The 54,779-nt window shown below is 62.9% G+C and carries 44 protein-coding genes, 2 tRNA genes and 1 pseudogene; 23 read left to right on the top strand and 24 right to left on the bottom strand.

Features of this window, described 5'->3' with window-relative positions:
• Window positions 1-349: integrase core domain-containing protein (locus K4G67_RS13310; protein ID WP_239806848.1), on the top strand; the 349-nt coding region annotated here is incomplete at its 5' end.
• A 136-nt stretch (window positions 350-485) separates the two neighbouring features.
• Here the strand turns inward: K4G67_RS13310 and K4G67_RS13305 are convergent.
• The 4 genes from K4G67_RS13305 to K4G67_RS13290 all read right to left on the bottom strand — a co-directional run bounded on the left by K4G67_RS13305 (window position 486) and on the right by K4G67_RS13290 (window position 5,091).
• Entirely contained in the window at window positions 486-2,282 is a 1,797-nt protein-coding gene (locus K4G67_RS13305; RefSeq protein ID WP_239806847.1) for a sensor domain-containing diguanylate cyclase, read from the bottom strand.
• Between the two features lie 84 nt (window positions 2,283-2,366).
• Window positions 2,367-2,744, bottom strand: a complete 378-nt coding sequence (locus K4G67_RS13300) for a response regulator (protein ID WP_239806846.1) — start codon at window positions 2,742-2,744, stop codon at window positions 2,367-2,369.
• Window positions 2,745-2,746: 2 nt separating this feature from the next.
• Window positions 2,747-4,669: a PAS domain-containing sensor histidine kinase gene (locus K4G67_RS13295; protein ID WP_239806845.1), complete on the bottom strand. Its 1,923-nt coding sequence runs from the start codon at window positions 4,667-4,669 to the stop codon at window positions 2,747-2,749.
• Window positions 4,670-4,800: 131 nt separating this feature from the next.
• Window positions 4,801-5,091 (bottom strand): hypothetical protein, encoded by a 291-nt coding sequence (locus tag K4G67_RS13290; RefSeq protein WP_239806844.1) that lies wholly within the window; start codon window positions 5,089-5,091, stop codon window positions 4,801-4,803.
• Between the two features lie 100 nt (window positions 5,092-5,191).
• Between K4G67_RS13290 and K4G67_RS13285 the strand changes: the two genes are divergently transcribed.
• The 4 genes from K4G67_RS13285 to K4G67_RS13270 all read left to right on the top strand — a co-directional run bounded on the left by K4G67_RS13285 (window position 5,192) and on the right by K4G67_RS13270 (window position 9,405).
• Window positions 5,192-5,797 (top strand): SOS response-associated peptidase, encoded by a 606-nt coding sequence (locus tag K4G67_RS13285; RefSeq protein WP_239806843.1) that lies wholly within the window; start codon window positions 5,192-5,194, stop codon window positions 5,795-5,797.
• A 340-nt stretch (window positions 5,798-6,137) separates the two neighbouring features.
• Entirely contained in the window at window positions 6,138-6,722 is a 585-nt protein-coding gene (locus K4G67_RS13280) for a recombinase family protein (protein WP_239806842.1), read from the top strand.
• A 272-nt stretch (window positions 6,723-6,994) separates the two neighbouring features.
• The gene (locus K4G67_RS13275) at window positions 6,995-7,735 is read left to right on the top strand and encodes a 2OG-Fe(II) oxygenase (protein ID WP_239806841.1); all 741 of its coding nucleotides are present in this window, start codon (window positions 6,995-6,997) and stop codon (window positions 7,733-7,735) included.
• The gene (locus tag K4G67_RS13270; RefSeq protein WP_239806840.1) at window positions 7,717-9,405 is read left to right on the top strand and encodes a putative 2OG-Fe(II) oxygenase; all 1,689 of its coding nucleotides are present in this window, start codon (window positions 7,717-7,719) and stop codon (window positions 9,403-9,405) included. Before K4G67_RS13275 ends, K4G67_RS13270 begins: the two co-directional genes overlap by 19 nt.
• A gap of 107 nt (window positions 9,406-9,512) precedes the next feature.
• On the opposite strand, the gene K4G67_RS13265 is transcribed toward K4G67_RS13270, so the two are convergent.
• Window positions 9,513-12,458, bottom strand: a complete 2,946-nt coding sequence (locus K4G67_RS13265) for a TonB-dependent receptor domain-containing protein (RefSeq protein WP_239806839.1) — start codon at window positions 12,456-12,458, stop codon at window positions 9,513-9,515.
• Between the two features lie 396 nt (window positions 12,459-12,854).
• On the opposite strand from K4G67_RS13265, the gene K4G67_RS13260 reads away from it, so the two are divergent.
• The 7 genes and pseudogenes from K4G67_RS13260 to phoB all read left to right on the top strand — a co-directional run bounded on the left by K4G67_RS13260 (window position 12,855) and on the right by phoB (window position 20,216).
• A complete protein-coding gene (locus tag K4G67_RS13260) occupies window positions 12,855-14,072 on the top strand; it encodes a sensor histidine kinase (protein WP_239806838.1) in 1,218 nt (405 codons plus the stop codon).
• A gap of 151 nt (window positions 14,073-14,223) precedes the next feature.
• Window positions 14,224-15,267, top strand: a complete 1,044-nt coding sequence (locus tag K4G67_RS13255; protein WP_239806837.1) for a substrate-binding domain-containing protein — start codon at window positions 14,224-14,226, stop codon at window positions 15,265-15,267.
• Window positions 15,268-15,288: 21 nt separating this feature from the next.
• Window positions 15,289-16,670 (top strand): annotated as a pseudogene (pstC, locus tag K4G67_RS13250) (phosphate ABC transporter permease subunit PstC).
• A 7-nt stretch (window positions 16,671-16,677) separates the two neighbouring features.
• Window positions 16,678-17,946 (top strand): phosphate ABC transporter permease PstA, encoded by a 1,269-nt coding sequence (pstA, locus tag K4G67_RS13245; protein WP_239806836.1) that lies wholly within the window; start codon window positions 16,678-16,680, stop codon window positions 17,944-17,946.
• 84 nt (window positions 17,947-18,030) lie between these two features.
• Entirely contained in the window at window positions 18,031-18,777 is a 747-nt protein-coding gene (gene pstB / locus K4G67_RS13240) for a phosphate ABC transporter ATP-binding protein PstB (RefSeq protein ID WP_239806850.1), read from the top strand.
• Window positions 18,777-19,445 carry a phosphate signaling complex protein PhoU gene (gene phoU / locus K4G67_RS13235; protein WP_239806835.1) on the top strand — a complete coding sequence of 223 codons (669 nt, stop codon included), beginning with the start codon at window positions 18,777-18,779 and terminating at the stop codon, window positions 19,443-19,445. Before pstB ends, phoU begins: the two co-directional genes overlap by 1 nt.
• An 81-nt stretch (window positions 19,446-19,526) precedes the next feature.
• Window positions 19,527-20,216, top strand: a complete 690-nt coding sequence (gene phoB, locus K4G67_RS13230) for a phosphate regulon transcriptional regulator PhoB (RefSeq protein ID WP_239806834.1) — start codon at window positions 19,527-19,529, stop codon at window positions 20,214-20,216.
• 1 nt (window position 20,217) lies between these two features.
• On the opposite strand, the gene K4G67_RS13225 is transcribed toward phoB, so the two are convergent.
• Genes K4G67_RS13225 through K4G67_RS13210 form a run of 4 tightly spaced genes read right to left on the bottom strand, consistent with a single transcriptional unit; the run spans window position 20,218 to window position 27,217 of the window.
• Window positions 20,218-20,976: an extensin-like domain-containing protein gene (locus K4G67_RS13225; RefSeq protein WP_239806833.1), complete on the bottom strand. Its 759-nt coding sequence runs from the start codon at window positions 20,974-20,976 to the stop codon at window positions 20,218-20,220.
• Window positions 20,977-20,978: 2 nt separating this feature from the next.
• On the bottom strand, window positions 20,979-24,494 hold the full coding sequence (locus tag K4G67_RS13220) for an error-prone DNA polymerase (protein WP_239806832.1): 3,516 nt from the start codon (window positions 24,492-24,494) through the stop codon (window positions 20,979-20,981).
• A 12-nt stretch (window positions 24,495-24,506) separates the two neighbouring features.
• Window positions 24,507-25,973 carry a UdgX family uracil-DNA binding protein gene (locus K4G67_RS13215; protein WP_239806831.1) on the bottom strand — a complete coding sequence of 489 codons (1,467 nt, stop codon included), beginning with the start codon at window positions 25,971-25,973 and terminating at the stop codon, window positions 24,507-24,509.
• Window positions 25,970-27,217 (bottom strand): putative DNA modification/repair radical SAM protein, encoded by a 1,248-nt coding sequence (locus K4G67_RS13210; protein ID WP_239806830.1) that lies wholly within the window; start codon window positions 27,215-27,217, stop codon window positions 25,970-25,972. The genes K4G67_RS13215 and K4G67_RS13210 overlap by 4 nt, the downstream gene beginning before the upstream one ends.
• A 222-nt stretch (window positions 27,218-27,439) precedes the next feature.
• Here K4G67_RS13210 and K4G67_RS13205 point away from each other — a divergent pair, with 222 nt between their 5' ends.
• The 3 genes from K4G67_RS13205 to K4G67_RS13195 are packed head-to-tail and all read left to right on the top strand — an operon-like array spanning window position 27,440 to window position 31,553.
• Complete coding sequence (locus K4G67_RS13205) at window positions 27,440-29,473, top strand: HAD-IIB family hydrolase (RefSeq protein ID WP_239806829.1); 2,034 nt, start codon at window positions 27,440-27,442, stop codon at window positions 29,471-29,473.
• On the top strand, window positions 29,470-30,633 hold the full coding sequence (locus K4G67_RS13200; protein ID WP_239806828.1) for a glycosyltransferase family 28 protein: 1,164 nt from the start codon (window positions 29,470-29,472) through the stop codon (window positions 30,631-30,633). Before K4G67_RS13205 ends, K4G67_RS13200 begins: the two co-directional genes overlap by 4 nt.
• Entirely contained in the window at window positions 30,630-31,553 is a 924-nt protein-coding gene (locus K4G67_RS13195) for a galactosyltransferase-related protein (RefSeq protein WP_239806827.1), read from the top strand. The genes K4G67_RS13200 and K4G67_RS13195 overlap by 4 nt, the downstream gene beginning before the upstream one ends.
• Here K4G67_RS13195 and K4G67_RS13190 read toward each other — a convergent pair.
• A complete protein-coding gene (locus K4G67_RS13190) occupies window positions 31,475-32,620 on the bottom strand; it encodes a glycosyltransferase (RefSeq protein ID WP_239806826.1) in 1,146 nt (381 codons plus the stop codon). The genes K4G67_RS13195 and K4G67_RS13190 overlap by 79 nt on opposite strands.
• 107 nt (window positions 32,621-32,727) lie before the next feature.
• Here K4G67_RS13190 and K4G67_RS13185 point away from each other — a divergent pair, with 107 nt between their 5' ends.
• Window positions 32,728-33,519: a sulfotransferase family protein gene (locus K4G67_RS13185; RefSeq protein ID WP_239806825.1), complete on the top strand. Its 792-nt coding sequence runs from the start codon at window positions 32,728-32,730 to the stop codon at window positions 33,517-33,519.
• On the opposite strand, the gene K4G67_RS13180 is transcribed toward K4G67_RS13185, so the two are convergent.
• Window positions 33,510-35,126, bottom strand: coding sequence for a DNA polymerase Y family protein (locus K4G67_RS13180; RefSeq protein ID WP_239806824.1), 1,617 nt, complete (start codon window positions 35,124-35,126; stop codon window positions 33,510-33,512). The two genes, K4G67_RS13185 and K4G67_RS13180, sit on opposite strands and share 10 nt — an antisense overlap.
• On the bottom strand, window positions 35,014-35,850 hold the full coding sequence (locus K4G67_RS13175; protein WP_338026432.1) for a hypothetical protein: 837 nt from the start codon (window positions 35,848-35,850) through the stop codon (window positions 35,014-35,016). The genes K4G67_RS13180 and K4G67_RS13175 overlap by 113 nt, the downstream gene beginning before the upstream one ends.
• Before the next feature lie 185 nt (window positions 35,851-36,035).
• On the opposite strand from K4G67_RS13175, the gene K4G67_RS13170 reads away from it, so the two are divergent.
• Window positions 36,036-36,515: a pyridoxamine 5'-phosphate oxidase family protein gene (locus K4G67_RS13170; RefSeq protein WP_239806823.1), complete on the top strand. Its 480-nt coding sequence runs from the start codon at window positions 36,036-36,038 to the stop codon at window positions 36,513-36,515.
• 79 nt (window positions 36,516-36,594) lie between these two features.
• Here the strand turns inward: K4G67_RS13170 and K4G67_RS13165 are convergent, their stop codons facing one another.
• Window positions 36,595-38,082, bottom strand: coding sequence for a sodium-dependent transporter (locus K4G67_RS13165; RefSeq protein ID WP_239806822.1), 1,488 nt, complete (start codon window positions 38,080-38,082; stop codon window positions 36,595-36,597).
• A gap of 75 nt (window positions 38,083-38,157) precedes the next feature.
• Here K4G67_RS13165 and panB point away from each other — a divergent pair, with 75 nt between their 5' ends.
• Both panB and K4G67_RS13155 read left to right on the top strand, forming a co-directional pair.
• On the top strand, window positions 38,158-39,033 hold the full coding sequence (panB, locus tag K4G67_RS13160) for a 3-methyl-2-oxobutanoate hydroxymethyltransferase (protein ID WP_239806821.1): 876 nt from the start codon (window positions 38,158-38,160) through the stop codon (window positions 39,031-39,033).
• A gap of 53 nt (window positions 39,034-39,086) precedes the next feature.
• The gene (locus K4G67_RS13155; RefSeq protein WP_239806820.1) at window positions 39,087-40,181 is read left to right on the top strand and encodes a DUF475 domain-containing protein; all 1,095 of its coding nucleotides are present in this window, start codon (window positions 39,087-39,089) and stop codon (window positions 40,179-40,181) included.
• A gap of 57 nt (window positions 40,182-40,238) precedes the next feature.
• On the opposite strand, the gene K4G67_RS13150 is transcribed toward K4G67_RS13155, so the two are convergent.
• Window positions 40,239-40,520: a hypothetical protein gene (locus tag K4G67_RS13150; RefSeq protein ID WP_239806819.1), complete on the bottom strand. Its 282-nt coding sequence runs from the start codon at window positions 40,518-40,520 to the stop codon at window positions 40,239-40,241.
• 25 nt (window positions 40,521-40,545) lie between these two features.
• Here K4G67_RS13150 and K4G67_RS13145 point away from each other — a divergent pair, with 25 nt between their 5' ends.
• Window positions 40,546-41,265 carry a winged helix-turn-helix domain-containing protein gene (locus tag K4G67_RS13145; RefSeq protein WP_239806818.1) on the top strand — a complete coding sequence of 240 codons (720 nt, stop codon included), beginning with the start codon at window positions 40,546-40,548 and terminating at the stop codon, window positions 41,263-41,265.
• 5 nt (window positions 41,266-41,270) lie between these two features.
• Here the strand turns inward: K4G67_RS13145 and K4G67_RS13140 are convergent, their stop codons facing one another.
• The 7 genes from K4G67_RS13140 to K4G67_RS13110 all read right to left on the bottom strand — a co-directional run bounded on the left by K4G67_RS13140 (window position 41,271) and on the right by K4G67_RS13110 (window position 47,801).
• Window positions 41,271-43,064: an SLC13 family permease gene (locus K4G67_RS13140; RefSeq protein ID WP_239806817.1), complete on the bottom strand. Its 1,794-nt coding sequence runs from the start codon at window positions 43,062-43,064 to the stop codon at window positions 41,271-41,273.
• Window positions 43,065-43,149: 85 nt separating this feature from the next.
• A tRNA-Leu gene (locus K4G67_RS13135) sits at window positions 43,150-43,233 on the bottom strand.
• Between the two features lie 57 nt (window positions 43,234-43,290).
• Window positions 43,291-44,112 (bottom strand): inositol monophosphatase family protein, encoded by an 822-nt coding sequence (locus tag K4G67_RS13130; protein ID WP_202084868.1) that lies wholly within the window; start codon window positions 44,110-44,112, stop codon window positions 43,291-43,293.
• A gap of 40 nt (window positions 44,113-44,152) precedes the next feature.
• On the bottom strand, window positions 44,153-44,716 hold the full coding sequence (gene efp / locus K4G67_RS13125; RefSeq protein WP_239806816.1) for an elongation factor P: 564 nt from the start codon (window positions 44,714-44,716) through the stop codon (window positions 44,153-44,155).
• Window positions 44,717-44,861: 145 nt separating this feature from the next.
• Window positions 44,862-45,506: a dTMP kinase gene (gene tmk, locus K4G67_RS13120; RefSeq protein WP_239806815.1), complete on the bottom strand. Its 645-nt coding sequence runs from the start codon at window positions 45,504-45,506 to the stop codon at window positions 44,862-44,864.
• Window positions 45,503-46,729, bottom strand: a complete 1,227-nt coding sequence (locus K4G67_RS13115) for a D-alanyl-D-alanine carboxypeptidase family protein (protein WP_239806814.1) — start codon at window positions 46,727-46,729, stop codon at window positions 45,503-45,505. The genes tmk and K4G67_RS13115 overlap by 4 nt, the downstream gene beginning before the upstream one ends.
• 31 nt (window positions 46,730-46,760) lie before the next feature.
• On the bottom strand, window positions 46,761-47,801 hold the full coding sequence (locus K4G67_RS13110; RefSeq protein WP_420830041.1) for a lytic murein transglycosylase: 1,041 nt from the start codon (window positions 47,799-47,801) through the stop codon (window positions 46,761-46,763).
• A gap of 143 nt (window positions 47,802-47,944) precedes the next feature.
• Here K4G67_RS13110 and K4G67_RS13105 point away from each other — a divergent pair.
• Window positions 47,945-48,034, top strand: a tRNA-Ser gene (locus K4G67_RS13105).
• 158 nt (window positions 48,035-48,192) lie between these two features.
• Window positions 48,193-49,506 (top strand): tyrosine-type recombinase/integrase, encoded by a 1,314-nt coding sequence (locus K4G67_RS13100; protein WP_239806812.1) that lies wholly within the window; start codon window positions 48,193-48,195, stop codon window positions 49,504-49,506.
• Here the strand turns inward: K4G67_RS13100 and K4G67_RS13095 are convergent, their stop codons facing one another.
• Complete coding sequence (locus K4G67_RS13095) at window positions 49,507-50,268, bottom strand: helix-turn-helix transcriptional regulator (RefSeq protein WP_239806811.1); 762 nt, start codon at window positions 50,266-50,268, stop codon at window positions 49,507-49,509.
• A 220-nt stretch (window positions 50,269-50,488) separates the two neighbouring features.
• A complete protein-coding gene (locus tag K4G67_RS13090) occupies window positions 50,489-51,862 on the bottom strand; it encodes a transposase (protein ID WP_239806810.1) in 1,374 nt (457 codons plus the stop codon).
• 254 nt (window positions 51,863-52,116) lie between these two features.
• On the opposite strand from K4G67_RS13090, the gene K4G67_RS13085 reads away from it, so the two are divergent.
• Complete coding sequence (locus K4G67_RS13085; protein WP_239806809.1) at window positions 52,117-53,409, top strand: AAA family ATPase; 1,293 nt, start codon at window positions 52,117-52,119, stop codon at window positions 53,407-53,409.
• A 259-nt stretch (window positions 53,410-53,668) separates the two neighbouring features.
• On the opposite strand, the gene K4G67_RS13080 is transcribed toward K4G67_RS13085, so the two are convergent.
• The gene (locus K4G67_RS13080) at window positions 53,669-54,229 is read right to left on the bottom strand and encodes a hypothetical protein (protein WP_239806808.1); all 561 of its coding nucleotides are present in this window, start codon (window positions 54,227-54,229) and stop codon (window positions 53,669-53,671) included.
• Between the last annotated feature and the right edge of the window lie 550 nt (window positions 54,230-54,779).

Here is a 54,779-nt window from a genome sequence, read left to right as displayed (position 1 = left end):
CTCGTCGGCCATCCTGCGCTGGTCGCAGGAACGGCGCGTCGAGTGGCATTACATCGCGCCGGGCAAGCCGATGCAGAACGGCTTTGTGGAGAGGTTGGCCTTTGGCCAGCTTCGCTTCCAATGGCCGTTTGCGGGACGAATGCCTCAACGAGACGCTGTTCACCTCGCTGGCCAACGCCTGGTTCGTGCTGGGCGCCGGCGGCACGACTACAACACGGTCAGACCACACTCGAAACTGGGCGGGAAGACCCCCGCCGAGATCGCCGACGAACGTGTCTGGGGGCATGCCCCCAGACACGTTGCCATCCCATCAAACATCAATCATGAAGGAGCGAGACTCTACCTCTGAATGGTAACAATCAGGGGAGCACGTCACGAGCTCTGCCTTTCGTTGTTGAAAGGGAAGTTATCCGACAACACCTAAGCAATCGACGGGGGCGACGAGCGCATTTCTACCCAGCTCTTATGCTGCATTCCGACCCTACTCAGGCGGCCAGCCTCGCGGTATTACGACCCTCACGCTTCGCGACATACAAAGCCTGATCAGCTCGTTGAAGGAGGTTCTCGCCGGATTCGCCGACAGTCAACTGCGCTATTCCGATGCTGACGGTCACCGCGGGAGTATATCCACCAGTCTCAATGGCATTCCGCACGCGTTCGGCGACGGACATTGCCGTTTCCGCAGTAGTGTCGGGGAGGACGACGACGAACTCCTCACCGCCGAACCGACCTACGAGATCATGCGCACGTATCGCTCCAGCGGCAGTCGCAGCGACCCGCTTGAGGACTTCATCGCCCGCCTGGTGCCCATAGGTGTCGTTGATACGCTTGAAATGGTCGATGTCGAACAGAGCGATGGACAACGGTTGCCGCTCCCGACGGGCGGTCAGAACCGCTTGGACAAGATCCGAAGTGACCCGGCGCCGGTTTGCGATACCGGTCAGTTGATCCGTTTCCGCGATGATCTTTGCCGCTCGCGCCGCTTCTTCAGCACGCGTCCGAGCTTCGACGATCGCGGCCTCGCGCGAAACCTGCATCGTGATATCGTGGACGATGCCGAACAGCCCGAACGTCCCGTCGCCGCAATGATCGTCTATTTCGCCGCGCGAGCGCACATGACGGATTTCCCCGTCCGGCCATATGATGCGAGCGGTGAATTCGAATCCCCGGCGGTTACCGATCGCTTCTTCGAGGCTTGCAGTTACGATGCCGCGATCGTCGGGGTGATAGGCGTTTATCGCATCTTCGAGGATCGGGGGGACCTCTCCTTCGATGCCGAAGATATTGAAAACCTCTTGTGACCAGCGGACCTCCTCTGTCGAGACGTCCAGCCACCAATGGCCGAGACTCGCTGTCTCCTCAGCAAGCTCCAGCAGCCGTTTTTCCTCTTCCAGCCGGTCAAGGATACGATCTCGGGACGCCAGCAGGGCTGCGATGGGGAGCGCGGCGGCGAACAAGATCAGGAGATAGAATTGCAGATAAAGGCTCTTAGCCAGCGGACCGCTACCGAAAAGCATCTGTGCCGGCGACCAAGTGTCCAGCGTCAGGGTTCCGATGGTCGCCACGATAAGAACGCCACCGGCCGCTCCCAATGGACCGAGTCTGGCCGCTGCAATGAGGACGACGAGCATCGGTAGGAAGAGAATAGGTGCGCCCGGCTGCCAGAATACCGCGCACGATACCGCTGTCACCAGACCAAAGATGCCGGCGGCTTCGAACGTGCGGGCGTTACTGGCAGGAGGCCCATTCCTTCCGATCGCTTTTACGCCGATGATGATGAGTGGTGTCAGGATCAAGATCCCCAAGAGATCGGTCGAGAACCACGAGAACCAGAACTCGCTTGAGGGTTTCGAAACGGCTGCTACCGCTATCGCTGAACTAAGTGCGCATCCCGCCAAGGCCGCGATGCAGAACCACAAGAGATCACGTGGTTGGGCAAACGATATCTGGCGCTTGAGTGTGGTTGAGAGAACCGATCTAATCGCGACTGGTTCAACCATATTGGCAATGGTGAAAGCGACCGAAATCAGCGGACTGTTCCCGAAGATGAGGTTGGCAGCAAAGCTCGCCACTGCCGCAGCGGCGACATGCCGTTTCAATTCGGTTTCAGGGCGCACAAGAAGAACCGCCAGCAGAAGGCCGCTTGCCGGCCACGAGATGGCGACGCCGCCGCTACCTCCGACCAGTTGGAGGGTGATCGTTACGGCGAGGAAATAGATCGCACCGGTGATGAGAGGTAGCAGATTCGCGGTCGTCCGAAGGTATGTTCGATCGTGTGCCATCGGGTGACGTTAGGGGTGAATGGTTAACGCGTGTTAACCATAACGAACTTCGCGGTCCCAAACTGAGAGCTGCTCCCCCGCCCCTCAATGAACTTCGGCTTCGACGAGGCGGAGCAGGCGTTGGGGATCGTAGGGCTTCGGCAGGAACATTGCGCGCGCAGGCAACTCTTCCTTCCTGATGGGCACCGCCCCTGACATTACGAACAACACGGTCGGAGGATACCGATCCCGCACGTAGTGTGCGAGCCGAATGCCATCCATTTCTCCCGGCATTTGTACGTCGGTGAGCACCACGCGGATATCCGTGCGTTCTTCGAGGACGGCTATTGCCCGCTCGGCGTTCGGCACATCGAACACGCGCCAGCCGGCGTCGAGGAAATAGTCGACCAGATCGAACCGGATGATCGCTTCGTCCTCCACGATGAGGATGATCTTCGTGCCGATCGGCTTGCTCTGACCCACGATCAATTCCTAGCTGCGACTGCGGCGTCCGTAAGCCGCGCTTCGAGTTCGAATACCAAACCCTCGGGACGATAATCGGTTTCGGCCTTTCCGCCGAAATACGATCGCATGGACCGGTCGATGAGCGCAGAACCGAAGCCCTTACGCTCGGGTGGAACCACCGGCGGTCCGCCTTCCTCACGCCAGATCAGCGTAAGAATGGCATCCTCACCGCTGCCCTCGATCGTCCATTCGAGCGTCACTTTGCCGGTCTCGTTCGAAAGCGCGCCGTATTTGGCGGCATTGGTCGCAAGCTCATGGAGCGCCAGTGCGAACGCGACGGTAAGTTCGGGCTTCAGAGTGACCTGCGGGCCATCGATCGTGATACGCTCACCGATTTCTGCATGGGGTGCGAGGGCACCCGTCGCGACCTCGCGTAGGTCCGCCGAGCGCCAAGAGGAGCCGGTAAGCACGTCCGTTGCAGCGCCAAGGGCAGTGAGGCGCGAGCCCAAGCTCTGCGCCGCGCTTGCCGTATCCGTAGCACCGCGTAGCGTTTGCTGAGCGACCGACTGGACGACGGCGAGCACGTTTTTCAGCCTGTGCGCCAGTTCACCGTTCATGAACCGCATGTCCTCCTCGGCCCGCTTGCGCTCGCGGTGGTCGCGGGTGACGGTTCCGTATCCAATCAGCGCAGCGTTTGCGTCGACGATGGGAAAGACAGAATAGAGGACCGGGATGAGTTCGCCTGTCCCGAAGTGCTTGAATGCGAGTTCGCCTTCCCAATGCCCCTCCCGCTCGACGGCGGGAAGAACCTCTTGCGCGACTTTTTCGATCTGCTCGGAGGGGAAGAAGTCGGCAATGACCAGCTCGGTGACGTCGGCCCCTTCGAGCCCTACCATCCGCCGTGCTGCATCATTGACATAGAAGACCTTGCCATCGAGTGCGGCCATGCCAACGAAATCGGTGCTGTTCTCGATCAGCCGGACGAATCTGTCGCGATCCTCCTCACTGGCGCGCAAGTCGGTGATGTCGCGCGACACCGACAGGATGCGATCGACTTCGCCGTTCTCGTCGCGGATCGGGCTGACCGCGACATGCCACCACTTGGTCGTTCCGCCCATCGTATCGGCCTGACCGATGAAGCTATGGGGTTCGCCGCGCCCGGCGCTTTCGACTGCCAACCGCGCTTCTTTGTGACCGGGGCCCGACCAGAAATCGGGCCATGGACACCCGGCGATCGCGTTGAAGTCGCTGACCTCCATCACGCGTTGTCCGCCTTCACTCATGAAGGTCAGGCGACCTTCGAGATCCAGCACCTTGAAGCAGTCGGTCGATGCGCCGAGGACGTTGGACAGGAAGGCTTCACTGGCCCTCAGTTCCGCGAGCGCCGCATCGCGCTGCCGCTCTGCAATGACGTTCTGCGTCGTCTCCATCGTGACGTTGAGCAGTCCGGCAACGGCACCGCTTTCGTCGCGGATGGGCGAGTAGGAGAACGTCCAGAACGTTTCCTCGACATAGCCGTTACGGGTCATCGACAGCGGCATGTCCCGGAAACTGTTCGTCTTCCCGGCAAATGTGGAATCAACCAGGGGCTCGATCTTGTCCCATATCTCCGGCCATACCTGCGCGAAGGTAAGCCCGAGCGCTTCGGGATGGCGTGAACCTAGGATCGGCACGTAGGCGTCGTTGTATAGGAAGACGCGTTCGGATCCCCACGCGATGCACATGGCGTGGCCGGATCCCAACATGATGTCGACAGCGGTGCGCAGCGATTGCGGCCAATCCTCGACCGGTCCAAGAGACGTCGGTGACCAGTCGTGGATTCGCACGCGCTCAACCATATCTGCTGACCGTTCTTCGTCGAGCACCGACTCTAAGGTGGCTACCTGGTCGTGCATCTTTTGATTTCCGCCCGTTGACCTCGTAAGATGCTCGAAGTCAATCAATGGGATAAGCGTAATGCCGTAATTCCAAAAGGACAATCGCGAAGCCGTAGACCTGAACCGATTTGCCCCGCTCGTAGCGGCGAAACTTGGACGCCTCGGTCCCATGTCATCGGATCACTGTGCGCATCCCGTCAGGGAGACGAATAGACCGACGTGCCGACGCCGTCCGCAATCTTCATTTCAGGAAAGGCATCCACGCAGCGCTGCGCGTCTTCGAGCGTTCGAAAGTGGAGGGCCATGCCCTGTCCGAAAAGGACGCTCGCCGAATGCATGGCGTATCGGTTCTCGCCCAGCTCGTTCCGCAGCCAGATTGCCAGCCGATCGATGGTCGCGCCCAAACCGGACTGCGGCACGCGGAACTTCACTCTGATGGGATAGGCGAGATCGTCGGTCTTGGACTGTAGGCGGGTGCGGCGGACCATGCGTCCGGCGTTGGCATCAGCCGCTAAGTCGGAGCAAGCGGTTTGTTCCTCGTTCGTTCTGGACGTTGACAAGGCCGCGCGCCGTGTTCAGCACCAGTGGATGTTCAACCTCTACCGCTTGACGAAGAACGGCGGCGAGGTCGCCCAATGGTTCGACGCCGTCGATACGACCGCTGGCGCCAATGTCGTCGAGCAGGTCTATCCGGGCTATCCCGGCCTGGTCGTCGTGGACGGCGGAATTCGTTCGATGGTCTGGGGATTTCCACTCGCGCAGACGAGCAGGAAGACGGGCAGGCCGCTCAAGCCCAAACCGGTGAACAACACCCGTGCGGACAAACTCGACACGTTCTTCTGGCGTGACAGCTTCGAAGAGCGACGCTGCCTGATACCGCTCGAAGCGTTCGCTGAAGCCGAAGGGGAGCGCGGTAAGATGACACGGACGTGGATCACGCTGCCAGACCGGGAGTTGTTTGCCGTTGCCGGGATATGGCGGGAAAGCGAGGAGTGGGGGCGGAGCTATTCGATGATCATGACGGACGCTAACCAGCAGATGTCATCAGTCCATGATCGGATGCCAGTCGTTCTTCGTGGACCTGAGCAATGGCGGCGATGGCAGAGCGGATCGACGGAGGAAGCCAGATCAATATGCATCCCATACGACGGCGAGCTTCGCATTGATCGCACGCCGGAACGATGGGCAGGATAGGCCTCAACTTTTAAGCGCCCCAATCACTTGGAATTTTGGCAAAGGATCGCCGACGGCTCCTTGGTCGCTAATTTTTTGGTGCCGGACCGGCAAACCCGATCTTCTCGACGGACGGAAAAGGCTGCGTCGGATCAGGTCCTCGTTACGGCCAGCCGCACTATCCGGCAACGGAAAGGCGCCGTCCCTCCGTGATGCGTGCGAGTCAGATCTCGAGTAGGTGGGATCGCCGCTTGCGAATTGCTGTGCAGCGTTACGGAGGCCCACGAATGGTCGTATCCATGTTCCCCCTTCGCCCACTGCCTGGACGCGGTGCGCCATCTACACTTGCAAGAGCACAAGCATGCGGCTCGATAGCGAAGTAAATTCGATCACTACACAGCGGGAAATCTGCGCGGCCTACGTGGCAAGCCAGAGCTATCGCGGCTGGGTAGGCCTTGAACGCTGTTACAACGACGGGGGCCAGTCCGGAAGTGGCCTCGAGCGCCCCGCCCTCGCCGCGCTGATGCGCGACATCGAGGCAGGCGAAATCGACCTCGTGATAGTATACAAGGTTGATCGTCTCACTCGCAGCCTCCTCGACTTCGTCAGACTGATCGAGATGTTTGATCGACGGGGCGTGGCGCTGGTTTCGGTTTCGCAGGCCTTCGACACGTCAGACAGCATGGGACGGACGACCCTCAACGTCCTGCTGACGTTTTCTAAGTTCGAGCCCGAGACGATCACCAATCGGGTTCGGGATTCCATTTGCAACCGCAAGCGCCACGGCCGGATCCATGGACGCTTGGCTCCCTTTGCCTACGACTACGATGACGGCGAACTGGTCGTAGTAGAAGAGGAGGCGGAGATCGTCTGCTTCATGTTCGCAACCTTTCTGGAACGCGGCACTTACACCGCGGTCATGACCGCAGTCCGCGATGCACACTAACCTTTGCATACCTGATGCTTTCTTCCGGCGTTCGATCACAGGCATTGCATTCGCGAGGGTGTAAGATATTAGACGAAGGGCTGGTGCTACAAGGTGCTACAAAAGGTGATTGGCTGTCGTCTTTTTTGCCTTGTAAGTCATTGAATTTCCATAGCTGCCAGATGGGGCGACCCCTCCCGTAGGGGTCACCATTGCCATCCCTCGCTTCGCATCGTCGGCCGGGCTCCCCCTAAATCTTGCATCGCGGGTTATGGGGCTGTAGCGAGAACGGCGTGCTCAAATCGCTTTTCAAGCTGAACCCGGATATCGATCGGATCTCGCTGGCCCGCCGCTTTGCGCAGGACGGTCGTGTACAGATCCGCAACGTTCTGACCGACGAAAGCGCACGCGAAATTCGCCATGTGCTTCAATCGGCAACCCCCTGGGGCCTCGCCTGGCAGGCAGGAAATGACGGACCGAACCTGATCCGTGCCGAGCATTTGCGCGATGCAGGGCACCGCACCCGTCTACAGGCCATGATGGAAAGCACGCACAAGGCCGCGGCGAGCCGAGGGGAAGATTACGCATTCCGCTTCGGCAGCTACCCCATGCTCGATGCCTATCGCGAAAAATGGGCCGAGGGAAGCGCGCAGGACATCCTGCTCGAACATCTCAATACGCCGGAATATCTTGGACTTTTGCGCGACGTAACCGGCATCGAGGCGTTGAGGAAGGCGGACGCGCAGGCCACGCTTTACGGGCCGAACCATTTCCTCGCCACGCATGACGACAGCCACGTGGCCGAAGGGTGGCGCGTTGCCTATGTCCTCAATTTCGCGGATGCCGACTGGCGCCCGGAATGGGGGGGATATCTGAACTTTCACGACCCGGATGGAGACATCGTCGCGGGATGGAAGCCGCGCTTCAACGCGCTCAATCTGTTTCTGGTGCCGCAACGACATGCGGTGTCCTATGTTCCCCCCTTCGCGCCTGCGGGCCGTTTCGCGATTACGGGATGGGCGCGCGACCGGTGAAGGCTGCGGATCTGGCGAGCCTGCGGGAACAGGCTCTCGCGGCCGAACGCGCCGGGGACGGCGAAACCGCGATGCAGAGGATGGCGCATGCGGTCCGATTGGCGGGCGACCACGCCGCGCTTTTGAACAGTGCGGGCGGATTGGCGCTCCGCCTCGACCGGCGCGAAGAGGCGCTGGCTTGGTATCGGCAGGCCTTCCGATTGAGGCCGGATTCCCTGGAATATGCGACCAATCTCGCGATCGCGCTTCACCGCTTCGGCCGTCATGACGAAGCGCTCTCGGCGCTTTCCGGATGCGAATGCAGTGCGCACCGCGATGCGCGCTATTTCGCGACGCGGGGCCATGTCGAACGCGCGCTTTCCCTCCTCGACGAGGCGGCGAAAAGCTATGACCACGCATTGTCTTTGAAGCCTGATCATGCGCGGGCGATGCACGGACGGGCGCGTATCGCGCTCGAACGGGCGGACGCCGACGTCGTCGCGCGATACGAAGCCGCGCTGCGTCTGAACGCGAACGATCCCGAAACCCTGCTCGGATATGCGCAGGCGCTCGAAATTACTGGCCGGAATGACGATGCACTCGCACTTTCGGAGCGATTGAATGCAGCCGCTCCGCGATGGACCGATGCGCTTGCCCAATCGGCGCAATTGCGTCTTGCGCGCGGCGATGACGACTTCACGGCACCGTATCAGGAGGCGGTGCTCCGCGCGCCCGACGATGCGGGGATACGACTGGAATGGGCGCGGCAATTGGCCGGGCTCGACCTTTTTGCCGAGGCCGCGGATGTCGCGGCAAAGGCCCGGCGCGATTTCCCCGACAACCTGAGCTTTGCCTTGCTTGAGGCGGTCCATGCCGGTGAGGCGGGCGACGATGCGCGCGCAGGCGCAATTTTCGCGGCGCTGCCATTGCAAAGTGCCACGCGCGATCTGCACGAAGCACGCCACTGGATCCGACTGGCCGATCCGGAACGGGCCGAAGCGTTGTTGCTTCGCGTTCTGGACGAACGCCCGTTCGACATCGGGGCGTGGGCGCTTCGTTCGATTTGCTGGCGTTTGACACAGGATCGCCGGCTGGAATGGCTGCACGGTCAGAATACGCTTGTGCAGCGACTGCCACTCCCGCTCGAACCGGAATCGCTTCGTACGATTTGTTCGGTCCTCCATGCGCTTCACGAACGGTCGTCTCTTCCTCTTGGCCAATCGGTGCGTGGCGGCAGCCAGACCCGCGGGCGGCTATTCGCGCGTTCGACGCCTGAAATCAGAACGCTTCACGACGCCGTGATGCAGGCGCTGGCTTGCTATCGCGAGGCGCTGCCCGATCGCGATGACCGGCACCCCCTGCTCCGATATCGCGACGCGCCTTGGCGAACCGATGGATCCTGGTCGGTCCGTCTGAATGCCTCAGGCTTTCATGCGGCGCATATTCACCCCAAAGGATGTGTGTCCTCCGCGATTTATCTGGAGCTTCCCGATACAGATGGGGCGGAGAGCGCCGGATGGCTGGAACTGGGAAGGCCGCCAAGCGACCTGCGGCTGGACCTGCCGCCGGAGCGGATGATCGAACCGCGGTGCGGGCATCTCGTGCTCTTTCCCAGCACGCTGTATCACGGCACGCGACCTTTCGAAGGCGGCCAGCGTATGACCGTTGCCTTCGACGTCGTCCCCCGTTGAACGAAGATCGAGCGCGCGTTTAATGCGCTTCAATCCCGGAACGATGAAGGGCGGCGGCACCTGTGTGCCACCGCCCTTTCATTTCGATCGGATCTGATCCGCCTGGATCAGAATTCCGCCTTGAACGAGACGAAGAAGTCCCGGCCCAGAACGTCATAGACGGTCGGGTAGGTATTCGCCTGCTGCTGCGAATCGCCGGTCAGACGGGGCTGCTGGTCGAGAAGGTTGTTCACGCCGAAGGTGATCACCTTGTTTTCCAGAACCTCGAACGAGGTGGCGAGATCGAGGTAGAAGGTTTCCTTCAGACGCGGAATGGCGAGCGATGCCGCATCCACGCCGTCACGCAGCTGATCGTCCTCCGCTTCGCCGACATAGCGGCCACGCAGGCTGATCGTTGCGGGGCCGTCCGAAAGCGTCACGCGGCTCGAGAACTTGTACTCGGGCTGAAGCGTGCCGCAGGTCGAGCCGTAGTAACCCGCACACTGCTCGGTCTGATCGGGGAGATCCGCCACCGGGGTGAAGGTGTTCTCGTCCGTCCAGGTGCCGAGGAAGTAGAACGACAGGTCGCTCTCACCGGCGCCGAACATGCTGAAGCCGACCGGCGTCGCGTAGCTGACCTCAAGGTCGATACCCGACGTCGTGAGTTCCGAAATGTTGGCATTCAGAATCTCGACGAAATTGATGCTGCCATCGTCGAAACGGTTGATGGCCTGGCAATACTCGCTCGAGACGTCCTGTATCGTGTTGTAGCACAGCGACAAGGCGTTGTTCAGACCGCCACCCAGGGTCGAAATCAGGTTCTCGACCTTGATGTCGAAATAGTCGACGGTGATGGCGAGACGGGGGATGAAGGACGGCTGCAGCACGACACCGGCGGTGAACGTATCGGCAGTTTCTTCTTCGAGGTTCGGGTTGCCGCCGAACTGGCCTTCGATCTGCGAGTTCAGCTGAACCGCATCGGTGAAGACCGCATCGGCAGGCACGCCCGTCGCGATGCAGAGATCGCGCACAGCGTCGCTCTGGTTCGTGCTACGGCTCGAGCACGGGTCGGTAGCGGGCGGGAAGCCCTGCGACGCACCGCCGAACAATTCGTCGACGTTGGGCGCACGAACGGCACGCTGATACTGACCACGCAGGGTGATGTCGCGGATCGGAGCAAGCGTAACGCCGCCAGCATAGGTCCACACGCCGCCCACTGCGCCGAGCGAGTAGTCGGAATAACGCACAGCACCGGTCAGTTCGAGACGATCGACGAACCCACCGTTGATCAGCGGCACGTAAAGTTCGCCGAAGAGCTCCTTCACGTCATAGCTGCCCTCGGTCGGCAGACCGGCGTTGAAGCCCGTCACGTCGCCCGATGCAAGGAAGGTGTCGGGAATGTATTCCGACGAAACCTTGCGATATTCGGCACCGAAGGCCACGCCCAGCGCACCGCCCTGAAGCTCGAAAAGCTCGCCATTGACGGTTGCGTTGGCAACCTGCAGCGACGAAATTTCGGTGTTCTGCGCACCGATGCGGATGAAGTCGGCCGCTTCGTCCGAAATCGTGTTCAGGCCGAAGATGTTGAGCGGCACACAGCCGTTCGCCGGATTGGTGCAGACGAGATTGCCATCATCGTCGAACTCGGTCCGCAGAGCCTGGGTAAAGCGGCTGATCGACGCATTGCCCGACTGAATCTGCGAATTGCGGGTCCGCGAATACATGTAATACGCGTCATAGCCCCATGCCGGCGAGAATTCGCCGCGCAGACCGCCCAGAACGCGGAAGGCGTTACGGTCGTCGTTCGAGTTACGCGAGCCGAGTTCCAGAAGGCGGCGACGCACCTGCGAGCTGACGAAACCGTCACCATCGGTGTCGAGCGCGGCAAGCTGGCTCTGAACCGACTCGTCGAAGAACGGGCTGTCCACGTCGAGGTCGACGGTCAGGAACGCCGGCGTCGGGGCCAGTTCCTGCGGCACGTTCGAGTTGACATAAGACAGTTCGGTGTACGCGGTCATGCCATCGGCGATGTCATAGTGACCGTAGCCGCCGAGCATGTAACGTTCCTGCGGAAGCTGCAGGTAGTTGAACGGGGCATAGTTGAACGGCGAATAATCGACGAGCGTGCCGCCGCTGTTCGCGAACTGTGCGCCCAGTGCGTCGACATAGGTCGTGGGAACGCCCGACGAACCGCCGGCGATCGGACCGATGACGCCACCCTGGCCGACGCAGGTCTGCCCTGCGGCCGTGCTGAACGGAACGGTCTGGTCGCTGATGCCGGTATCGCCGTCGATGGACCCGGGAACGATACAGCCATCAACCGCTGCGAAGCGCGAGAACGCACGCTGATCCTGAAAGATCTCCTTGCGGCGGTTGTACGAACCCCAGACGGTGACGTTACCGCGACCGTCGGCAAGGTCGGAACCGAGCGCGATGTCGATGTTGTAGCGGTGGCCATCGCCCCGCTCGGTGATCGAGCTCTGCCCGCCGAGAAGGATGCCGTCGAGATCGTCACGCAGCTTGAAGTTGACGACGCCTGCCAGCGCGTCCGAACCGTAAACGGCCGAGGCACCGCCGGTCACGACATCGACGTTCTGAATGAGGAACTGCGGGATCGTGTTCAAGTCAACGATTTGCGAGGTATCGTAGAACATCCAGCGGCGGTCGTTGACCAGCACCATTGTGCGGGTTTCGCCCAGACCGCGAAGGTTCAGCGTGGCGGCACCATTGCCCGGGTTGTTCGAGTTGCCGTTCAGGCCGGGAACGACCTGCGGCAGCGCGTTGATGACGGATTCGACGTTGACCGAACCCGAAAGCTCGAACTCTTCCTCGTTGACGACGGCGACGGGGGCCGCGGTCTCGAGGTTGCGGCGCGCGATGCGCGAACCGGTAACGACGATCGGCTGACCGACCTGGTCTTCGTAAGAATTGGTGGGCGAACCGACGCCGGGTTCGTCCATGTCGGCCTGCGCGAATGCCGGGCTTGCAACGGCGAGAAGCGAGGTCGCCCCCACCAAGGCCGCGGCGCGAAGGCTGCTGCTGGCCTTCAGCATGGAATTGGTCTTGAATTTCACGATGGAAAATCCCCTAAACTAGTCCTCAGCCACCGATAATCGGAAGCTCATGAGTCTCCTGCCCCGCGGGTCGACAATTTCCGCCCCCCTTCCCGGCCAAGATTGCGGTATCTATTGCGTCGCGACGCATAGGGAGACAAGGCACCTCCAACAAAACTGCAACAATTCGTAAGTATCTGTTGCAATCAAATCACACTCTCCGTCTTGCAAGGCATGTTCGATCGGGCGCGCATCCGATCCCGACGGTGATTTCTGGGAATTGGAGATAGCATCGCCTCCACTCCCCCCCTAAGGCGGGCGTGGCATCCGTCATCGGGGCCGCGACAACTCCGCCGGCACGGGCACATCGCTTCGAAGTGCCGGGAATGAACAACCTACGAGGTCAGGTTCGAATTCATGCAACACCGCCCCCTGCCCCTGCCGGGTCTGTTCCTCGCCTTCGTGGGCGGGATCGCGATCATGGTCCTTGCCGGTGAGTTCTGGCTCGGGCTTTCGGTGCTCACCATATGGGCCGCCTCGCTCTTCCTCACGCCGCGGGAAAAAGACACGCAGGCGCCGCCCCCGCCCAATGCCTTGTTTCAGACCGACCGGCTGCGCGATTTTCTCGAACCGCTCGGCCTGCCCTACCTCGTGATCGAAAGCGGGCGCATCATCCTTGCCAACGCCGCCGCGCGCGAAGTGCTGGGCGGCCATATCGTGCAGCAGGACGCGCGCGTCGCGCTTCGCCATCCCGAGGCGGTCCGCCTGCTCGACCGCGAGGGCGGCGGACAGGCGATCGTGCGCGGTCTCACCGGTTCGCGCAGCATATGGCACGTGTCGCTGCTCCCCATCGACGCGACCTCGACAATGGTCGAACTCGTCAATCGCACGGCGGAGGCGGACATCAGCCGTGCCCATACCGATTTCGTCGCGAACGCAAGCCACGAGCTGCGCACACCGCTTGCCTCCATCATCGGATATGCCGAAACGCTGATCGAGGCGGGCGGCGGCGCGCACATCACGCCCGAGACCAGCCTTCGCTTCCTGCGCACCATCCTGCGCGAAAGCAAGCGATTGCAGGCGCTGGTCGAGGATCTGATGTCGCTTTCGCGGATCGAGGCCGAAAAGCACGAATTGCCGCCTGCCATCTTCGATCTCGGCGACATGGCGCGCACGGTCGCGTCCGGAACCGCCGCACTGCATGGCGAGCATCGCGTCAACCTCGAGTGTACGGACGCCCCCCTCCCCGTGCGCGGCGACCGGCAGCAGGTCGATCAGCTCCTGCGCAATCTCGTCGACAACGGGCTCAAATACGGGGCGGAGGACGCACCGGTGACGATCACCCTGTCCCGCCTCGACAACGATCAGGCCGAAATGGTGGTGACCGATCAAGGCGCGGGCATCGCGGCGGAACACCTGCCCCACCTCACCCGGCGCTTCTATCGTACCGATCCCGGCCGCAGCCGTGCCGTGGGCGGCACCGGGCTCGGCCTTGCGATCGTGAAACATATCGTCGAACGGCATCGCGGCCGGCTCGACATCCGCAGCAGGCTGGGCGAAGGCACCGCGATCACGGTTCGCCTTCCGTTACAGGGGGATGCGGGCGATAGTGCGCCCGGTCATCGCGCCGGTTGAGGGACCGGTTTGCGCGGCGTGTGCACTCCCGGTTGAGTCACTGTCATAAAGCTGTCATGGGGGCCGCGCATGGCGCGACACGGCTTAAACAATACGCGCGAAACTGTCCGGTGTTCCGGCCTTTGAAAATTGCATGCAAGGAATCGAATCGATGACGAATATCCTGTTCAAGAGCCTGCCCGTCCTTCTGGGCACGGTCGCGCTTGCCGCGTGCGACGGGGCGCAGTCTTCCTCGCGGGAGCAGATCAAGGCTGTTGGATCGTCCACCGTCTACCCCTTCGCCAAGGCGGCGGCAGAGGAATTCGCCCGTAGCTATCCGCAATATCCCTCGCCGATCATCGAATCGACCGGCACGGGCGGCGGTATCAACCTGTTCTGCGCCGGCGTCGGCGTCTCGCATCCCGACATCGCGAATGCCTCGCGCCGGATGAAGGCGTCCGAATTCGAAACCTGTCAGAACAATGGCGTGACCGATATCGTCGAGCTTGAGGTGGGCATGGACGGCATCGCCATTGCATCCGCCGCCGACGGGCTGAAGCTCGAACTTACGCCGCGCGAATTCTACCAGGCGATCGCGGCCCGCCCGTTCGGCGAGGAAAACACCGCGCAGAACTGGAACGACATCAACCCCGCTTTCCCGAATCAGCCGATCCTGGTGTACGGCCCGCCGCCCTCGTCCGGCACGCGCGATGCGCTCGCCGAGCTGATCATGACCGCCGGGTGCAAGACCGACGACGCGACCGCCGCGCTCAAGGACGGCAACGAGGAAGAATACGAAGCCATCTGCACCGAGGTCCGCAAGGACGGCAAGTTCGTCGAGCAGGGCGAGAACGACAATCTCATCGTGCAGAAGCTCGTCGCCAATCCGCAGGCCGTCGGTGTCTTCGGCTACAGCTTCCTTGAGGAAAATGCACAGCGCCTTCATGGACAGCCGCTCGGCGGGGTGGAGCCGACCTACGAAAACATCGCCAGCAACGCCTATCCCGGCGCCCGTCCGCTCTATCTCTATGTGAAGAAGCAGCACATGGACGCGGTTCCGGGGCTTAAGGAATATATCCAGACCTGGATCGATAACTGGGGCCGCGACGGCATGTTGACCGGGCGGGGCATGATCGCATCGTCGGATGCGGTGCAGGCGCGGACCGCCGACACGGCGAAGAACCTGACGCTGCTCGATGCCTCGGTTCTGAAATAATCCGGATATAGACCCGCCGTCATGTCTCCAGCCATCTTTGTCCTTCTCGCTCTCGGCCTGGGTCTGGTCGGGTGGCTGGCGGCGCGTTCGCGCGCCTGGGCCATGGTCTCCTCCACGCCTGGCCGGTTGCATTCGCTGCCGTCGTATCATGCGTGGTACGTCGGTCTGTGGGTGTTTGTCCCCGCCGTCCTGTTCGCGACCGTGTGGGCCATCATCAGCCCGCAGCTCGTGATGCAGGCCGTCACCTCGCATCCCGCGGCGGGCGCCCTTCCGAATTCGGCATGACCCGCGACAGCATCATCGCCGAGGCCATGGCCGTCGCGCGCGGCAACGCGCAGGGTGTGTTCAACCCGCTTGCGCAGCCGCTGATCGAGCCGGCCCGCGACGCGCTGACCCGCTATGGCATTATCGGGATCGTGGTGACCCTGCTCATCGGTTTTGCCGCGGGCGTGTGGTCGTTCCTGCGTATAAAGCCCGAGTTTACCGCCCGGACGCGGGTGGAACGCACCGTGATGCTGGCACTGCTGCTGGCCTCGTTGGTCGCTATTCTGACGACTTTGGGCATTCTCGTCTCGCTCCTGTTCGAAACCGTGCGGTTCTTCGGCATGGTGTCGCCGATCGATTTTCTGTTCGGCACGCAGTGGTCGCCCAATCCGATGGGCGATCCGGCCTATACCTCGGGCGAGGATTACGGCGCGCTCCCCCTGTTCTGGGGCACGATCTACATCGGTGCGATCATCGCCATGCTGGTCGCGATCCCGCTCGGCCTGTTCAGCGCGATCTACCTCACGCAATATGCGAACGACCGCCTGCGCCGGGTGATGAAGCCGATGCTGGAAATTCTCGCCGGCGTGCCCACCGTGGTCTATGGCTATTTCGCGGCGCTGACCGTGGCGCCGGTCATCCGCGACTGGGCCCGCGCCGTCGGCATTTCCAACGCCAGCAGCGAGAGCGCGATTGCCGCCGGCCTCGTCATGGGGGTGATGATCATCCCGTTCGTATCCTCGATGGCGGACGATTCCATTGCGTCCGTGCCATCCTCGATGCGCGACGGCAGCCTTGCGATGGGCGCGACGAAGTCGGAAACCATCCGCAAGGTGCTGATCCCCGCGGCGCTTCCCGGTATCGTGGCAGGCGTGATGCTCGCCGTGAGCCGCGCCATCGGCGAAACCATGATCGTGGTGATGGCCGCCGGCGCCGCCGCCAACCTCACCGGCAATCCGTTCGAAAGCATGACCACCGTCACCTATCAGATCGTCGCCATGCTGACCGGCGAGGGCAGTTTCGACCACCCCGCGACGCTGTCGGCCTTTGCGCTGGGCATGGTGTTGTTCACCGTGACCCTCATCCTCAATTTCATCGCGCTGCGCGTGGTGAAACGTTACCGCGAAGCGTATGAGTGAGCCTGCCATGAGCGAGACCACCACAAGCGTCGATGCACAGCGCGAGGCACGCAATGCGCGTATCGCAGCCCGGCTGAAGAAACGCTATGCCGCGGAAAAGCGGTTCAAATATCTGGCGATGGGTTCGGTGATCTTCTCCGCGCTCGTGCTGGCGTTCCTGCTTTTCGTCATGACCTCGAACGGGATTGCCGGGTTTGCGCGCGCCGAGATGCGCGTGCCGGTCGATTTTGCCGCCGCGTGGCTCACCATCGACGAAACGCGCCTTTCGCAGCCGGGCGCGCAATCCGCGCTGGAATCGGCGGGGCTTGCCGACATCCTGCAATTTTCCGCGACCGAAGCCTATGGTCAGGACGCGGCGGACGAGCTCAATGCGGCGGCATGGCGCAATCTCGCCGATCAGCTGATCGCCGATCCCGAGATGCTCCGCGGGGAGCAGACCGTGTCCGTACCCGTGAGCGAGGATCTCGCGTCCGGCATGCGCGGCGAAGGCGCGGCCGAGATGCGCGTTCTCGCCGATCGGCTTCAGGCCGAAGGCGCGCTCTATCGCGCGGTCGACTGGGGCTTCCTGTCGCGCGCCGACGCCACCAATTCGCAGCAGGCCGGAATCTGGGGCGCGCTCAAGGGGTCGCTGCTCACCATGGTGGTGACATTGGCGCTCGCCTTTCCCATCGGCGTGCTGTCGGCGCTTTACCTCGAGGAATACGCCCCGCGGAACAAGTGGACCGACATTATCGAGGTGTCGATCAACAACCTCGCCGCGGTGCCGTCCATCATCTTCGGCCTGCTCGGCCTCGCCGTGTTCCTGGCGATCTTTCCAAACTATCGTTCGGCCCCGCTCATTGGCGGCATGACGCTGGCGCTGATGACGATGCCAGTCATCGTGATTTCGGGCCGCAACGCGATCAAGGCCGTGCCCCCGTCGATTCGCGATGGCGCGCTCGCGATCGGCGCGTCGAAGGTGCAGGTGGTGTTTCATCATGTCCTGCCCCTCGCGCTGCCCGGCATTCTGACCGGCACGATCATCGGCATGGCCCGCGCATTGGGCGAAACCGCGCCGCTGCTCATGATCGGGATGCGTGCCTTTGTCGCGACGCCGCCGGATGGCTTTACCTCGCCATCCAGCGTATTGCCGGTGCAGATTTTCCTGTGGTCGGACGAAATCAATCGCGGTTTCGTCGAACGGACCTCGGCGGCGATCATCGTGCTGCTCGTTTTCCTGCTATTGATGAACGGGCTGGCCATCTATCTGCGCAATCGCTTCGAAAGGCGCTGGTGAGTGTTGAAAATGACGGATCAGAATCTCGACGAAACGCATGGCGAGGACGCGGAAAACCCCTTCGCCGATGCCGGCCCTGCAAAGATGGCGGCGCGCAACGTGTCGGTCTATTACGGGGAAAAGAAAGCGATCGATAATGTGTCGATCGACATTCACACCCGCTATGTCACCGCGTTCATCGGGCCGTCGGGTTGCGGCAAGTCGACATTCCTGCGCAGCCTCAATCGCATGAACGACACCATCGCGGCCGCCCGCGTGGACGGGGAAATTCTCCTCGACGGGAAGGATATCTACCGGTCGAGAATGGACGTCGTGCAATTGCGCGCGCGGGTCGGCATGGTGTTTCAGAAACCCAACCCGTTTCCCAAGTCGATCTACGAAAACATCGCCTACGGGCCGCGCATCCACGGTCTTGCGTCCGGCAAGTCGGAGATGGACGAGATCGTCGAACGCTCGCTCCAACGCGCGGGCCTGTGGGAAGAGGTGAAGGACAGGTTGAGCGATTCGGGCACCGCGCTTTCGGGCGGGCAGCAACAGCGCCTGTGTATTGCCCGCGCCATCGCGGTCGATCCCGAAGTGATCCTCATGGACGAGCCGTGTTCTGCGCTCGACCCCATCGCCACGGCCCGGATCGAGGAACTGATCGACGATCTTCGCGGCAATTATGCCATCGTCATCGTTACCCACTCGATGCAGCAGGCCGCACGCGTATCCCAGCGCACAGCCTTTTTTCATCTTGGCAATCTAGTCGAATACGACAAGACAAGCGCGATATTCACCAATCCCCGTGAAGAGCGGACGAAGGATTACATTACCGGGCGGTACGGTTGATGGAACATACGGTCAAGGCGTTCGAAGAGGACATCACCCGGCTGCGCGGCCTGATCGCGGAGATGGGTGGCCTGTCCGAACTGTCGGTTCAGGAAGCATTGGACGCGATGGTCAACGGCGATGAAGATCTCGCCGAAAAGGTCGTGAAGCGCGACAGGGAGATCGACGCGCTCGAAACCGAGGTGGATCGGCTCGCCGTGCGCATCATCGCCCTGCGCGCCCCGATGGCCGACGATCTGCGCGAGGTGATTGCCGCGCTGAAGATCGCCGGCGTCGTGGAACGCATCGGCGATTATGCGAAGAACATCGCGAAACGCGTCGGAAAGATTGAGGGGCGCCGCCATTTCGAACCGCTCACGCTCCTTCCCGCAATGGGCGAGGTCGCGACCGAAATGGTGCATGACGTGCTCACCGCCTATGCCGCGCGTGACCCGGTTCTTGCCCGCGAGGTCATCGCCATGGATGAAAAGGTCGATGCGTTCTATGACAGCATCTTTCGAAATCTCGTGACGCATATGGTCGAAAACCCGGCCACGATCAGCAGCGCGGCCCAATTGCTCTTCGTTGCCCGCAATATCGAGCGCGTCGGCGACCATGCGACGAATGTCGCCGAGATGGTCCATTTTGCGGCGACAGGCGATTACCCGCCCGACGAAGATCGCGGTTAAAACACGGTCGCAATTGTCATAAGGCGGTAACGTTGCGCGTGTGAAGCTGTGCCCGGTTTCGCGAATACAGGAGTTCCAGACGTGCCCTCCCCCCGCCTTCTCCTCGTCGAAGACGATCTGTCGCTTGCCGAGTTGCTGCAATATCGGTTCGAGGCCGAAGGCTACAAGGTCATCTCCACCCCCGATGGCGACGAGGCGCTGCTTCTGGCCGAGGAACAGGCCCCCGATCTCGTCATTCTCGACTGGATGGTGGAGGGGACGAGCGGGATCGAGATTTGTCGCCGCCTGCGCCGGGGAAAGGGCACGGCGCATGTCCCGATCGTCATGCTGACCGCGCGCGACGCGGAAGAGGACCGGATCCGGGGTCTCGAAACCGGTGCGGACGATTACCTGACCAAGCCGTTTTCCCCGCGCGAGCTGATTGCGCGCGTCGGAGCCGTGCTGCGGCGGGTGCGGCCCGCGCTCGCCGGTGAGATGCTGGAGGTCGGCGATATCCGGCTCGACGCGACGAGCCACCGGGCCACGCGGCGCGGGCAATCGCTGCAACTGGGACCGACCGAGTTTCGCCTGCTGAAATTCTTCATGGAGCATCCCGGCCGCGTGTTTTCGCGCGTGCAATTGCTCGACGCCGTATGGGGCACGGGGAGCGACATCGAATTGCGTACCGTCGATGTGCATATTCGCCGCCTGCGAAAGGGGCTGACCATCGAGAACAGCACCGATCCGGTCCGCACGGTGCGCTCGGCCGGCTATGCGTTCGAGGCGGTCTGACCTACCGGCAGAACGAGCCGAAGCCGCGCGGCGCCTGATCGAAATGGAAATGATCGGCATGCAACGCATTGTAATCGGGCGATAAAACCGTCCCGAACGCATCGCACGCCCCGTCCCGCACCGCGGCGAGGAACGCGCCCTCCGCATCGGGCGTACCCGCGCCGGTCCACCAGTCACTTTGCACCGATATGCGGCGTCCGTCATTCAGCACGAATGCGGCGATGTCGATGGCGTTGCCCGTGGCATGCTCGCTCCACCGGCCGGTGTCGGCGCCATTCACGCGGCGGCAGCTATAGGTGCCGAGCTGCTCGATCCGGGCGACGCGGCTGTTCAGCAATTCCTCCGCCACCGGCTGCACGCTTTTATCCAGCCACCAGGTCAGCGCCGCCTGCACCGCGCAGGTCGTTTCCGGACGCGCCGGCGCAAAGGCCAGGCCCCGCTCCGGCACCGGCGCAACGCGCAGCCGGTCGTCGCGGCGACATGCCCCCTCCCCCACCGGATCGAGGTCGTCGAACGCAATCTCCGCCTGTTCCAGCGCGACGCGGCACTGCGTCGGGTCGGTGCGCAATGCGGCCAGCTTGCGGGATGTCGCCATCCCTTCCGGCCCGTTCAAGGACAGGGGCGCGCGCGGATCATGCTCCGGATGGTCCGCGATCCATCCATTCGCGGCCAGCGCCAGTGCGGCAAGAATCATCACGCCGATGAACACACGGTCCATGCGGAACAGCGAACGGGCAGGCAGGCGCGAGAAGACATCCATCCTCAATGAAAGTCGCGAGAGCGCGGCAGTATCCTGACATTGCGTGGATGGCCGCCGCGAAACCCGCATTCGCGATTGTCACCGGGCGGCGGCTGCCACGGATCGAGCGGGGGTTTCGGGTTTGCAGGATCGTCGCGCCCCTCCCGCAATTCGTCGCGTGGGCCAAATTTCGACGGCAACGGGTGGCTGACATGGTCGGCACGGGCCAGATCGGTACGGATCAGGTCGTCGGACAGGGCCATCAATGCCGGGGTCGGATCCGCCATATGTTGCACGATGACATGGACCACGTCGTCGTCATATTCGACGCGCCCGCGCACCTCCATCAATCGTGCGCCCATCACCACCCTGCGATATTTCTCCTTGAGATCGGGCCACACGACCAGATTCGCAACGCCGGTTTCATCTTCCAGCGTGATGAAGCACACGCCCTTCGCGCTGCCCGGCCTCTGCCGGATCAGCACCACCCCCGCGATATGGATCATCGAGCGGAACTTGCGCGCGCGAAGATCGCAGGCCCGCACGAAACCCCGCTCGGCCAGATCGGCACGCAGGAACGCCATCGGATGCGCTTTCAATGAAAGCCGCGTCGTCTGGTAATCGGCGACCACCTCCTCCGACATGGGCATCGACGGCAGGCGGGTGGGCACGGCCTCCGCCCCCTCGTCCCGGGCATCGGCATGCGCGAACAAGGGCAGCGCCGGGGCGGACACCAGGCTGCGCGCATCCCAGAGCGCTTGCCGCCGCGCGAGGTTCAGCGACCCGAACGCATCGGCACTGGCAAGCCGTTCGACATGTGCGACCGGAATGCCGGAACGTTCGCGAATGGCCGCGACATCGGCGAAATCGCCGTCTGCATTGCGCGCGTCGATCATCATCGCGGCAACATGTTCGGGCAACCCCTCCACCTGCCGAAATCCGAGGCGCAGCGCCATACGCCCGTCACCGGCCTGCTCCAGCGTGCAGTCCCATTCCGACCGGTTCACGTCCACGGGCCGGATCTCCACCCCATGTTCGGCCGCATCGCGCACGATCTGCGCCGGGGCGTAAAAACCCATCGGTTGCGAATTGAGCAGGGCGCAGGCAAAAGCAGCCGGATAATGGCATTTCAGCCAGCTCGACACATAGACCAGATGCGCAAAGCTGGCCGCATGGCTTTCGGGAAAGCCATATTCGCCGAAACCGCGGATCTGGTTGAAGCAACGCTGCGCGAATTCGCGGTCGTATCCGCGCGCCACCATGCGTTCGACCATCATGTCCTGCAATTCGTCGACCATCCCGCGCGAACGGAACGTGGCCATCGCCTTGCGCAGCCGGTTCGCCTCGGCGCTGGAAAACTTCGCGGCGTCGAGCGCGATCTTCATCGCCTGCTCCTGAAAGATCGGCACACCCAGCGTCCGTGCGAGGATCGAGGACAATTCGTCGGGCGGGCCATGCGCGGGGCCGGGCGCAGGGATCTGTACCGCCTCCTCGCCGCGCCGTCGTTTCAGATAGGGGTGCACCATGTCGCCCTGAATCGGGCCGGGACGCACGATGGCGACCTGAATCACGAGATCGTAGAATTCGCGTGGGCGCAGGCGCGGCAGCATGTTCATCTGCGCCCGGCTTTCCACCTGAAACACGCCGAGGCTGTCGCCCTTGCGCAGCATGGCATAGGTTTCGGCATCCTCGCGCGGAACCGTGGCCAGCGTCATGCGGCGACCATGATGATCGCCGACGAGGTCAAGGCATTTGCGGATGCAGGTCAGCATGCCCAGCGCCAGCACATCGACCTTCAGAATGCCCAGCGCCTCGATATCGTCCTTGTCCCATTCGATGAAGCTGCGTTCGGGCATCGCCCCGTTTCCGATCGGAACGGTTTGCGTCAACGCCCCTTCGGTCAGAATGAAACCGCCGACATGTTGCGACAAATGGCGCGGCATTCCAATCATTTGCTGCGTGATTTTGAGAACACGTCGCAGATGCGGATCGGTAATGTCGAGCCCGGTTTCGGCCGCATGCGCCTCACCGATCTCCCGGCCCATGCCGCCCCATACCGTCCCGGCGAGCGCGGATGTCACATCCTCCGACAGGCCCATCGCCTTGCCGACCTCGCGGATGGCCATGCGCGGACGGTAGTGGATCACCGTCGCGCACAGCCCGGCCCGCTGCCGCCCATATGTCTTGTAGATGTGCTGGATCACCTCCTCGCGCCGTTCGTGTTCGAAATCGACGTCGATATCGGGCGGCTCCTTGCGTTCCTCCGATATGAAGCGGTCGAACAAAAGCGCATGGCGCGCCGGATCGACCGAGGTGATTTCGAGACAATAGCACACCGCCGAATTGGCCGCGCTGCCCCGCCCCTGACACAGGATCGGCGGTTCCTGCCCGCGCGCGAAATCGACGATATCCTTGATGGTGAGGAAATAGCGCGCGAGGTCGAGCTTTCCGATCAACGCCAGCTCGCGTTCCAGCGTTGCGCGAATACTGTCGGGCAAACCATTGGGATAGCGTCGTTTTGCCCCCTCCCACGTCTGCGCCTCCAGATAGGACTGCGGCGTTTGCCCGCTAGGGTAGATGTCTTCGGGATATTCGTAACGCAGTTCGTTGAGGCTGAAATCGCAGGCGTCGGCCACCTCCCGCGCCGCCGCGATCGCATGGGGCCAGTCGCGGAACAGCCGAACCATGTCCTGTGGCCCTTTCAGATAACGTTCCGCATTGGCGTGCAGCAGATGGCCCGCCTTTGCCACCGTCGTCTTGTGCCGGATCGCGGTCATCACATCCTGTAGCGGGCGGCATTCGGGCGCGTGATAATGCACGTCATTGGTGGCGAGGATCGCCATGTCATGCGCGCGCGCCATCTGGTCGAGCCGCGCGATCCGCGCAAGATCGTCACCGATATAGACGAGACTGGCCGCGACATGGCGCAGGCTCGGCAACATGCGGCACAGATGCGGCAGCAGGGCTTCGAAACATCCCGTCATGCGGCCATCGGCCACGGGCTGTTCGGCGCCGGGAAAGGCGACGACATTGCCCGGCGCGCAAATCGTGAACCGCGTGGTGAGATCGGCCGGCGGCACCGCGATCAGCTGCACCCCCTCGGCATGGTTCGCCAGCATGGCAAGATCGATCTCGCACACGCCCTTGTCCTGCCATTCACCGCTCAGCGTCTGCATCCGTCCGGTCGAAATCAGGCGGCACAACCGGCCATAGGCGGCGCGGTCGGTGGGATAGGCGAGAAAGGCCAGCCCCTCCACCGTTTCGATGCGGCAACCGATGACGGGGCGCAGCTTCGCCGTCCGCGCCTCGGTATGGACACGCACCACGCCCGCCATCGAATTGACATCGGCAATGCCCATCGCGTCATAGCCCAGCGCCCGCGCCGTCGACACCAGGTCGACCGCATCCGAAGCGCCGCGCAGGAACGAGAAACAGCTGATCAGCCCCAGCTCCACGAATGGCGCGCGGGTTGGCGGGTCAAAACCGCCGGGATCGTCTTCTATCCGGCGGCGGGCGGGGGTCAGCGGGGCGTCGGGCATCGGGCATCGCCGTCATGCATCGGTCAGTTCGGACAGCCGCTGTGCCACTGCGGCAAGATCCGCATCGAACAGGCGTTGCTGCTCCTCCCGCGCCGCGCCGTCGAGGCGGAGCAGATAGGACGGGTGCGCCGTCACCCAAAGCTCGCTGCCATCGTCGAGCGGATGGGCGGTGCCGCGCGCCTTCGTGATGCTGACCGTCTTGCCGAGCATGCCGCGCGCCGCACTCGCGCCCAGTGCCAGCACGAGTTTCGGCCGCACGATGGCCCGCTCGCTTTCCACCCACCAGCGGCAGATGTCGATTTCCTTCGCCGTGGGCGATTGGTGAAGGCGGCGCTTCCCGCGCTGCGTGACCTTGGGCGTGAACTTGAAATGCTTGACCGTGTTGGTGACATAGGCGGTGGCCCGGTCGATGCCCGCCTTTTGAAGATGCACGTCCAGCAACTGCCCCGCCGGACCGACGAAGGGGCGGCCCTGCTGATCCTCCTGATCGCCGGGTTGTTCGCCCACGATCATCAATGGTGCACCGCGCGGTCCTTCGCCCATGACAGCGGTATTGTCGAGTTCGCCGATCGGACAGCGGGCGCAGGCATGGATCGCCTTTTCGATCGCGGCCAACGTTTCGGGCCGTTCGCCCATGTCGATTTCGCCTGCCTTCACCATTGTCGCCTCCCGTGCCTGCGCGCCCGCGACGAGCGCGGGAATCATCTGCGCCTCGGGCATGTTTTTCCAGTATTTGCGCGGCATTTCCTTCATCATCGCGCCGATCTTCAAACGCGCGGGGTTGAAGATGGAGGCATAGTAACCGCGCCACAATTCCTCCGCATCGTCGCCGGTCGGCGCGTCGGCGCGGGTGGCGGGCGGTCCCTCGCGGAGCACCTCCCCATCCCAATGCAATGTCCCGCGCGGGGTCAGGATGGACCAGCGCATATTGGCAAAACGCCGCACGAAGAATCCGGCATTGTGCCGCAATATGTGGTGGAACGGTTCGAACCAGGCGATGTAATGTTCGGCCCCTTTCTCGTCCTTCGTTTCGCGAAAGCGCAGGAAGGCCCGCATCTTGTGAATGTCGCGTCGCACCGCGCGGGCCATGTCGGCCAGCTTGCGAATATCGCCATCGGCGGCATCCTCGATCAGCCGGGGCCGCGTCTGCAACCGCCAGAGCGTGCGGTAAAGAATGGAAAACCGTTCCGGATCAGAGTGAAGGATAACGGTCTTCGCAATGTCCATGAAGCGGCGCGACACGCGCGGCTGCGGCGCATCGACGGGCGGGGTGGGCAGGCGGCGGTCGCCATGGGTGAACAGATCGCCCGCGCTGCCGCCCGGTTCGGTCCATGCCACGCGGTCGGGCGGCACATCCGCCATCAGCAGGCGGCGGGCCTGATCGCGCCACCCCTCGAAATCGTCGCTTTCGGCCAGGGGCACCACGTAATAAGTGCCCAGCTTCACATGAGCCAGCCTGTCCTGCGCCGGCGCGCTCATGCGGCGAACAGCTCCAATTGCCGATCCTGCGGCGGGGCGATCAGCGTTTTCAGATCGGCCCGATCGGTCAGCAATGTCGGACGCCAGTCCGCCGCAATGAGGAACGGGCGCACTTTCGTGAGCGATACGGTCATCTTCGCCACATCGTCCAGCCGTAGCCGCCGATGCCGCCGCGCCGACAAAATCTGCCCCACCGCCCGCGTGCCCAGCCCCGGCACGCGCAGTAACATTTCACGCGAAGCCCGGTTCACATCCACCGGAAATTGCTCCCGAAATTTCAAGGCCCACGCAAGCTTGGGATCGATATCGAGCGGCAGCATCCCGTCCGCCCCCGCCGCCTGCCCGACCTCCTGTGGCGAATAGCCATAGAACCGCATCAGCCAGTCCGATTGATAGAGCCGGTGTTCGCGGATCAGTGGCGGACGTTTTAGCGGCAGCACCGCGCTCGCATCGGGGATCGGGCTGAACGCGCTGTAATAGACGCGGCGCAGCGCATGACGGCCGTAAAGGCTGCTGGCGCGGGTGACGATATCGGTGTCGCTCGCCCCGTCGGCGCCGACGATCATCTGCGTCGACTGACCGGCGGGGGCAAAGCGTGGCGCGTGGCGAAACCGCTTGCGCGCATCCACGGCCTCGGTGATGTCGCTGCCCATGCGGCCCATGGCGCCGTCGATCTGGCCCGCGTTCTTGTCGGGCGCCAGCCGGTTCAGCCCGGCATCGGTCGGCAATTCGACATTGATCGACACGCGATCGGCATAAAGCCCGGCGCGATGAATGATCTCCGGATCCGCCTCGGGAATGGTTTTCAGGTGGATATATCCGCGAAAATCGTGCTCCTCGCGCAGGATGCGGGCCGCCTCCACCAATTGCTCCATCGTGTGATCCGACGATTTCACGATGCCGGAGGACAGGAACAATCCCTCGATATAATTGCGCTTGTAGAATGCGATGGTGAGGTCGGCGACCTCCTGCGGCGTGAAGCGCGCGCGTTCCACGTTCGAACTCTTGCGATTGATGCAGTAATGGCAATCGAAGATGCAATGATTGGTCATCAACACCTTGAGCAGCGAAATGCACCGACCGTCGGGCGCATAGGCGTGGCAAATGCCCATCCCCTCGGTCGAGCCGATGCCCTTGCCGCCGCGGCTGTCGCGTTTGGACGTGCCCGACGATGCGCAGGACGCATCGTATTTCGCCGCATCGGCGAGAATCTTCAATCGGTCGAGAATCGGTTTCTGAGCCATGGGCACCTCCATACGTTCTATAAATGTTCTTTGCGGCAGAGGCCAGAACAAAACGGAACCCCACAGGCGCAGGCCATGAACCGCCCCTTTCGGCATCCATGCGATAAAACGTATTAACCTTAATCAGTTTCAGGAACAGGTATCGGCAGCAACGATTGAATGTTCAGGTTTCATGACTGGGGATATTCCTTGCATATCGTTTCATTGGCGCTGGGTGGGTGTTTGCGGGGCGAACCGGTCGCCTATGGCATTACAGAAGATACCGGCGGACATATCGCGTACATCCTGGGTGAGATGCGCGCCCTTGCCGTCCATACGGCCGTCACGAAGGCAGAGATCGTCACGCGCCTGTTCGATGCCCCGGAACTCGGCGCGATCCATGCGTGCCCGCACGAAACGCTCGGCCCCAAACTGTCCATCACGCGGATCGACAGCGGTAACCGCGCCTATCTTGCAAAGGAGGCACTGGCCGCCGATCGCGATGCGTTCGCGCAGGCCTTCATCGCGCACCTGCGCGCGCGCGACAGCCTGCACGATCTCATCCATGCGCATTTTGCCGACGCGGCGGATGTCGCGGCGCGGGTTCGGCGCGAACTGGGCATTCCCTTCATCTACACCGCCCATTCGCTCGGCATAGACAAGCGGGATTGCGCGATGACGCATGGCGATACGCCGACGATGCATGCGCGTATCGCGGAGGAGGATGCCGCGATCGCCCATGCCGATGCGATCGTGGCCAGCTCCATCGACGAGTGCGAGAGGCAATTGCCCGCCTACCCGTCCGCCGATGCGGCGCGCATCCATCGCCTGCGCCCCGGCGTCGACATGACGGTGCCCGATGCCTCCGCCCGCGCGCGGGCGGAGGCCTTGATCGCCCCATTCCTGCGCCACACGGACAGGCCCATCGTGCTCGCCGTGGCGCGCCCGGTGGCAAAGAAGAACCTGGTTGCCCTGGTCGAGGCGTTCGGGAGCGATCGCCGATTGCGCGACCGGGCCAATCTGGTCCTGCTCGCCGGTTTGCGCAAAGGGCTTGTCGGCGGAGAGCCGGAGCAGGATCGCGTCTTATGCGGCATTGCCGATGCGATCGACCGTCACGATCTGCACGGTCATGTCGCGTGGCCCCGCAACCATTCGCGCGACGATGTTCAGGCGCTCTATGCCCTGGCCCGCGACAGCGGCGGCGTGTTCGTCAACCCGGCACTGACCGAACCCTATGGCCTGACCTTGATCGAGGCGGCATCGCATGGTCTCCCCGTGGTGGCGACATGCCGGGGCGGGCCGGCCGATATCGTCGGCGAGCTGGAAAACGGATTGCTGGTGGAGCCGACCGACCGGGCCGGAATCGCAGATGCGGTACGCAGGCTGATCGAGGATCGCACGGCATGGCTGCGCGCATCGAACAGCGGGCGCGAGGGTGTGCGCTCGATGGGGTGTGACCGCTATGCCAGCGGGCTTGTCGCGCTGTCGCGGGAATTGACCGGGCGGGCGGCGGCGAACCGCGCCAAAGCGCCCGTGCCCCGCGCGCTTGCCCTATGCGATATCGACAATACGCTTACCGGATGTGCCATCGGCGCGCGCAGGTTGAGCGCCTATTTCTCCCGCCATCGCGACACCGTGTTTGGCGTCGCGACGGGCCGCTCCATCCTGGAGGCGCAGCGTATCCTACGCGAATGGTCGCTTCCCTTTCCCACCGTCTGGGTAACCTCGGTGGGGAGCGAGATCTATTGGCAACAAGGAGAGGACCGGGTCGCCGATAAAGATTATGCCCGAACGCTCGCGCACGGGTGGGACGGCGACGCGGTCCTCGATACGCTGCGCGATATGGCGTGCCTCACGCCTCAGGGGCGGAGCGAACAACGCGAATTCAAGCGCAGCTATTTCCTCCACGATCCTGCCCGGCTTACACAGGTGCACGAACGTCTCGACCGCGCGGGGCTGAGGGCGCGCGTGATCTTCAGCCATGAAAAACTGCTCGACATTCTTCCGGTCGCGGGCGGCAAGGCGGCGGCCATGCGCCATGTCGCCAACACGCTCGGCCTTAGGCCCGAGGATGTTTTCGCCGCTGGCGACAGCGGGAACGATATCGACATGCTGACCGATTGCCGCAACGCGATACTCGTCGGCAATCACGCGCCCGAGCTTGCACGGTTGAGCGAGCGGGACAATGTCTATCTCACCCGGCGCCACCACGCCGGAGGCACGCTGGAGGGGATTGTCGCCCACCGGTTCGCCCGCCGCCGGGGGGTCGCGGCGTGACCGAAGGCCCGCGCGGCGCGGTCGGCTATTTCGTCCATCATCAGGGCCGCGGCCATGCCGAACGGGCCGCGGCGATCGCCAACCGGCTCATCGATTGCCGCCCGGTCACGCTGTTTTGCGCGCGGAGCGATATTTTCCCCGCGCTCGACCCGCGTATCGAACGCATCGCCATCCCCTCGCTGTTCGAGGCGGAGGGCACCGCACCGCCCCGGCTCGACGCGATGCCAACGCCCGACACGCTGCATTGCGCGCCGGTCGGATGGCCGACCATCACGCGGGCAGTCGCAGCAATTACCGCGTGGTTCGACGATGCGGCACCCGCATTGTTCGTCACCGACGTTTCGGCGGAGCTCGGACAGCTCGCCCGGATCGCATCGGTGCCGCATGTCGCGGTGTTGCAACATGGCGACCGCGCCGATCCCGGCCACATGGCATCCTACGCTGCGGCGGCCGGGTTGCTTGCCCCCTATCACGCCGATCTGGAGCAGCCGGAACGGCCCCGCTGGATGCAGGCCAAGACCCATTACGCCGCCGGTGTCGGAGTGGATATGACCGCCCTGCCCACGCGCGAAGCGGCGCGGGCGCGGCTTTCCCTGTCCCAGGATGCGGACATCGTGCTCGTCCTCGCCGGTGGCGGGGGCACGGGCACGCCGACGGCGCCGCTCACGCTCGGCGCGCGGGACGATGCGGGTGCGCAATGGTTCACCATCGGCACGATCGCGAGCGAATGGCACGAAACGCCGCCTGGCAATCTTCGCCACATGGGCTGGGTCGACAATCCGCAGGACTGGATCGCGGCGGCGGACCGCATCGTGTCGAGCTGCGGCAACACCACGGTGCAGATGGTATGTGCCGCGGGCAAACCGTGGATCGTCGTGCCCGAATGGCGCTATTTCGATGAACAGCTTTGCAAGGCGGATGCCCTTGCCCGCGCCGGGGTTGCGGCCGTGGCGCCGCATTGGCCGGCGCATGCGGGGCGTTGGCGCGCATTGTGGGACGAGGCGCGCGCCATCGTCCCGGAACGACAACGCGCCATGGTGCACGACGATGCCGCAGAGCGGGCGGCACGATGGCTCGACCATCTCGCCACCGATCTGTGGGCAGGCGCAGGGGTCGGCCGCCGCGACCGACAGGCCAGTGAAGGGCAGGTTACCGAATGAAGATCTCGATATGCACGCTGGCGAGCGGACGGGCCGCGCATCTGCGCAATCTCGTGCTCGGCCTGAGGGAGAGCGAGCGCGCGCCGGACGAGCTGATCGTGGCGGTGTTGCAGGACGCGCCCTATGACCTGCCGGAAGCACCATTTCCCGTGACGCAGATCGTTCTGGGGAGCGACGGCGTACCCCTGTCGCTGGGCCGGAATACGGCGGCGGGCGGGGCATCGGGCGATCTGCTGATCTTCCTCGACGTGGATTGCGTGCCGCATCCCGCACTCGTCGGCGATTATGCAAGGGCCGCGCGCGACCATGTGGGCGTGCTCATGGGCGAGGTCGGCTATCTGCCGCGCGGCGCAACCGAGAGCGGTGTCGATTTCGCGCATTTCGAACGCGTCGCCGTGCGCCATTGCGAACGTCCCGGCCCGCCCGAGGGCGCGGTCGGGCCGTGCCGGGATTACCGGTGCTTCTGGTCGCTGAACTTTGCCATATCGGCGGCGGATTTCGCGCGAACCGGCGGTTTCGACGAACGCTATACCGGCTATGGCGGGGAGGATACGGATTTCGGGCGCGTGGTCGCGACTTGCGGTCTCCCGCTCCAATGGGTGCGCGGGGCGAAGGCGTATCATCAATATCACCCGCATCACATGCCGCCTGTGCATCACCTCGACAGCGTGATGGCCAACGCGCATCGCTTTGCCGAAAAATGGGGCGAACCCACGATGCAGCACTGGATGCGGGCGTTCACATTGATGGGGCTGACCCGGCGAAACGGCGCGGGTTGGGTAAAGCTGCGCGAACCGGAGGAGCGCGACCTCGCTCTCACCCGGCAACAGGAAGACGAGCCCTACGCCAGCAGTGCGCGCGTGCTCGACCAGCTGGAGCGCGACGCGGCGAAGGATGCGGCCTCGATCGCGGCGGAATAGCGCGCCTCATACCCGGCGATCATCGCCGCTGTGGATAGCGCGGTCTCGGCGCGGCGGCGACATTGCGCGGGGTCGATGGCGTGGACCGCGCCGATGGCCCGTGCCATGGCCCCGGTATCGCCCGCAGGCACCACGATCCCGCAATCGCCGATCACTTCTCGCATGGCGCCGCGGTCGAATGCGATGACGGGAACGCCCGAGGCCAGCGCCTCCGCCGCGACGAGACCGAACGGTTCGTCCCACATCGGCGTGACCAGCACCGCCCGCGCCCGCGCCACGGCGGAGCGCAAGGCCGCCCCGCTGGCATGCCCTTTGTATACGATGTCGGAGCCAAGCCCGGAGGCGACACGATCGGCGAAATAACGCTCATCCTCGACCTGGCCGTAGATGTCGAGCGGGGCATCGGCCTCTCGCGCGGCGGCGATCGCCTCGGCCAATCCCTTGTTCGGGGTGATCCGCCCATACCATAGCAGGCGATCGCCACGGGTCGCAGGCTGCCATTGGGTGCACGACACGCCATTGGGGACGACCGAGAAATTGGCGGGTGCATCGCGGGCCTGCGCCCCGTCCGGACCCAATCCCGCGAGCCAGAGCGGCATCTGGCTCTGCGAGGTCAGCGTGATCTGCGCATGGTTGCATCCGGCCACGGCATGCACCGCGTCGCGCATCTTGCCGAAGGGGGGCACGTGCTGCGACGTGACCATCGGCACGCCTTGGTCGGCGGCCCGTTCGATGAGATCGGGAAACAGCGAATTATTATGCACCACGTCGAATTCGCCGCTGCGAAACCCGGCCCTGATCGCGGTCCATGCCCGGTCGAAGGCCGCGCGTTGATACAGGTCCAGCCGGGGCGTTCCGCGCCATTGCGCCCAGGGCAGCACGGCCTCGTAAGGCGCGTCGCATATCGGCACCAGGTCGGGATCCCCGCCCCCCGGGGCCGCGAACAATGTCACGTCATGGCCCGCTTCGCGAAGCCCGCCGGCCAATTGCACGGCATGCGCCTCCATCCCGCCCATGAACGGTTCGGTGAGCGCGTGGCGAATATGCGCGAGGACGGCAATCTTCATCGGCTGGGCGGTGGCAATCGGCGGGTCGGGGCGGCACGATCGGGAGAATTTCGCATATGACGGGAAACGGGCGGAACCGGTCGCGGTTCCACTCATTGGATGGCATTGTGACCATCACCCCCCACCCCCACCGCTATGCCTTCGTCGCCGGGTTGCACCGCACCGGGACGAGCATGACCGCGCGGCTGATCGCGGCCCATCCCGATGTCGCCGCGATCACGAACGCGCCCGTCCCGGAGAACGAGGGATGCTATCTCCAGGGTGCCATTCCGCATGACGCGACCCACGGCATTCCGGGGCATTTCGCCATCGACCCGGCACAGCATCTGATCGAGGGGTGCCGATACGACACGCTTTTGACGCGGGAAAGGATCGAGGCGGACTGGGACCGCTGGTTCGATGCGGATGGGCGGTGGCGGGTGGAGAAATCGCCGGTGAACCTCACGCGCATGCGCCTTTATCAGCAATTGTTTCCGACCGCGCAATTCATCCTTCTCCTGCGCCATCCGGCGGCGATGGCGGGGGCGCTGGCAAAATGGAGCGATAGGCCGTTTGCCCAGCTCGTCGATTACGCGCTCGATGCCTATGACATCGTGGCACGGGATCTGACCCGGCTCCACTGGGCCATGGTCGTACGTTACGAGGATCTTGTCGCACGGCCCGGCGTATGGACCGCAGCTTTGCACCGGTTTCTGGATCTCGAACCGGTGCCGGTCGATATGGCGGTGCGCGACGGCAATGCGGATTACGCCGATGTGCCGGGCATGACGCTCGACCAGGGGGCGCGGGCGGCGGAATGGGGCTATGGCGACGGGCTATCGGTTGCGCCGATGACGCCTGTGGTGCGCCATCCGTTGCGCGCCGTGCGGGAGGATGTGTTGAATCTCGTTCAGGGATAGATTCCGTGCAGATACCACGCGGGCGGTCCGCCACGTCCGTCGCCCGCGATCCCGTCGCGATAGAGCCAGTAACGCCGGCCCGCGCTGTCCTCGATCCTGTAATAATCGCGCAACCGCACGGTTGAACGTTCGCGCCACCATTCGGGCGCAATGCGTTCCGGCCCTTCCGCCCGCGCGACCTCGTGCAATTCGCCGCGCCAGCGGAACCGGCGCGGCAGGCCGTCCGGCGTTTCATAAACCACCGCGATCTGTTCCGCCCGGTCGAGCAGTTTCAACGGGCGGGCGTGGAACGCCATTTCCGCCTGCGCCGCAGGTTGCGGGGCGAGTGGGGCCTGCCATTTGACGCAGCGTTCGGGAACATGGCTCGCGCGCGGGACGGGACGGCGCACCGCATCCGCGCCCAGTCGGGTGGTCAGCCGGTCGACGCACGCGGCAAGACTGGTGCCGTGTTCGTGTGCCGCGGTGTCGAGATCGGCCTGATTGAAATCGAGCGGCTCGGCCCAGCTTGCGGTAAGGCGCACCATCTCGATCCCGAAGCCTGCCTCGATCCCGTCCAGCTTTTCGGTGAACAGGCGGCACACATGGACGGCATCACGCGTCGCGGCGGCGAGTTCGAGCCGGCGGCCCACCATCTCCCCATCCACGCGCCAGCATCCCAGCTCCAGCCGGCGCGCGCCCCGCCCCTTCCCTTCGAGCAGGCGCATCATCTCCTCCGCCAGATCGGACAGCACGATTTCGAGCAGCGGCAGATGGCGGATCGGCTCCATCAACCGCCGCTGCACCATGGGCGCGGTTTCGCCCACCACCGGCAACAACGGTTCGGGCACCGTGCCCAGCAATTGATCGTAGCGCAAAAGCGGGTTGGCCGTCGCCGACCGGCGCACGCGAAACCGGCGGGTCAACGCATCGCGCCCGACCCCATGCAGATCGCCCAGCCGTTTCAGCCCCAGCCGCCGCAGCACCAGCAACACGTCATCGTCGAGCCGGAGCGCCGCCACCGGCAATTGCGACAGCCGCGCGGGCATGTCGTCATCGGGCGCGACGATGGCCTGTGCCGGGCCATGATGCGCGAGCGCCCATGCCGCGCCGGCGGTGGGCGCGATGGCGATGCGCGCCGTCAATCCGCGCGCAGCGAGGATCGCCGCGGCATCGTCGATCAGCCGTCTTTCCCCGCCGAACAGATGCGCCGCGCCGGTGATGTCGACGATGATACCGTCGGGCGGGTCGAGCGCGCTCCACGGGCCCCAACGCTGTGCCCACACGGCCAGCCGTTCGAGGAAGGCGAGATCGCCCGCGGGATCGGCGGGGTGCACGGCAATCTGCGGACACACCGCCCGCGCATCGGCCAGCATGGTGCCCGCGCGCACGCCGTGACGCTCCGCCGCGCGATTGGTGGCGGCAATACGCGGCCCGTGCGCGGTTTCGGTGATCAACGCAACGGGGGCGGCATCCTCACCCGCCCCCTCGCCCGTCCTCTCGCCAAGCGCGTTTCCTTCAGGCGCGGGCCGATGCCGCCGCCAGCGATCGATCGCCATCCGCGACAGCCAAATCGCCAGCACCCGCCGGGGCGGCGCGCAGGGGCTGCCTTTCGTGTTGGCTGCGGTCATGGTCGTGTCCTGCAATATCCTGTGTGATCCACCACGCGCCGGGGCGCAGGCCGCGGGCCCGAAACAATTCGCCGTGCCAGCGCGGGCCGCCCGGTGTATTCGCGTTCCATCGCGGCGGCTGCGACGGGGCGGCGGATACCTCCCACCGCATCCGCCCTGCGCCAAGATCGCGCCGCGCATCGGGCCGCACCAGCCATAACGGCACGCCATGCCGTTCCGCGGCCAGCACCAGCCGGCGCGAGGCGGTAAAGTCCAGCGCGCGCGGATTGCCCGCGATCTCCCCGATGACAAAGGCGAGATCGCGGCACCGCACCCCCTCCTCCAGCGCAAAGAGCGCATCGCCCGCATCGCGCGCCGCGACATGGATCATCCGGTGGCGCAACGCATCGGGAAGACCCGGCAGATAAGGCCGTCCGCCCACGCGGATCGCGGCCCGGTCCTGCACCCACAGAAACGCGCGATCGTCCGCCGCCTCGACCCGTGCGGCCTTTGCTGCGTTCATCGCGGCACGACCCATGTCGCGCGGCGCCTCCTGCGCCAGCGCCAGGGCAAGCGCCGCCGCCGCCGCCTCCCGCCCCTGCCCGAAAATATCGCCGGCGCCGCGGAACCCCATGCCGGGGCACCACTCCCCACCCGCCCCGCGCATAGGCGAGGGCGACAGCCGGCTGGCCGCGAAAAGACCGTCGGGAAGGTCGGGAACGGGATCGGGGCTGGGTTTGTTCATGGCGGTCTTTTTCCGGCGAATCGCTCTTTCAGGGCTGTTCGGGCAACGGGCATGTTCTTATTATGTTCCGTCCGTTCCGTCCATTGCCATGCCCTGCGATCCTTCCATTTCATCCACAGGCGCGCGCAAACGCGGAACGCGCGCCCTCCCCACCCGTTGAGGAAAAAACAACGAAAGGACCGACAATGTACGACCAAGGCGATGCCGACGAACTGAAGCATGAATTCTGGGAAAAGATGGCGAAATCGCCCTTCGTCATGCTGCAACTCGATGCCGATCCGGATTCGGCCGCACCCATGACCGCGCAACTCGACAAGCATGCCGATAGCGCGATCTGGTTCTTTACCTATCGCGACAATCGTTTCGCCACGATGGGCCCGGCCACGGCCACCTTCGCGTCGAAGGACCACGAGTTGTTCGCGCGTTTCCACGGCGTATTGAGCGAGGAAACCAGCCGCGAACGGCTCGAAAAGGAATGGAGCAATTCGGTCGAGGCATGGTTCCCCAACGGCAAGGACGATCCGAACCTGTTGATGATGCGGATGGACCTTGGCGATGCGTCGATCTGGTCCGGCGAGCTGGGCGCGATCACCACGGCCAAGATGATGCTGGGCATGGACATCACCGACGATACCAAGGGCGGCAAGGCAGAAACCGCGCTCTGATCCATAGCCCTCAGTAGCAAAAGGGCCGCTCCCAGGTCAGGAGCGGCCCTTTTTCGTGTGCCGGCTTCGTTGCCGGGCGTTACGCGCCGACGATCGAGGGGAAGATGCCGATGATCAGGATCGCCATCAGCGCCGCCGGACAGACCCAGCGCACCAGCACCAGATAGACCCGCAGCAACCCGCCGCCGAGCCCCGTCTCGCTATTCACGATGCGCCTTTCCGCCACCCAGCCGACGAAGATCGAGGTCAGCACCGCGGCAATCGGCATCAACAGTTTCGACGTCAGCGAATCGAGGAAATCGAACCAGCCCAACCCTTCGAACATGGGGATGAAGCCGGCCGGATGCGCATCCGAAAGCGTATTGAACGACAATGCCGCCAGCACGCCAAGCGCCAGCGCACCCGCCGTCACGATCCCGCTGGCAGGCGCGCGCGAAAGCGAGAAACGCTCCATCATCCAGGCGGTCGGAACCTCCATCAGCGCGACCGAACTCGTCAGCGCGGCAAAGGCCACCATGACGAAGAACAGCAGCCCCACGAGCGATCCCGCCGGCATGTCCTGAAACGCGATGGGCAGCGATTGGAACATGAGTCCCGGCCCCGCACTCGGCTCCAGCCCGGCAAGGAACACGATGGGAAAGATGCACAGCCCCGCAATTAGCGCCACGGCCGTATCCGCGCTCGCGATGATGAGCGACGTGCCCGCCAGATTGACATCGCGCCCCACATACGACCCGTAGGTGATCATACCCGCCACGCCGAGCGAGAGCGAAAAGAACGCCTGTCCCAACGCGGCCAGCATCACCGTCCCGGTCAGCTTTTCAGGCTCGAACGTGAACAGGTAATTGAGCGTATCGCCCATGGCGCCGGTAAACGCGCCATAGATGGTGATCGCCACGATCAGCACGAAGAACGCGGGCATCATCCATTTCGCCACGAATTCGATACCGCCCGAAACGCCCCGCGCCACGAAGAACAGCGTGACCGCGATGAACACCACGTCGAGCCCGACCATCAACGGCCCGTTACCGAAAAGACCGGGCAGGATCGCATCGATCGTCGCCGGGTCGCGCCCCTGAAACGCACCGCCCGCGACGCCGGTGTGAAACAGGTCGGATACGAAGATGCCGATATAATACAGCACCCATCCCCCAACGACGCAGTAGAACGACAGCACGAGAAACGCCGAAAGCACGCCGATCGACGCCAGCACGCCCCAATGCCGCGACGCACCCGACGCCGCCGCAAGCTTGAGCGCCGATTGCGGCGCCGACGTCTGCCCGAACCGACCGATCAACGTTTCGGACAACAGCACCGGCAAGCCGATCAACACCACGCAGAAGATGTAGAACAGCACGAACGCCCCGCCCCCGTTCGCGCCCGCTTCGGCCGGGAACCGCCACAGATTGCCCAGCCCGACCGCCGAACCGATCGCGGCCAGGATGAACGCGCTGCGCGAGGACCATCCTTCGTGAGCCTGGCCTTCGTGGACTTGGCCGTCATGGCCTATGTCTTGTGTTGGTGCCGCCATATATTCGTCTTCGCCCCCGATGATCATTTGTTTCATATCTATTGCAACGGTTTGACCCGCATTCCAAGCGGGGCTTTGCCATATTCGCGTTCACGGGTAAAAGCCGCAACCATGTCCACGACTTTTCAGATCGACACCTCGACGAGCCGGGCGACGCCGACGCCGGCGCCGATGAAACGCCTTACCGTGCCGAAGATCACCCGGCGCAAGCAGGATGGCGAGACGGCGGAACCGCTCGTCATGCTCACCGCCTATACCGCGCGGCAGGCGCAGCTGCTCGATCCGCATTGCGACATGCTGCTGGTTGGCGATTCGCTGGGACAGGTGATCTACGGTCTGCCATCGACGCTTGCCGTGACGATGGACATGATGTGCGCCCACGGTGCCGCCGTCGTGCGGGGATCGTATCATGCGCTGGTCGTGGTCGACATGCCATTCGGCAGTTACGAGACATCGCCGCAGCAGGCTTTCGAAAATGCGAGCCGCGTCATGGCCGAAACCGGCGCCGCCGCCGTCAAGCTGGAGGGTGGAACGGCGATGGCCGACACCATCGCGTTCCTTATCGCGCGGGGTATTCCGGTGATGGCGCATGTCGGCTTGACGCCGCAGGCGGTAAACGCGCTGGGCGGGTACATGGCGCGTGGGCGAAGCGAGGCGGAGCAGGCAAAAATCATTGCCGATGGCCGCGCCGTCGCCGAGGCCGGTGCCTTTGCCGTCGTTGCCGAAGGGGTGGTGGAGGATATCGCCATTGCGCTCACCGCTGCGGTCGCGGTGCCTGTGATCGGGATCGGCGCATCGGCACGGTGCGACGGGCAGGTTCTCGTCACCGAAGACATGCTCGGCATGTTCGAACGGGTGCCGCGCTTTGTGAAGAAATATGGCGATATCGCCGACATCATCTCACAAAAAGCGTCCGAATACGCGCGCGACGTGCGCGCCCGCGAATTTCCCGGTCCGGAACAGATCTACCCCGCAAAGGCGGAGTGAACGCCGGTCCGCTCCTGCGCTTTTATCGCAACGCTTATTCAGGTTGAACCGTCTTGCAGACACTTTTCGCCCATTACAAAGGCTCGTTCCTTTTCACCTTCGTGGCGCTGGCGCTTTCCGTATGGCTCGGATTTGCGCAGGGCGACGGCGTGTCGGGCATGCTTTCGGTCCTGTGGATCGTGGTGGTGCTCTCGATCCTCGAAATATCGCTGTCGTTCGACAATGCCGTGGTCAATGCCACGGTCCTGCGCGACATGGACGAAAAATGGCAGCGGCGCTTTCTTACCTGGGGCATCGCGATTGCGGTGTTCGGCATGCGTATCGTGTTCCCGCTCGCCATCGTGGCGATCGCGGCCAGTATCGGCCCGATCGAGGCGTTGAACCTGTCACTGAACGATCCGGAAACCTATGAGGCGCTGGTGTCCGACGCGCATATCGGCATTGCCGGTTTCGGGGGCGCGTTCCTCACCATGGTGGGGCTGAAATTCTTCTTCGACGCGGACAAGGAAGTGCATTGGATCAGTGTGATAGAACGCTTTCTTGCCAAGGTTTCGAATATTGATGCGGCAGCTATCGCGGTTCTGGTGCTGGCGCTCTATCTCATCTCGCTGGCGCTTCCGGATGCGGAGGCGCTGACGTTTCTGGCATCGGGCATGCTGGGCCTGCTCACCTATATCTTGGTTGAGGCGATCGGCACGCTGCTCGACATGGCGGACAACAATGCCGCATCGGGCGCCGCACGTTCCGGCCTCGGCGGGTTCCTCTATCTCGAGGTGCTCGACGCCAGCTTCAGCTTCGACGGGGTGATCGGGGCGTTTGCGCTGACCAACAACATGCTAATCATCGCGCTTGGCCTGTCGATCGGGGCGATGTTCGTGCGGTCGATGACCATTCACCTGGTGCGGGCGGGCACGCTTTCGCAATATCGCTATCTCGAACATGGTGCGTTCTGGGCGATTATCGTGCTGGGCGCGATCATGCTGACATCCGCGGTCGTGCATATCCCCGAAACCATCACCGGGCTGATCGGCGCAACACTGATCGGGTTGTCGCTGTTCTGGTCGATCCGCCATGCACGCAAACATCCCGAGGACGCCGCGGAGGCCAATGCGCAGGCCGGTCCGTCCGGCAGTCCGGTTTCATCCTGATCCGCATCCGGACCCGCCGCACATTACGGCGGGTCCATCGGCGGTTTGGCGGAAGGTTCAGTTAGCCATATTGTCGGCGGCGTCGTTCGCCGCATCGCCCACACTCTGCGCGGCATTGCCGACATCGCCGGCGGCCTCGGCAATGGCGTTGTCCTTGGCAACTTCGGCCCCGCTGCCCTGCATCAGGAAAAATCCGCCAATCAGCACCGCCAGAAGCAGCACGGCGAAAATCGCCCAACCCGCGCCGCCGGATTTGCGGGGGCTGTCGTGATAGACTTCGGTATGCGTATGGGTGTTGCCTTCGGGCGTGCGGGTTTCGGTGACGCGTTCTTCGACCATGGCGGCCTCCTTGTTTATGCAGTGCTTGAAAACTACGGACAGGGGCTTTGCGTTCCGCACCATTGCAAAGGCGCGGAATTTCGTTGCGCTCGACGCCTGTTCGTCGGACAAGCATCGGATGGAGGCCGCCCCCGACATTCTTGCCGACACCACCGCGCAGGAGCGCGAGGAATGGATCGCCGCGATGGCCGCCCTTCCCCCCATTCCCGTGCCAACGGCCCTGTCCTGCGTGAGCCTGTCCCTCCCCGACGCGGATCGGCGCATCGCGGCACGGCGCGGCGAGGGACGTATCGTCCTCGCGCTCGCCACCGCCGCGCAAATCCGGGAGCGTGAAGACGCACTCGATCAGGGCGTCGACGAATTCCTGCAAAGCGGGCCTGTCGAACCGGCCGACCTGCGCGCGCGGCTCCGGTTTTTGAACCACGGGACGGCCCGGCCCGATGGCCTGGATTTCCGGCCGCCGGCAACGGTACGGATCGACGGGCGCGACATCGTGTTAAGAGAGCGCGGCGCAGGCGTGTTCGCGCTATTATGGGCAGCGCGCGGCGGGTTCGTCACGCATGAAACGCTGCTTGCCCGAACATGGGGCGAACAGGCGGCGGGCCGGCGCGAATATCTGCGTGTGGCGATCGGGCACATGCGGCATGCACTGGAACCGGAGCCGGACATGCCGCGCTATATACTGAGCGAGCCGGGTGTCGGATACCGGCTTGGCGATGGAACGCCGCGCCATACCATCGCGTAAGGCTGCTACATCCCGTAGAATATCACGAGCAGGATCGAAAGCGTCGTCGCCATCAACAGCACGAGCGGCACGCCGGTCCGAAGGTAATCGGCAAAGTCGTAGCCGCCCTCCTCCATGATCAGCATGTTGGTCTGATACGCGATCGGCGTTGCGTAGCACAGGTTGCAGCCGAACAGCACGGCGAGGATCAACGGCTCTTGCGGCAAGCCGAGCGTATTGGCGATGTTGAAGGCAATCGGCGTGCCGACGGTTGCGGCCGCCGCATTGGACGCAAAATTGGTCAGCAGCGTCACGAAGAGCATGATGGCAACCAACACGCCCGCGGCCGGCAGATATTGCAGGCCCGCCGACATCACCAGGCCAAGCCACTCCGCCGCCCCGCTTTCGAGGATGATGCGTCCGATGGCGATGCTCGCCGCGACGAGCACGATGACATTGGCGGATAGCGCGCGGCCCACCCGGTCGAACTTGACGCAGCCGGTCACGAACATCGCGATCGCCCCGCCCAGCGCCGACACCGCGATCGGCCACAGCCCGATGCTGGCCGAAAGAACCGCGCCGAGCATGATCGCGGCGGCCAGCACCGCCTTCGACCGGCGGGGCACTTCCTTCGCCCCTTCGAGCAGGAGCAGCCGGTCCGTCTCTGCAAATTCCTCGATCTCGGCGAGCGACCCCATGACGAGCAGCACATCGCCGACCTTGAGCGTGAGTTCGGAATATTCGTGGCGGCCGCGATCGTCCGATTTGGTCTGCTGATGAATGCCCAGCACGGCGACGCCGAATTGCCCCGCGACGCCGGATGACGGAATGGTCAGCCCGACAAGACGCGATTCGGCGGTAATCGCCATTTCGACGACGATCACGTCGAGCTTTTGCCGACGCGCGGCGGCGCGGATACGTTCCACCACCCAGGCCGGCGCGACCCGCCCCTTGAAAATGCGCATCGCCTCTTCGAGCGCGCGATGCGTGCCGCTTACCGGAATGCGGGAACTCGCCGTGATCTGCCGGTCCTGCGGCCCTTCGAAGGCGAAACCTTCGGGCAGGCGATCGGCAAGGTCGTTCGGCGTCATGCCGATCAGCTCATTGTCCTCATCGATACGCAGCGTTGCGGAAAACCGCCGCTTCGTCCGCATCGCGGTCAGGCCGTTGTCCGGCAGGAGCCGCGGCATGACCAGCCAGAGATAGGGGATCGCCACCAGCGCGGCGAGCAATACTATCGGCGTGAAATCGAACACGCGCAGCGGCGGCATGCCCAGATCCTCGGCAATCGACACGACGAGCAGGTTGGTCGACGTGCCGATCGTCGTCGCCATCCCGCCGATCAACACCGCAGCATTGAGCGGGATCAGCGTTTTGGACGCGGGCATCGCGCCGCGTTCAGCAAGCTGCACGAACACCGGAAGCAGGAGCACCAGCACCGGCGTGTCGTTGACCATCATCGACAGCCCCATCGCCAGCATGAGCGAGACCAGCATGCCGACCTGCGGATTGAACTTCCACACCCGGTCGAGAAACAGCGTGGCCGGCTCCAGCGCGCCTGTGACCACGAGCCCCCGGCCCATGATCATCAGCGCGCAAATGGTGATGAGCGCCGGGTGGCCGAAACCGCTGAACGCGACGGCGAGCCCGGCATTGCGGTCGATGGAATCGAGCGGCCAGAAATACAGGCCCAGCGCGATGATCGCGATGGTGACGAGGCTGACGATTTCGGTCTTGATCCGCCCGCGGGCAAAGGCGACGAACATCGCGATCGTCAACGCCATCGCGGCGGCGGCGTGATAGGACGGTAAGCCCGGCATAGCCCAAAAGTCCTAACACCCTGCGACGCGAAGCGCCATATGGCACCGCGATCCGTCAGGGGGCGATGTTCGCCCTTACATGAAATGGTGCCCCTGGCCCGACTCGAACGGGCACGTCTTGCGACAAACGATTTTGAGTCGTTCGCGTCTACCATTCCGCCACAGGGGCATGACCGCCTGCGATACAGACGATGCCAACCGGCCTTAGCCGGGTGGGCTGCGCGCATCAATCCCCCTTGAGCGCGCCGACGAGAAGCTTGTGCAGCCGCGAATGGATCGCGTCGTTCCCGGCCAGGACGGTCTTGTCGCACACCGGGAGCGATCGCCCCTTCCAGTCGGACACGAAACCGCCCGCCTCGCGGATGAGCAGGCATCCGGCGGCCGTGTCCCATGGGCTGAGATCGCTTTCCCAGAACCCTTCGTAACGGCCGGCCGCCACCCATGCGAGATCGAGCGAGGCCGCACCGAACCGGCGCAGCCCGGCCACCCGCGGGCCGATGGCATTGGCGATCTTGGACCATTCGGCGAAATTGCCATGTCCGCCATAGGGCGTGCCCGTCGCGATCAGCGAATCGGCAAGATCGCGGCGCGCCGACACGCGCAGCCGCGCATCGTGCAGCCACGCCCCGCGCGATTTTTCGGCCCAGAAGCTTTCATCCGTGATCGGCTGATAGACCAGCGCGGCGGTCACCTCGCCCCAGCCGCTACGGTCGAGCTTGGGCTCCTGCACCGCGATCGAAATTGCGAAATGCGGCATGCCGTGAAGGAAATTGGTCGTCCCGTCGAGCGGATCGATAATGAAGCGCGGCTTGTCGTCGTCGCCCTCGATCGTGCCGCCTTCCTCCATGAGAAAGCCCCAGCCCGGCCGTGCGGCACGCAGTTCGTCCCACAATGTGCGTTCGGCGGCGCGGTCGGCCTTCGATACGAAATCGGCCGGTCCCTTGCGGCTGACCTGAAGGTGCTCGACCTCGCCGAAATCGCGGCGCAGGCGCGAACCCGCCTTGCGCGCGGCGCGTTCCATGACGCGGATGATGCCGGAAAGGGCCATTCTACTATTCGCTTTTCAAATCAGGGACGTAAGGGAAAGATCAGCTGACCTTGCCGACATAGCTGCGCTCGTACACATCGACGATGATGCGCGTGCCGCTTTCGATATGGGGCGGAACCATGACGCGCACGCCATTGTCGAGCACGGCCGGCTTGTAACTGGACGAGGCGGTCTGCCCCTTCACCACGGCGTCGGCCTCGACGACCTCGGCCTCGACCTGTTCGGGAAGCGCCACGCTGATCGGGCGTTCGTCATACATTTCGAGCGTGACCTGCATGCCGTCCTGAAGGAAGGCGGCCGCATCGCCGAGCAGGTCGGCGGGAAGCTGGATCTGTTCGAACGTGTCGGTATCCATGAAGACGAGGCTTTCGTCGTCGGCATACAGATACTGAAAATCCTTGAGGTCGAGGCGCACTTTCTCGACCGTGTCGGCGCTGCGGAAACGCACATTGGTCTTCCGCCCGTCGATCAGGTTCTTCATCTCGACCTGCATGTACGCGCCGCCCTTGCCGGGCTGCGTGTGCTGAATCTTGGCGACTTTCCAGATGCCTTTTTCATATTCGAGAATATTGCCGGGGCGAATGTCGACGCCGCTGATCTTCATGGGTGTGGACCTTGAATGGTTTGCAAAAAAATGTCGATTGTTCGGATATGTCGCGGCCCTTAGCCGGTGCGACCTTCTGGCACAAGGCGCAGCATGGATCGGCGCCCCCGCGTTATCGGGCCATCATGGGCGCGGCCCGGCCACGTCACCCCCGCGCGTCGAGCCATGCGTCGACCGCGGCGAGCGCATCGGCAATCACCCGGTCCTGCGGTTTGGCGGCATCGACCACGACATGCGCTGTGCGATCCGCCGCCGCCTGATCGAGGAAGGATTGCCGCACGCGCCGGTGAAACTCCTGCGTCAGTGTTTCGAAACGATCCTCCCCGCTGCCATCGCTGGCCAATCGCTTGCGACTGCGCGCAAGGCCGGTTTCGGCGTCAATGTCGAGAACGACGGTCAGGTCGGGGAAGAATTCGCCGATCGTACGGGCGTGCAACATGCGGATGAAATCCACCGGAAGCCCGCGCCCCGCCCCCTGATACGCGATGGTGGAGCCGACGAATCGGTCGCACACGACCCAGCGCCCGGCATCGAGCGCGGGGCGGATCGTGCGCCGCACATGTTCGATCCGCGCCGCCGTCATCAACAACAGCTCGGACCGATCATCCCAGGAATCATCCGCGCCCGACAGGATCAATGCGCGGATCGCATCGCCCTGCGGCGATCCACCCGGCTCGCGCGTGGCCACCACATCCCTGCCGCGCCGCGTCAAATGATCGGCAAGCGCCTTCGCAAAACCGGTCTTGCCGCAACCGTCGATCCCCTCGACCGCGATGAAAACCCCCGTCAATCGACCAGTCCCAGCAAACCGTTGCGCAATTGCTGCCAGCGATTGGCGGGCGCGACATCCTCCATCGCGACAAGATCCATTCGGCTCGCCTTGCCATTGCCGTTTTTGACGTGCAGTTCGGCGATGCGCTCCCCCTTGCGGATCGGCGCGACGACCGGACCTTGGTAGACGATGCGGACCGACGGGTTCGGCGCGTTGCCGATGGGGGTCGTGACGAAGACGGGCCGGGGCGCGGCAACCGCGACGCTGGTGTGGCTGCCGCCCTGCACCTTGACCCGGCCGATTTCGGCGCCCTTCCCGAACAATCGCGTTGCCGACCATTCATCGAAACCCCATTCCATGAATTCGCGCGAGATCTCCTTGCGCTCCCGCGAGGTTTCGGTGTTGCCAACCACCATGATGAGCCGGCGGCCATCCCGCTGTGCCGAACCGACAAAGCCATAGCCCGCCTCGTTGGTGAAGCCGGTCTTCAACCCGTCCGCGCCCGCCACCGCGCCCAAAATCGGGTTGTGATGCTTGTGCGTGATGTCGTTGAAGCTGAACTCCTCCATCGCGAAATAGCGGCGGTAGAGATCGGGATGATCGGTCAGGATCGCCTTCGTCAGCTTGGCGAGATCGCGCGCGCTGGTATAGGTGCGCCCCTCGTCCGGCCAGCCATTGGGCGTATTGAAATGGCTGTCGGTCATGCGAAGCTTGCGCGCCTGGGCATTCATTTCACGGGTAAAGCCGTCGACGCTGCCCGAAACCCCCTTTGCCAGCACGACGCAGCCGTCGTTGGCCGACACGGTCACGATCCCGGCGAGCAGCGTATCGATGGTGATCCGGTCGCCTGCGCGCACGAACATGGACGAACCGCGCCGGCTCCACTGCCGCGCGGTTTCGGGATCGACGGTGATGACCTGATCGAGAGCGATGCGCCCCTCCTTCACCATTTCAAACGCGGTGTAGGCGGTCATCAGCTTCGTCAACGAGGCGGGAATGAACCGCCGGTCGGTTTCGCGCGCGAGCAGGGTCCGGTTGGAGCCGAGATCGTACATCAGCGCGATGGGCGCGCCGTCGAGGCTTTTCGGCGGGGCGGGTGCAGGCGGCGAGACGGGGGCAACCGACGCCGCGCCCCCCGCCCCGTCGCCGCGATCCGCCTGTGCGTAAAGCAGCGGCGCGCAGCCCACGGCCACGGCCGCAGTCAGGCCGAAAAGCGTTCGGCGAAGGGTCATTCCGGTCATGTCATTCCGTCATCAGCGCGGCGGCGCCAAATCAACGCCTTATCGCATCCGCCAGAAGCCCTACCGAAAGCGCATAATAGTTGGAACAGTTGTAATCCAGAATCACGCGATAGTTGGAGGTCAGCAGATAGGCGGTGTTCCCGCGCCCGTCGGGCTCGAACAATACGGCGAAACTGTCGTCGGGGATCGCGCCTTGCGGACGAATGCCGAGCGCCTTCCATTCGCGTACCGTTTTCCACTGGCTGTGACGGGCAAAAACGCGCGGACAGCGGGGCGCGACAAGATCGGTGCGTTGCGGCCCCATGTCGAACCCTGCGGGCACCGCGGCGGGCACGCCCCACGGTTCCCCCGGACGCCACCCGGCGCTCCTGAAATAATTGGCGATGGAATGCAGCGTATCGGCATTGCTGTTCCAGATATCGCGGTCCCCGTCCCCGTCCCCGTCGACGGCGAGGCGCAGCCACACGCTCGGCAAAAATTGCGGATTGCCGAACGCACCGGCCCAGCTTCCCTCAAGCTGCGAACGTGCGACACCCTGATCGATCATCTTGAGCGCGGCGATCAGCTCGCCCTCGAACAGGTCGCGGCGGCGCCCTTCATAGGCAAGCGTCGCGAGCGAGCGCGGCAGATCGAACCCGCCCATGTAGCTGCCGTAATTGGTCTCATGCCCCCAGATCGCGACGAGCACCTCGCCCGGCACGCCATAGCGCCGCTCGATCTCCGGAAAGAGCGAGGCATTGCGGGTATAGGCGCGAATCCCGCCATTGATCCGCGCGGAATCGACATGACGCTCGCGATAAGGGGCGAAAGGCGGCGGAACCGAATTGGGGTTGGACGCCTGCGGCCGGTCGAGTTCGACCACGCGGGGATTGAGCGTAAGCCCCGAAAGCCCCGCGGCGATCGCGCGGTCCGACACGCCCTGCTGCCGCGCGCGGGCGGCAACCTGATCGAGATAGGCATCAAAGCCCGCCTGCGTGAGCGTTTGTGCCGATGACGGCGCGGCCAGAAAAAGCGCGACGGCGGCACCGGCGAACGAGGGGAAGCGCACGGCGGCGCGAAGATTTTTCAGCATGTTCAGGTCCATGGCACAGGAATAGGGCCGTGTGAATTGGGACATGCGACGAATGCCCCCCGATGCGCGATGTGGCGTGACAAACCCGGCGCTTTTGGCTAGCGACGCAGCCGCGATTGTCGCAACGACAATGGCGATCATGTGGAAGCGTGGCCGAGCGGTTGAAGGCACCAGTCTTGAAAACTGGCATACGGGCAACCGTATCGTGGGTTCGAATCCCACCGCTTCCGCCAAAGGGCTGTTTGATGCAGTCCGATACCGTCCAGGAAGCCGTCCAACCCTTTACAATTCTGCTGTTTATGGCTCCAATGGCGTCCGACCCTATCCGCCCCTAGCCGAGTGCATTCGGGGGTATATTGGGGGTAGCGAGAACGCGATTTGGGGGTAGCGGATGCTTACGGACAAGGCGGTGCGGGCAGCGTGTCCAAAGGACAAGGCCTACAAGGTTTCCGACAGCGGCGGGCTTTTTTTGCATGTATCACCGAAGAATCACAAAAGCTGGCGTTTCAAATATCGGTTCGACAAGAAAGAGCAGCTGCTGACCCTTGGGGTCTATCCTGAAACCTCATTGGCGAATGCCCGCGAAAAGCGGGACGATGCGCGCAAGCTGCTGCGAGATGGACGTGATCCCCGTCATACGTCGAAACGGGCAAAGCTTGTGGGCGGCCGCGATGGCGTGCCCGTGCTGGAGCAATGCGCCCGTGAATGGCACCGATTACAGTCGCCACAATGGAAGCCGGTGCATGCAAACGATGTCATTACTAGCCTGGAACGCGATATCTTTCCCGGTCTCGGCACGATGCCGCTGGACGAAATCGACAAGCCGCTGCTGCTGTCGGTGCTTCGGGCTATCGAGAACCGGGGGGCCATCGAAACCGCCCGCCGGGTGAAGCAGCGCGTGGCGCAGATATACGATTATGCCAATGCGCATGGTGCTCGGCTGGAAAACCCGGCAGTCGGGATCGACGGGGCATTGAAGCCACTGCCGCCATCGAAACGCTATCCTGCCTTGGTCAATCTCAATGAGATACGCACGCTTCTGACCGACATCGACCGCGCAGGTGCATCGCCTGTAACCCGTCTGGCTGGCAGGTTCCTCGCCTTGACGGCGCAGCGACCCGGAATGGTCCGCAATTTGCAGTGGAACGAGATCGGCGGCATCGATTGGGATGACCCGAATAGCCAACAATCCGAAGCAATGTGGAAGGTGCCGGCTGACAAGATCAAGCAGGAACTCCATCTGCGCAGCAACGAGGCTTTCGACCATCCCGTTCCGCTTTCCACGCAGGCTGTCGAGACGCTATGCGCCGTTCGCTGCCTCACCGGCCAGGCGCCCTATGTGTTTCCCGGTACTCGCTCGGTGCATCAGCCGATAAGCGAGAACGCAATCGGTTACCTCTACAACCGCGAAGGATACAAAGGCCGTCATGTTCCCCATGGTTGGCGATCGAGCTTTTCGACGATCATGAACGAACAGGCCGAACGCGAACTGGGACAGGATTTGCGTTTGCTGGCGGATCGGATGATCCTCGATCTGATGCTGGCACATACGCCGCCGGGCATGAGCGCCAGCGAATTGCGCTATAATCGCGCGAAGTACATGCCAAGACGACGCGAACTGGCACAACGCTGGGCCGACCTCATCATGGCAGGGGCCATGCCGTATGATGAGATAATCGATAGCCCTCGACGCAAACGGCGCTGATCAGTGCGTCTGTCCAGCAGCCTGCTCTTCGACCCACAGCAGAACATCGCTTTTCCTCCAGCGAGTGCTTCTGCCCAATTTGATGCCATCAGGAAACTGCCCGTTCTGAATGCGGGCATAGATCGTCGAGCGGCTGAGACTGATAATGTCCGAAACTGCTTTGATATCGATAAGCTCTATCTCCGAACTCGCCCTATTCGCTGGCATTTGCGCGACGGAATTTTCCGTATCCTTGGGTACAGCAACCAAATTCCGACGGGCAACCGCGCGCCGTGCACGTAGCTGCGAATTGGTTGCTTCTTCGATCTGCTGATTGGACAAAGGGCCATACGGCTTCAATTTCGCCAGCCAATCGTCGAACTGTTCGCTGTCGACGAATATGCGATGGGTCGGTGTAGCCTGCGGATTCATCCAGCATTCTAGGTTGAACGTCCCAGTCGCAAAGCGTGGCAATGGATTGTCGATCTCCCATAACGCGCTATCGATGGGCGTTACCTCCCCGCCGTTCAGGGGGCGGGCGAAAGTCGCAATTCTTCCGGCGATAAATTGCTCTGCCATCGTTTCTGCGTCGATACAGACGAGGTGGCGGCATGCATCGTTCTTACCATCATCCTCTGGTGCGGAGAATATCTCGGGCAATTCATAAGCCTGAAAACCCGCAAGTAGCGATACGACATCGGCAAAGGCAGCGGTCAAAGTGATCCGACCCTTGGAAGGCAAATAAGTGCCGCCAAGATACGGCGACCAGGGTTCAATGTTCATCGTCATTGCAACGATGTATCGCACATTGCATGACAAAGTATCAATGGCGGCTTTGCGCCCCAACTTCGGTCATCGCTGCTATCTTCGCGCGAACCTGAAAGCGGACCTTCGTTCAGACTGCTGGGGACGGCTGCTTCGCGCTCTATTCTGTTGAAGAAGTCGCTGCTGTTGCGGGCAGAGGATTGCGGCTGCCAGCAGGTTAGCGGACTTGCCGCTTCTCTCAGCTGAGTGCGAGGCCCGGGATCGGCTTCATCTTGGCGAGTTTGCGGAGGTTTTGGGCTGCGGCTGCGAGGTGGAACTCGTCTTTGGCTCCGTTCGGACCGCGCAGGCGCAAGCGGTCCAGCTTGAGGATGCGTTTGAGATGGGCGAACAGCATTTCGACCTTCTTCCGCTGCCGGGATGAGACGAGGTATGCATCGGTCGTGGCGATATCGCGGGCCATATCGCGCGCGCCTTCGTGAATCGAGCGGGTCACCTTGCGCGCGGCCATGTTCGGCGTGCAGAGCTGCCGGAAGGTGCAGGCTTGGCAGTCCTGCTGCCGCGCGCGGTAGCGGATTGATCCATCCTTATCGACACCGCTGCGCGGGGTGCTAAAGTTGCGGTTAGACCGTCGCAGGCGATTGCCGCCCGGGCAGATATAGTTGTCGTCCTCGTGGTCGTAGATGAAGTCCGATCGGGCGAACGTGCCATCGTTGCGCGCGGATTTTTCGAACACCGGGATATGCGGCTCGATACCTCGGTCTTCGACCAGCCAGGCCAGGTTCGGCGCGGAGCCGTAGGCGGTATCGGCAACCAGCTTCTCGGGCCAAAGGCCGAACCGCTCCTGCGTGCGTTCGATCATCCGACGCTGGGCGAGCACCTCGGCCTGGCGGATCGCGGTCGTTGCTTCGACATCGACGATGACCGCGTGGTCGAGATCGATGAGGTAATTGGTCGAGTAGGCGTAGAAGGCCCGCTCGCGCGTAGCTGCGGTCCACCGCGCTGCCGGGTCGGTCAGGTTGATCCGCTTGGGCGTTACTGGCGTTGATCCGCCAAAGGCTGCATCGTCGAGTACCTCCAGATACTCGGCAACCGCCCGCCCCGCGGCCTTGGGCGGCAGCCCTTCCTCGCCCGGCACCGAACGCTGGCGGTGGACATCGGCGCGGATCAGGCTGGCATCGACCGCAAAGCCCTCGGCACCCACCAGTCCCTCGGCCATGCAGCGCTCGACGGTCATCTCGAACAGCTGGCGCAAGAGATCGCTGTCGCGAAACCGCCCGTGTCGGTTCTTCGAGAAGGTCGAGTGGTCGGGCACCGCCCCATCGAGATCGAGACGACAGAACCAGCGATAGGCGAGGTTGAGGTGCACCTCCTCGCACAGCCGCCGTTCCGACCGGATGCCCATGCAATAGCCGATTATCAGCATCCGGATCATCAGCTCGGGATCGATTGATGGTCGACCGGTCGAACTATAAAACGGCTTCAGGTGCTCGCGTATGCCATCGAGATCAACGAACCGGTCGATCGAACGCAGCAGGTGATCGCCCGGAACATGATCCTCGATGCGGAAGCTGTAGAACAGCGCCTCCTGCATCACCGTCCGCTCGCCCATCATCAGCATATCTCCTGCTCGTGAGGATCACTGAATCAGCAGGTTAGCCGATCTGCAAGCGGAGTTTTTCAACAGAATACGCTCCAACTTCGGTCATTCGATCGCTCAAGCGACGGTGGCAACAGCGGCCGTTTTTAGGCCAGCATGGCTGACCGCGATTGGGTGGGCAGGCGACCCTGTACATCTGTCAGGATCGCCACTATCGCGGAGAGGAAGCATATCGGACAGAACTAGGCGGAACAGTCAATGAGGACGCAATGCCGGTCGACATAATGAACGTATTTACGCCGGCACTTGCAATTGGCGATCCAGCTCGATTTGCTGGGCGCCAAGAGCAACTCGACGCTGTTTCAATTGCTCTTCAGTCCGAGGGCACTCAGATCGTCATCTATGGCAACCGTGGAGTGGGTAAATCGTCACTGGCGAGGCAGCTCGCCGCGATCGCTCAGGGAGACCAGACGGTCATCGACCGACTGAACTTCAAACCTCCTACGACGCCCGATTATCTTGTTATCAATATCGAATGCGACGATAGCGTGCTTGATCTGCGCGCGCTAATCCTTCGGCTCCTTACTGACGACGATGCGCTCGCGCCCTGGATCCCTTTCAAGGTGGAGAAGACCACGGCGGGCAGCGAGCTTGGGGCTAGTCTTAATGTTAAGGTACTCGCGATATCCGGCAAGTTAACCAACAGTGACACCCTCGAACGTGAGGCCGTCGAGCAGGATTTATACTCTACCTTCGGCAATGCGATCGCACATATCCTTTCTACCGGCGTGGTTTCTGGCATCCTCTTCATCATCGACGAGGTAGACCGAATTAGGAATCGAGACGATTTACCATCCGTAGTTAGGGCTCGCGGGGCTGATCCACGCGTGAAATTCGCGCTTGTTGGAGTGGGAACCACGCCACAAGAACTGATCGCTGGTCACGAATCAATCGTTCGCCAGATATCTGACGGCTGCGTTGAAATGCCCCCTATGAGCGCCGTTGAGTTGCGGGCTATCTTTGACAATGCTCATCAGGCGCTAATAGAAGAAGACATCGCCTTCGGTGATGATGCGCAAGACTGGATCATCGAGATTGCAAAGGGGCACCCCTACTACGTGCATTTGCTGGGAAAGCATTGTCTCATCCGTGCGGTGTCGATAGGTGAGAGGTTAATAACCGAAGCATTGGCACGTGACGTCCTTGCTGAAATTGCAAACAAGGGCACGGCGAAGGTTCAAGAGGCAGCATATCTTAAGGCAATCGGCCACTCCTTCGTTCGAGAGTTTGTTTTAAAAGCTTTTGCAGAGGAGGAGCGGGATGAGATCAACACGAGCATTGTTTACCCAAAAATCTCTTCAGCACGTAACATGGACACGGGCACCGTCTCTGTTTACGTCGGACACCTAGTGTCTGATAAGTTCGGTGGAGTGCTCGAGAAGACGAGAGAACGTCACTACCGGTTCAAGGACAGCTTGTTCAAGGCATACGCTGCCGCTCGGCCGTTCCAATACACGCCCGACAAACTTGAGCAGGACGAACACGAAGCGATCACGTCGTAGTAACGGATCGCTGCAGAAATCTGGGAAACCGCGGCTCCGAACGGCCGCTGCTGGGTCTTAGGCGCTCGACCAGCGCAATGCCGTTGTCCGTTTCGCGCAACTTGACGACCGAAACCTACCGGTCCGAAACCGGCCCAGTTTCTGCCGATCGACCATTGCCGACGAATGGCAGGGTTCAGGGTCGTCGGAAGATGATCGCTATGGCCGCGATGGGGTGGGAAGCCGACATTCTTTTGCGCAGTCCCCTGTAGAGAAAGCCCTAATTCCGGAGGCCGGCGAGCAAGCCTTCGAACTCAAGATCGTATTTGAGAGCGAGCTGGCGAAACGCCGCAGCTAATTGATGCAGTTCCGTCTTGCCTGCGCAACTGTGTTGTGCAGCCTTAGACTTCCGCCCCGCCATGCCGATCGCCAGTTCGAGGCTTGCCCCGTCGAGGCAGATCACGTCCTTAGAACCATAATAAGGTAATTGAGCAAGGCGGCGCAGATCCGTTTCGGTGAGGCGCCCGACGAGATCTTCGGCATCGGCATCCGACACGGCTACTTCACGACGCCTCGTCACAACCTCGCCACCACGCTCCCACCGATAGCCCGCTATCCGCATCATCCACACACCGTCCGTGCGATAGACCATCACCTGTTGCGATGCGGGAGCTGGAATCAAGCTTCCTCGGAATGTCGCCGAATAGGCGGGGGTCTGCTCTGACAGTTCACCGCACACGTCTTTCAAATGATAGTCCCGGGCAGGATCAACTTCAGGGCAGGGGATATTCACAGAGTTCGCACTCGTAATCAATAACCCTGCCATCATCGCAATGAGCATGGATTAGTCTCCCTGGGTGATCGCTACTTGACGATATTCAAACACGATAACTCTGCCGCAATGGGGTGGTTTTGCGACCGTTAACTTCTAGGTCGGGATAGCCGAAAAACGGCCATTCTTTGCGGGATGGCCTCGCAAAAATATTCCAATTTCGTGAAAGCTACCATCTTCCCGAAACCGGAGCGACAACATTAAACAGGAATATCATCGCTGCGGGTTGGGCGCTTCTGCCGGCGCTGATGGGTGTCACCATTAAGCGGTTTTGAAGCAGCAAACCTACTGGAAACCTTCTACGACAAAAGCGATAGAATAGAAATTTGAAAGCAAATATTATGCAGATTAGATCGCGAACCCTATCTTCCGTTATTCTGGCATGCGCTGCGCTTGCTAGCGCTAGCTGTGATCGGAGCGGTTCAATTGATCCTGCCACAAATCAAGCAGACTTGATTCCAGAATCAGGTAAACTTCTAGCCCGTCCTATTCATGAGGCTACCGCTTCGTGTTGTTCGGACGGCGATGTGGCGGTGCCTGATTGATCAAGGCGCACGCC

Source organism: Croceicoccus hydrothermalis, assembly GCF_022378335.1.
GTDB lineage: Bacteria > Pseudomonadota > Alphaproteobacteria > Sphingomonadales > Sphingomonadaceae > Croceicoccus > Croceicoccus hydrothermalis.
This window is presented reverse-complemented; position numbering and strand designations above follow the sequence as displayed.

Excerpts from the sequence above, each read along its gene's own strand:
- K4G67_RS13305 (WP_239806847.1), bottom strand. The coding sequence starts at position 2,282 with ATGGCACACGATCGAACATACCTTCGGACGACCGCGAATCTGCTACCT.
- K4G67_RS13290 (WP_239806844.1), bottom strand. The coding sequence starts at position 5,091 with ATGGTCCGCCGCACCCGCCTACAGTCCAAGACCGACGATCTCGCCTAT.
- K4G67_RS13285 (WP_239806843.1), top strand. The coding sequence starts at position 5,192 with ATGTTCAACCTCTACCGCTTGACGAAGAACGGCGGCGAGGTCGCCCAA.
- K4G67_RS13280 (WP_239806842.1), top strand. The coding sequence starts at position 6,138 with ATGCGGCTCGATAGCGAAGTAAATTCGATCACTACACAGCGGGAAATC.
- K4G67_RS13270 (WP_239806840.1), top strand. The coding sequence starts at position 7,717 with ATGGGCGCGCGACCGGTGAAGGCTGCGGATCTGGCGAGCCTGCGGGAA.
- K4G67_RS13260 (WP_239806838.1), top strand. The coding sequence starts at position 12,855 with ATGCAACACCGCCCCCTGCCCCTGCCGGGTCTGTTCCTCGCCTTCGTG.
- K4G67_RS13255 (WP_239806837.1), top strand. The coding sequence starts at position 14,224 with ATGACGAATATCCTGTTCAAGAGCCTGCCCGTCCTTCTGGGCACGGTC.
- pstA (WP_239806836.1), top strand. The coding sequence starts at position 16,678 with ATGAGCGAGACCACCACAAGCGTCGATGCACAGCGCGAGGCACGCAAT.
- pstB (WP_239806850.1), top strand. The coding sequence starts at position 18,031 with ATGGCGGCGCGCAACGTGTCGGTCTATTACGGGGAAAAGAAAGCGATC.
- phoU (WP_239806835.1), top strand. The coding sequence starts at position 18,777 with ATGGAACATACGGTCAAGGCGTTCGAAGAGGACATCACCCGGCTGCGC.
- K4G67_RS13225 (WP_239806833.1), bottom strand. The coding sequence starts at position 20,976 with ATGGATGTCTTCTCGCGCCTGCCTGCCCGTTCGCTGTTCCGCATGGAC.
- K4G67_RS13220 (WP_239806832.1), bottom strand. The coding sequence starts at position 24,494 with ATGCCCGACGCCCCGCTGACCCCCGCCCGCCGCCGGATAGAAGACGAT.
- K4G67_RS13215 (WP_239806831.1), bottom strand. The coding sequence starts at position 25,973 with ATGAGCGCGCCGGCGCAGGACAGGCTGGCTCATGTGAAGCTGGGCACT.
- K4G67_RS13210 (WP_239806830.1), bottom strand. The coding sequence starts at position 27,217 with ATGGCTCAGAAACCGATTCTCGACCGATTGAAGATTCTCGCCGATGCG.
- K4G67_RS13195 (WP_239806827.1), top strand. The coding sequence starts at position 30,630 with ATGAAGATCTCGATATGCACGCTGGCGAGCGGACGGGCCGCGCATCTG.
- K4G67_RS13190 (WP_239806826.1), bottom strand. The coding sequence starts at position 32,620 with ATGAAGATTGCCGTCCTCGCGCATATTCGCCACGCGCTCACCGAACCG.
- K4G67_RS13180 (WP_239806824.1), bottom strand. The coding sequence starts at position 35,126 with ATGACCGCAGCCAACACGAAAGGCAGCCCCTGCGCGCCGCCCCGGCGG.
- K4G67_RS13175 (WP_338026432.1), bottom strand. The coding sequence starts at position 35,850 with ATGAACAAACCCAGCCCCGATCCCGTTCCCGACCTTCCCGACGGTCTT.
- K4G67_RS13170 (WP_239806823.1), top strand. The coding sequence starts at position 36,036 with ATGTACGACCAAGGCGATGCCGACGAACTGAAGCATGAATTCTGGGAA.
- K4G67_RS13165 (WP_239806822.1), bottom strand. The coding sequence starts at position 38,082 with ATGAAACAAATGATCATCGGGGGCGAAGACGAATATATGGCGGCACCA.
- panB (WP_239806821.1), top strand. The coding sequence starts at position 38,158 with ATGTCCACGACTTTTCAGATCGACACCTCGACGAGCCGGGCGACGCCG.
- K4G67_RS13150 (WP_239806819.1), bottom strand. The coding sequence starts at position 40,520 with ATGGTCGAAGAACGCGTCACCGAAACCCGCACGCCCGAAGGCAACACC.
- K4G67_RS13140 (WP_239806817.1), bottom strand. The coding sequence starts at position 43,064 with ATGCCGGGCTTACCGTCCTATCACGCCGCCGCCGCGATGGCGTTGACG.
- K4G67_RS13130 (WP_202084868.1), bottom strand. The coding sequence starts at position 44,112 with ATGGCCCTTTCCGGCATCATCCGCGTCATGGAACGCGCCGCGCGCAAG.
- efp (WP_239806816.1), bottom strand. The coding sequence starts at position 44,716 with ATGAAGATCAGCGGCGTCGACATTCGCCCCGGCAATATTCTCGAATAT.
- K4G67_RS13115 (WP_239806814.1), bottom strand. The coding sequence starts at position 46,729 with ATGACCGGAATGACCCTTCGCCGAACGCTTTTCGGCCTGACTGCGGCC.
- K4G67_RS13110 (WP_420830041.1), bottom strand. The coding sequence starts at position 47,801 with ATGCTGAAAAATCTTCGCGCCGCCGTGCGCTTCCCCTCGTTCGCCGGT.
- K4G67_RS13100 (WP_239806812.1), top strand. The coding sequence starts at position 48,193 with ATGCTTACGGACAAGGCGGTGCGGGCAGCGTGTCCAAAGGACAAGGCC.
- K4G67_RS13095 (WP_239806811.1), bottom strand. The coding sequence starts at position 50,268 with ATGAACATTGAACCCTGGTCGCCGTATCTTGGCGGCACTTATTTGCCT.
- K4G67_RS13090 (WP_239806810.1), bottom strand. The coding sequence starts at position 51,862 with ATGATGGGCGAGCGGACGGTGATGCAGGAGGCGCTGTTCTACAGCTTC.
- K4G67_RS13085 (WP_239806809.1), top strand. The coding sequence starts at position 52,117 with ATGCCGGTCGACATAATGAACGTATTTACGCCGGCACTTGCAATTGGC.
- K4G67_RS13080 (WP_239806808.1), bottom strand. The coding sequence starts at position 54,229 with ATGCTCATTGCGATGATGGCAGGGTTATTGATTACGAGTGCGAACTCT.